Origin of the sequence: Desulfovibrio sp. An276, assembly GCF_002159665.1 — a bacterium.
Lineage (GTDB): Bacteria > Desulfobacterota > Desulfovibrionia > Desulfovibrionales > Desulfovibrionaceae > Desulfovibrio > Desulfovibrio faecigallinarum.
This window is the reverse complement of record NZ_NFJC01000001.1, coordinates 111943-169613: the sequence shown is the minus strand read 5'-3', so window position 1 is coordinate 169613 and position 57671 is coordinate 111943. Positions and strand designations below refer to the sequence as shown.

At 56.6% G+C, this 57671-nt stretch carries 43 protein-coding genes, 1 pseudogene and 1 riboswitch (1 of these 45 running past the window's edge); of the genes and pseudogenes, 8 read left to right on the top strand and 36 right to left on the bottom strand.

All coding sequences use genetic code 11. From position 1 onward, the window contains the following. The 6 genes from B5F76_RS00805 to B5F76_RS00780 all read right to left on the bottom strand — a co-directional run. Positions 1-2103: the 5' portion of an efflux RND transporter permease subunit gene (locus B5F76_RS00805; protein WP_087349700.1), read on the bottom strand. Its footprint begins 1008 nt before the window's first position; 2103 of the gene's 3111 nt are visible here — the first part of the coding sequence; the start codon lies at positions 2101-2103; its stop codon lies off the left edge, out of view. Positions 2104-2115: 12 nt separating this feature from the next. Beyond that, positions 2116-3408, bottom strand: a complete 1293-nt coding sequence (locus B5F76_RS00800; RefSeq protein ID WP_087350216.1) for an MdtA/MuxA family multidrug efflux RND transporter periplasmic adaptor subunit — start codon at positions 3406-3408, stop codon at positions 2116-2118. A 317-nt stretch (positions 3409-3725) separates the two neighbouring features. Further along, positions 3726-4301: a rubrerythrin gene (gene rbr, locus B5F76_RS00795; RefSeq protein ID WP_087349698.1), complete on the bottom strand. Its 576-nt coding sequence runs from the start codon at positions 4299-4301 to the stop codon at positions 3726-3728. A gap of 207 nt (positions 4302-4508) precedes the next feature. Next, positions 4509-5795, bottom strand: coding sequence for a phosphomethylpyrimidine synthase ThiC (gene thiC / locus B5F76_RS00790; RefSeq protein ID WP_087349696.1), 1287 nt, complete (start codon positions 5793-5795; stop codon positions 4509-4511). A 53-nt stretch (positions 5796-5848) separates the two neighbouring features. Next, positions 5849-5959: riboswitch (TPP riboswitch) on the bottom strand. A gap of 295 nt (positions 5960-6254) precedes the next feature. After that, entirely contained in the window at positions 6255-7397 is a 1143-nt protein-coding gene (locus B5F76_RS00785; protein ID WP_087349694.1) for a Fic family protein, read from the bottom strand. A gap of 27 nt (positions 7398-7424) precedes the next feature. Continuing rightward, positions 7425-9398, bottom strand: coding sequence for a monovalent cation:proton antiporter family protein (locus B5F76_RS00780; protein ID WP_087349692.1), 1974 nt, complete (start codon positions 9396-9398; stop codon positions 7425-7427). A 1045-nt stretch (positions 9399-10443) separates the two neighbouring features. On the opposite strand from B5F76_RS00780, the gene gdhA reads away from it, so the two are divergent. The 3 genes and pseudogenes from gdhA to B5F76_RS15515 all read left to right on the top strand — a co-directional run bounded on the left by gdhA (position 10444) and on the right by B5F76_RS15515 (position 14708). Further along, positions 10444-11796, top strand: a complete 1353-nt coding sequence (gene gdhA, locus B5F76_RS00775; RefSeq protein ID WP_087349690.1) for an NADP-specific glutamate dehydrogenase — start codon at positions 10444-10446, stop codon at positions 11794-11796. A 221-nt stretch (positions 11797-12017) separates the two neighbouring features. Continuing rightward, positions 12018-14469, top strand: a pseudogene (gene secA / locus B5F76_RS00770) (preprotein translocase subunit SecA); the annotation flags it as partial. After that, entirely contained in the window at positions 14448-14708 is a 261-nt protein-coding gene (locus tag B5F76_RS15515) for an SEC-C metal-binding domain-containing protein (protein WP_446717626.1), read from the top strand. The pseudogene secA and the gene B5F76_RS15515, both read left to right, overlap by 22 nt. A 108-nt stretch (positions 14709-14816) precedes the next feature. Here the strand turns inward: B5F76_RS15515 and B5F76_RS00765 are convergent, their stop codons facing one another. The 8 genes from B5F76_RS00765 to B5F76_RS00730 form a co-directional block, all read right to left on the bottom strand. Beyond that, positions 14817-15683 carry a PHP domain-containing protein gene (locus B5F76_RS00765; RefSeq protein WP_162608609.1) on the bottom strand — a complete coding sequence of 289 codons (867 nt, stop codon included), beginning with the start codon at positions 15681-15683 and terminating at the stop codon, positions 14817-14819. A 2-nt stretch (positions 15684-15685) separates the two neighbouring features. Beyond that, positions 15686-16354, bottom strand: coding sequence for an amino acid ABC transporter permease (locus B5F76_RS00760; protein ID WP_087349686.1), 669 nt, complete (start codon positions 16352-16354; stop codon positions 15686-15688). A 7-nt stretch (positions 16355-16361) separates the two neighbouring features. Further along, complete coding sequence (locus B5F76_RS00755; RefSeq protein WP_087349684.1) at positions 16362-17117, bottom strand: amino acid ABC transporter ATP-binding protein; 756 nt, start codon at positions 17115-17117, stop codon at positions 16362-16364. Between the two features lie 3 nt (positions 17118-17120). Further along, positions 17121-17810, bottom strand: coding sequence for an amino acid ABC transporter permease (locus tag B5F76_RS00750; protein WP_087349682.1), 690 nt, complete (start codon positions 17808-17810; stop codon positions 17121-17123). Between the two features lie 215 nt (positions 17811-18025). Beyond that, positions 18026-18769 (bottom strand): ABC transporter substrate-binding protein, encoded by a 744-nt coding sequence (locus B5F76_RS00745; protein WP_087349680.1) that lies wholly within the window; start codon positions 18767-18769, stop codon positions 18026-18028. Between the two features lie 185 nt (positions 18770-18954). After that, positions 18955-19413 (bottom strand): 3-hydroxyacyl-ACP dehydratase FabZ, encoded by a 459-nt coding sequence (fabZ, locus tag B5F76_RS00740; protein ID WP_087349678.1) that lies wholly within the window; start codon positions 19411-19413, stop codon positions 18955-18957. Between the two features lie 237 nt (positions 19414-19650). Continuing rightward, positions 19651-20211 carry an OmpH family outer membrane protein gene (locus B5F76_RS00735; protein WP_087349676.1) on the bottom strand — a complete coding sequence of 187 codons (561 nt, stop codon included), beginning with the start codon at positions 20209-20211 and terminating at the stop codon, positions 19651-19653. Positions 20212-20487: 276 nt separating this feature from the next. Further along, positions 20488-22050 (bottom strand): N-acetylmuramoyl-L-alanine amidase, encoded by a 1563-nt coding sequence (locus B5F76_RS00730; protein ID WP_087349674.1) that lies wholly within the window; start codon positions 22048-22050, stop codon positions 20488-20490. 253 nt (positions 22051-22303) lie between these two features. Here B5F76_RS00730 and B5F76_RS00725 point away from each other — a divergent pair, with 253 nt between their 5' ends. Both B5F76_RS00725 and B5F76_RS00720 read left to right on the top strand, forming a co-directional pair. Then, a complete protein-coding gene (locus B5F76_RS00725; protein WP_162608608.1) occupies positions 22304-23242 on the top strand; it encodes a lysylphosphatidylglycerol synthase transmembrane domain-containing protein in 939 nt (312 codons plus the stop codon). A gap of 152 nt (positions 23243-23394) precedes the next feature. Further along, the gene (locus B5F76_RS00720; protein ID WP_087349670.1) at positions 23395-24774 is read left to right on the top strand and encodes a sodium-dependent transporter; all 1380 of its coding nucleotides are present in this window, start codon (positions 23395-23397) and stop codon (positions 24772-24774) included. Between the two features lie 78 nt (positions 24775-24852). On the opposite strand, the gene B5F76_RS00715 is transcribed toward B5F76_RS00720, so the two are convergent. The 9 genes from B5F76_RS00715 to lysS form a co-directional block, all read right to left on the bottom strand. Then, positions 24853-25446, bottom strand: coding sequence for a GNAT family N-acetyltransferase (locus tag B5F76_RS00715; RefSeq protein ID WP_087349668.1), 594 nt, complete (start codon positions 25444-25446; stop codon positions 24853-24855). Positions 25447-25554: 108 nt separating this feature from the next. Next, positions 25555-26826 (bottom strand): DUF362 domain-containing protein, encoded by a 1272-nt coding sequence (locus B5F76_RS00710; protein ID WP_087349666.1) that lies wholly within the window; start codon positions 26824-26826, stop codon positions 25555-25557. 84 nt (positions 26827-26910) lie between these two features. After that, positions 26911-28374, bottom strand: a complete 1464-nt coding sequence (locus tag B5F76_RS00705; RefSeq protein ID WP_087349663.1) for an SLC13 family permease — start codon at positions 28372-28374, stop codon at positions 26911-26913. Positions 28375-28484: 110 nt separating this feature from the next. Then, positions 28485-29636 (bottom strand): (Fe-S)-binding protein, encoded by a 1152-nt coding sequence (locus B5F76_RS00700; protein WP_087349662.1) that lies wholly within the window; start codon positions 29634-29636, stop codon positions 28485-28487. A 15-nt stretch (positions 29637-29651) separates the two neighbouring features. Next, a complete protein-coding gene (locus B5F76_RS00695) occupies positions 29652-31025 on the bottom strand; it encodes an FAD-binding oxidoreductase (protein WP_087349660.1) in 1374 nt (457 codons plus the stop codon). Between the two features lie 555 nt (positions 31026-31580). Next, positions 31581-34322, bottom strand: a complete 2742-nt coding sequence (gene bamA / locus B5F76_RS00690; RefSeq protein WP_239406902.1) for an outer membrane protein assembly factor BamA — start codon at positions 34320-34322, stop codon at positions 31581-31583. Between the two features lie 506 nt (positions 34323-34828). Beyond that, positions 34829-35506: an ABC transporter ATP-binding protein gene (locus tag B5F76_RS00685; RefSeq protein ID WP_087349656.1), complete on the bottom strand. Its 678-nt coding sequence runs from the start codon at positions 35504-35506 to the stop codon at positions 34829-34831. Next, a complete protein-coding gene (locus B5F76_RS00680; protein WP_087349654.1) occupies positions 35503-36732 on the bottom strand; it encodes a lipoprotein-releasing ABC transporter permease subunit in 1230 nt (409 codons plus the stop codon). The genes B5F76_RS00685 and B5F76_RS00680 overlap by 4 nt, the downstream gene beginning before the upstream one ends. A gap of 72 nt (positions 36733-36804) precedes the next feature. Beyond that, positions 36805-38307 (bottom strand): lysine--tRNA ligase, encoded by a 1503-nt coding sequence (gene lysS, locus B5F76_RS00675; RefSeq protein WP_087350211.1) that lies wholly within the window; start codon positions 38305-38307, stop codon positions 36805-36807. Between the two features lie 458 nt (positions 38308-38765). On the opposite strand from lysS, the gene B5F76_RS00670 reads away from it, so the two are divergent. Both B5F76_RS00670 and B5F76_RS00665 read left to right on the top strand, forming a co-directional pair. Then, positions 38766-39350 (top strand): glycine cleavage system protein R, encoded by a 585-nt coding sequence (locus B5F76_RS00670; protein WP_239406901.1) that lies wholly within the window; start codon positions 38766-38768, stop codon positions 39348-39350. Between the two features lie 25 nt (positions 39351-39375). Further along, complete coding sequence (locus tag B5F76_RS00665) at positions 39376-40758, top strand: PFL family protein (protein WP_087349652.1); 1383 nt, start codon at positions 39376-39378, stop codon at positions 40756-40758. A gap of 135 nt (positions 40759-40893) precedes the next feature. On the opposite strand, the gene yjgA is transcribed toward B5F76_RS00665, so the two are convergent. The 13 genes from yjgA to tcuA form a co-directional block, all read right to left on the bottom strand. Further along, positions 40894-41226 (bottom strand): ribosome biogenesis factor YjgA, encoded by a 333-nt coding sequence (gene yjgA / locus B5F76_RS00660; RefSeq protein WP_144268348.1) that lies wholly within the window; start codon positions 41224-41226, stop codon positions 40894-40896. A 122-nt stretch (positions 41227-41348) separates the two neighbouring features. Next, positions 41349-43298 carry a sigma 54-interacting transcriptional regulator gene (locus tag B5F76_RS00655; protein ID WP_162608607.1) on the bottom strand — a complete coding sequence of 650 codons (1950 nt, stop codon included), beginning with the start codon at positions 43296-43298 and terminating at the stop codon, positions 41349-41351. 233 nt (positions 43299-43531) lie between these two features. Beyond that, a complete protein-coding gene (gene sucD / locus B5F76_RS00650) occupies positions 43532-44407 on the bottom strand; it encodes a succinate--CoA ligase subunit alpha (RefSeq protein ID WP_087349646.1) in 876 nt (291 codons plus the stop codon). 83 nt (positions 44408-44490) lie between these two features. Beyond that, on the bottom strand, positions 44491-45651 hold the full coding sequence (gene sucC, locus B5F76_RS00645) for an ADP-forming succinate--CoA ligase subunit beta (RefSeq protein ID WP_087349644.1): 1161 nt from the start codon (positions 45649-45651) through the stop codon (positions 44491-44493). Between the two features lie 364 nt (positions 45652-46015). Continuing rightward, positions 46016-46573 (bottom strand): 2-oxoacid:acceptor oxidoreductase family protein, encoded by a 558-nt coding sequence (locus tag B5F76_RS00640; RefSeq protein WP_087349642.1) that lies wholly within the window; start codon positions 46571-46573, stop codon positions 46016-46018. After that, positions 46570-47373, bottom strand: coding sequence for a 2-oxoacid:ferredoxin oxidoreductase subunit beta (locus B5F76_RS00635; protein ID WP_087349640.1), 804 nt, complete (start codon positions 47371-47373; stop codon positions 46570-46572). The genes B5F76_RS00640 and B5F76_RS00635 overlap by 4 nt, the downstream gene beginning before the upstream one ends. Next, a complete protein-coding gene (locus B5F76_RS00630; protein ID WP_087349638.1) occupies positions 47373-48518 on the bottom strand; it encodes a 2-oxoacid:acceptor oxidoreductase subunit alpha in 1146 nt (381 codons plus the stop codon). Before B5F76_RS00630 ends, B5F76_RS00635 begins: the two co-directional genes overlap by 1 nt. After that, the gene (locus B5F76_RS00625; RefSeq protein WP_087349636.1) at positions 48511-48744 is read right to left on the bottom strand and encodes a 4Fe-4S dicluster domain-containing protein; all 234 of its coding nucleotides are present in this window, start codon (positions 48742-48744) and stop codon (positions 48511-48513) included. The genes B5F76_RS00630 and B5F76_RS00625 overlap by 8 nt, the downstream gene beginning before the upstream one ends. Positions 48745-48810: 66 nt before the next feature. Next, positions 48811-50016 (bottom strand): isocitrate dehydrogenase (NADP(+)), encoded by a 1206-nt coding sequence (gene icd / locus B5F76_RS00620; protein ID WP_087349635.1) that lies wholly within the window; start codon positions 50014-50016, stop codon positions 48811-48813. Between the two features lie 140 nt (positions 50017-50156). Further along, positions 50157-52406: a hydratase gene (locus B5F76_RS00615; RefSeq protein ID WP_087349633.1), complete on the bottom strand. Its 2250-nt coding sequence runs from the start codon at positions 52404-52406 to the stop codon at positions 50157-50159. Positions 52407-52550: 144 nt separating this feature from the next. Further along, positions 52551-53834 (bottom strand): C4-dicarboxylate transporter DcuC, encoded by a 1284-nt coding sequence (gene dcuC, locus B5F76_RS00610; protein WP_162608606.1) that lies wholly within the window; start codon positions 53832-53834, stop codon positions 52551-52553. 83 nt (positions 53835-53917) lie between these two features. After that, positions 53918-55012, bottom strand: coding sequence for a tricarballylate utilization 4Fe-4S protein TcuB (tcuB, locus tag B5F76_RS00605; RefSeq protein WP_087349629.1), 1095 nt, complete (start codon positions 55010-55012; stop codon positions 53918-53920). Further along, a complete protein-coding gene (gene tcuA, locus B5F76_RS00600; protein WP_275074507.1) occupies positions 55000-56409 on the bottom strand; it encodes an FAD-dependent tricarballylate dehydrogenase TcuA in 1410 nt (469 codons plus the stop codon). Before tcuA ends, tcuB begins: the two co-directional genes overlap by 13 nt. Before the next feature lie 514 nt (positions 56410-56923). Here tcuA and B5F76_RS00595 point away from each other — a divergent pair. Next, positions 56924-57562: a TetR/AcrR family transcriptional regulator gene (locus B5F76_RS00595; RefSeq protein WP_087349623.1), complete on the top strand. Its 639-nt coding sequence runs from the start codon at positions 56924-56926 to the stop codon at positions 57560-57562. The last annotated feature ends 109 nt before the right edge of the window (positions 57563-57671 follow it).

The following is a 57671-nucleotide window of genomic DNA, read 5'->3' as shown; positions in this document are numbered from 1 at the left end:
GCGCCTGAACTTTTTCTCCCACAGGGCAAGGTCCTCCCTGGACACAGCCTCCATGGTCACCTGGTACATGGTGCGCGAAGTCCTGTCCTCAATGGTGAGATCCTGCACTGGATTCAGGTAGAGGGTTGTTCCCGGGATCTCGCTGTGCGCCCGCTCCATGAGCCTCTTTGCTATGGCAGGCGCCCTGTCTTCCCTTTCGTCAAGGCTCTTTAGCTCAATGGTGAGCCTTGAGGTGGCTATACTCGGATTTTGTCCGTCAACACCCACGAAGAAGGCAACACGCCTGACAGCCGGGTCCGAGAGCAGAAGGTCTGCCAAACGCTGCTGGCGGGCAGCCATGCCCCTGAAGGAAGTGTTTTGCGGAGCCTCTGCCATGCCCTGCAAAAGGCCTGTGTCCTGCACAGGGAAAAAGCCCTTGGAGACCGCAACATAGAGAAAGCCAGTGAAGAGAACGCTTCCCAGGGCCACCCAGAGCATGAGTGTCTGATGGCGCAAAACAACGACAAGCGCCCTGTCGTAGAGCTTCAGAAGAACTGGGAAAAAGCCCTTTTCCTCTTTGTCTGCTTCTCCCGTCTCGCCGCCCCTTTTCCTTCTCTCTGTTTTGAGAAAGACCGCGCAGAGCATGGGCGTGAGCGTCAGGGACACGACAGCCGAGATGAGGATGGTCACAGCCAGCGTGATGGCAAATTCCCGAAAGAGCCTTCCTGCCACGTCCCCCATGAAGAGCAGGGGGATGAGCACAGCAACAAGGGAGAGGGTGAGAGAGATGATCGTAAAGCCAATCTGGCCTGCACCCGTGAGCGCAGCCTGTACTGGCCTCATGCCCTTTTCCAGATAGCGGGTGATGTTTTCTATGACTACTATGGCGTCGTCCACCACAAAGCCCGAGGCTATGACCAGGGCCATGAGGGTCAGGTTGTTCAGGGAAAAGTTGGCAAGGTACATGACGCCCAGGGTGCCCACCAGGGAGAGGGGCACTGCCAATGCCGGGATGAGTGTTGCCCTTGCGTTGCGCAAAAAGACCCAGATGACTGCAATGACAAGGACCACAGCCAGCACAAGTTCGAACTGCACGTCCGCCACTGTCGCGCGTATGGTTGCCGTCCTGTCCGTGATGACCTCAAGCTGCACCGAATTTGGGAGCGAGGCCGCAAGCATGGGCAGGCGCGCGTTGATGGCGTCCGCAACAGCTATGACGTTGGCTCCCGGCTGGCGCTGCACGGAAATGATGATGGCCTGACGTATCTTCTTTGGTGCACTGTCCTTGTCTGCCTGCACAATATAGGCAGAGAGCAGGGCGTTTTCAGCCCCTTCCTCGACTTCTGCTATGTCCCCCAGGCGTATGGGAGCCCCGTTCTTGTAGCCTATGATGGTCTGTATGTACTCTTCCGGGCTTTCCAGCTGGTCGTTGGCGTTGATGGTAGAGGAGCGCAGGCGTCCGTCCAGGCTGCCCTTGGCTGTGTTCACATTGGCAGCGGATATGGCCGTGCGTATGTCCTCCATGGTCAGATCCGCCCTTGCCAGGGCCTTCGGGTTCACCCTGACCCTGATGGCAGGTCGCTCGCCGCCGGAAAGGGTTACCATACCCACACCCGAGAGCTGCGAGAGCTTTTGCGCCATGCGCGTGTCCGCCAGATCCTCAAGGCGTGTCATGGGCAAGATGTCGCTTGTGAGAGCCAGTGTCATGACCGGCGGGTCTGCCGGGTTCACCTTGTTGTACACAGGAGGCGTTGGCAAGTCCGAGGGCAATAGTGTCAGGGCTGCATTGATGCCTGCCTGCACCTCCTGTTCCGCCACATCCAGCGCTATGCCAAGGTCAAACTGCAGGGTGATGACCGAGGCCCCTGCAGAGGAAAAGGAGCTCATCTGCACAAGGCCGGACATGGAGCCGAACTGCGTCTCAAGGGGCGCTGTCACTACAGCTGCCATGACGTCCGGGGATGCTCCCGGATAGAAGGTCTGCACCTGTATGGTGGGATAGTCTATCTGGGGCAGGGCCGAAATGGGCAAAAAGCGGTAGGCCAGAACACCGGATAAAAAGAGGGCCACCATGAGCAGCGAGGTCGCTATGGGGCGCAGTATGAAGATACGGGAGATGTTCACGCTTGCCCCGCCCTAGTTTTTGCCCCCGGGTTTTGGGGTCCCGGAGTTTTGGGATTCAGGCGCATTGGGTCTGCCGGCTTTTTTGTGGGCCCCTGCATTGGGCAAAAGCCTTGGCGTATTTTCTGTCTGCATGGGCGAGGGCATGGCCTCAAGGCGTACCGTCTCCACCGTTGCCGCAACGCGCACTTTTGATCCCTGGCGCAGGCGGTCTATACCGTCCACCACTATTGCTTCGTTTGCCGCAAGGCCCTTTTCTATGACAGTCACTGCCCCTGTATTTATGCCTGTTGTCACCTTGCGCAGTTCAACAGTGTTGTCCCTGTCCACCACAAAGACATAGTTCCCTGAAGAGCCTATCTGCACTGCAGCCGGGGGTACTGTCACCACATTTTTCAGGGTGCGCACGCGCACGCGTGCGTTCACGAATTCGTTGGGGAAGAGGCGCTCGTTTTCGTTTGCGAATATGGCCTTCAGCATGACAGTGCCTGTGGCCGTGTCAATGCGGTTGTCCACAGTGAGGAGTTCTCCCACTGCCAGGCATTCTTTCTGATCCCTGCTCCAGGCCTCGACTCTGGGCTTGGGTGCCGCGGGATCACTGTGTTCTCGCACAAAGAGTGCCTCTGTCAGAAGGGGCACATTTATTTCCGGCAGGGGGAAGACCACATAGCATGGGGACACTTCCGTAATGCGCACAATGCCAGTGGTATCGTTGGCAGTGACAAGGGCGCCCTTGTCCACATTGCGCAAGCCCAGGCGTCCGGATACCGGTGCCGTGATGCGCGAATAGACCAGATCCAGTTCCGCTGTGCGCACATTTGCCCTGTCCGCGGCCACCGTGCCCTCAAGCTGCCCCACCTGGGCCACCTGCTGGTCGTAGGTCTGCCGTGCGACATAGTCCTTGGCAGCGAGAGTAGCGTAGCGGCGCATGTCCTTGCGGGCATTGGCAAGCTCTGCCTCGTCCCTTGCAAGCGTTCCCTTTGCCTGGGCCAGCGCAGCCTCGAAGGGCCTCGGATCAATCTGGGCCAGCAGATCCCCTTCCTTCACCCTCTGGCCTTCCGTGAAATAGATGTCCATGAGGGTTCCGCCTACCCTGCTTGTGACAAGGACATCCGCAGAGGCCTGCACAGTCCCTATGCCCTGCAGGTAGTGGGGCACATCCTGGACTATGGCCCTTGCCACACTCACTGGCACAGTCATTTCCGGCGGCCCCTTGACCTCGGGTTTTGCAAGGTAGCGGTAGAGCCCGAAGGCAATAAGGACAAGCAGGAGCAGAAAGAGAAGACGTTTGTGGTTGGATATGGCCATGAAGGCTCCTTGATGTCTTTGGGGCTTTTGTGTGTCTGTATGGAGACCCGGGACAATCCTGCGATATGCGTATTTTTTGCGCATGGTTGCTCCCTTTGCAGGGCAAATACTGCGCGAGGAAACCCAGGCCAGAGTATATAGAAACGACCGAAATAGACAATACGGGAAGCTTGCGTGGAACCTGCGGGCCAGGGGCACAAAAAAAGGGACAGTGCCGTTGCTGGCGCTGCCCCAAAATATATCCGGGGGCATTGCTGCCCCCGGTGGTGGAAGGAATGTCAGGGATGTCTTTGGGAGGAGGGAAATTCGAGCAGAATTTAGAAGGCGTAGTTCAGCTCTTCGAAGTGAGCCTGGGGGTGATCACAGGCCGGGCACTTGGCAGGAGCTTCTTCGCCGCGCACAAGACAGCCACAGTTGCGGCAGCGCCACACTGTCACGTGGTCGCGCTTGAACATGGTGCCGTCCTGGATTTCCTTCAGCAGCTTCAGGAAACGCTTTTCGTGGAATTCCTCGGCAATGGCAATGCTGCGCATGACAGCTGCGATTTCCGGGAAGCCTTCCTGGGCAGCCACTTCGGCGAAGGAGGGGTACATGTGGGTGTATTCCTCATTCTCGCCGCTTGCGGAAGCCTGCAGGTTTTCCACAGTGGTGCCAATCTTGCCTGCAGGGAAGGTTGCGGTCACTTCGGCCTCGCCGCCCTCAAGGAACTTAAACAGACGCTTGGCGTGCTCCTTTTCCTGGTTGGCAGTTTCGGTGAAGATGTCGGAAACAAGCACGTAGCCTTCGCTCTTGGCCTTGCTGGCAAAGTAGGTGTAGCGGTTGCGGGCCTGGGATTCGCCGGCAAAGGCAGTGAGGATATTCTTCTCGGTCTGGGTTCCTTTCAGGGATTTCATGGCAAACTCCGTTCTGTGTTAGAGGTTGATTTCGGGATGCTGCTTTGTGCATCCGCTTCAGTCATTTCGTTTTACCAGTATAGATTATTATTAGCTTTTGTAAAGACCTTTTTGCCCCAAAAGAGAAAAAATTTTTGTAGCAGGGAGTCGGCATGGTACAACATGCCGGAATCCCTGCCAGATATGTTTGCCTATAGAGTGTTGAGCCTAGATTATCTTGGCGTCCTGCACCATCTTGACCGCGCAGAACTTGCCACACATGGCGCAGACCTTCTCGTCCTTGTGGACACCCCTGCGCTTTGTGACCATTTCCGGATCAATGGCCTGGGCCTTCATGCCTTCCCAGTCCAGATCGCGTCTGGCCTTGTTCATGGCCTCTTCCCTCGCCACGGCCCTTGGTGTGCCAAGCGCCACTTCGCCCGCGTGGGCAGCTATGCGCGAGGCCATGACGCCTGCCTTTACGTCGTCCTTGTCCGGCAGGGTAAGGTGTTCTGCAGGGGTCAGGTAGCAGAGGAAGTCCACGCCTGCCGTGACGCCAATGGCACCGCCTATGGCCCCGGAGATATGGTCGTAGCCAGGGGTAGCGTCCACGACCAGCGGTCCGAGCACGTAGAGGGGGGCGCCGTGGGTCAGGGTCTTGATGGCTTCAATCTGGGTGCGCACCTTGTGCATGGGAACGTGGCCCGGGCCCTCGATCATGCACTGCACGCCGCGCTCAAGGGCGATTTTCTGCAAAACGCCCAGGTTGAGCACTTCCTCGAACTGGGCAGTGTCGCCTGCATCACAGCCTGCACCCGGGCGCAGGGCATCGCCCAGGGAAAGGGTGATGTTGTGCTTCAGGGAAATGTCGAGCAGGCGGTCAAAGTGTTCCAGAAGGGGATTTTCCTTTTTGTTTTCCAGCATCCAGCGGGCCAGCATGGAGCCGCCGCGCGAGACAATGCCAAGGACCCTGTCCTTTTCTGCGCCCATGCGGGCGCCGCGGTAGGAGATGCCGCAGTGCAGGGTCATGAAATCCACGCCCTGTTCGGCCTGTTTTTCAATCTCCGCAAACAGTTCCTCGGGGTCCATGGAAGAGACTTCGCGCTCGTTGTCCAAAAGCTGCTGGCCTACGGAGTAGAGCGGCACAGTGCCAAGGGGCAGGTAGGTGCTCTCCAGCATGCGGGTGCGGATGGCGTCGAGATTTCCTGCAATGGAAAGGTCCATCACAGTGTCAGCGCCTGCGGCTTCGGCCACATGGAGCTTTTCAATTTCCATGTCGTCGTTGCTGCACAGGGGCGATGTGCCGATGTTGGCATTGACCTTGATGGAAGATGGCTGGCCCACCAGGATGGGCCGCACTTTTTTGTGGGCAGGATTGCCCAGCAGCACCATGGTGCCCTTTTCAATGCCTTCTAAAATGACTTGTTTGTCCAGGCCCTCGCGCAAGGCGAGAGCATCCAGGTGCTGGTCCAGAAGTGCTTTCAGCACAGTGTTCTTGGACAGAATGTCTGACATAGTGCTCTCCCTAAAAGATTTCTAGCTGTACAAGGGGGCAGAGCACATACCAATACGAGAATGCATAGCTTTCCTCCGGCAGCGCTAACTGCATCAGGTTCCAAGGGTCTGGCCCGTAGGTGACCACTCTCAGCTGCCCGTGCGCAGCTCCCCCAGCAAATTACAGGTTTGCCCCTTTCAGGGGCTCAGGTATTTGTTATGATACAAGTAGAAGACAGGGGAAGGCAAGGAGTGATTTGGGACAGGCGGCTGACAAGCCTCTGTAGTGTGGAGCATGGAAAATCGGACAAGAAGAACGCTTGTAGAGTGATAGATATCGGAGGATACTCCGATGTAGGCCCCAAAGATATCATCCAGTTTGGCAAGTCATATACAATGGCATCTACCACTCAGTATTAGTAGTCGGTTGCTGTAATAATGATAATAAATTATATAATAATGCTTGAAAATATAAATAAATTATTTCTCTATGAAGTAGTTTGTATTAATAGAATATGTATTTTTATCTATCTGCTTTAGAATGCCAATTTCTTTAAGTTTTTTTAGATCTCGGCGTATTGTGTCAGTTGATATATTTGAATACAATAATTTATATTTAGCTACGCTGCAAAATGAATTTAATGAAATTGGTTGCGAATCTTCAAATATAAATTCAAGAAGTGTTTTTTGTCTTAAAGAAATGTTATTATTGTTTTTAAGATTATTAATATGGTCTAAAAATATAATTTTATATATATGTGTGTTTATGTTTTCTGATAAAAATTTTAAAGAAGATATGCAGGCTTTTAGATAAAATTTAAAAAAGCTTGTCATATTTTTTTCTTTTCTTGTTTCTGAGAAAACTGAGTAGTATGTATCAATATTATTGTAATAATAGTTTGAAAGTATTGGAGCTAGAAAATGATATCCGTATTTGCTCAATAACCATGCTTCTACAAACCTTGATGTACGACCATTACCATCTCTAAAAGGATGAATCATTGCCAAGTAAAAATGAGCATAAGCTGGTCTTAGTAAAGGTTCAGTTTTTAGCATTGAGTCACTATTGATAAATTCAATATATTTTTTCATTAAATTTATAATATCTTCAAGTATAACTGGTGGTCTATAGATTCCACCATGATCATTATCTCCAACAACAACTTTTGTATTTCTATAATTTCCTGGAGAATTTTCTTGGTAATCAATATTATTTGTTATTATATAGTGGTATTCTTTTATTTGGTTTTCAGATATTAAAATGTTTTCTGTATTAGTATTAACTAATTTATCGTAAAGAGTTTTAAGGTTTAAAATATCTTGTTTTGATTTGCTTTGATTAAATTTATTGTTTTCAACATTGTTATTTAAAATTTCATCTACTTCATTTTCTTTTAATGGATTTCCTTCTATTGCAGCTGTACTGAAAATAGATTTTTTTATAAGCTCAACTTTTAGTTTATTATTTATTTCAGGTGTCAAAGGAATGTTTTTTAAAATATTAAATATAGTTTTTATTTCAACAAGAAGCTGATTTATTGTGTTTATATCAAAATATGAATAAAAATGAAATTTTCCAGATTTATAAGTTAGAAATTCTAATGGTTCTGGAAATTGAAACATGAAGTTCACCTATTATGTGAGTTATTTTTATTTCTGTGGATTGAGCAGCTGTCTTGCTGTGTAGATTTTGTCCTTGGTGGTGAAGACATAGACCACATCGTCGCTCAAAAGCATGAACGATGCGTCAGGTGCCTGAATAAGTTCATTGTTCCTGGACACGGCTACAATGGTAAGACCCAAGGTCTTGCGGATATTGCTCTCAAGCAAGGTGTGATTCACAAAGGGTGAGCCCTCTTCCAGGCGCACAGCGCACACGCCCATGTCCGGAAGCTTGGCTGTCAGGGACTGCAGGCCAGCTCCCTTGCTTGCGTGGCGCATGCTCAGACTTTCCTCCTGGCGCAGCTTGGCTGCCATTTTGTCTATGTCCTGGGCAGGCAAAAGGTAGGCAGCGAGGACCTGGGAGAACATCTCCACACCTGCCTCGAATTCCTCGGCTATGATCTTGTTCGCACCAAGGGCGTAGAGGTGGCGGATTTCGCCCACAAAACGGGTTCTGGCAATAATGGTGATGTCCGGGTTGAGCTTGCGGGCATTGGCGATAATGCCGCGCACTGCCATGGGATCGGAGATGGCAATGGCTATGACGCGGGCCTGGGCTATGCCAAGGCTTTCCAGAATGATCGGCTGGACAGCATCGCCGTAGGCAATGGGCTCTTTGCCGCTGAAGCGCTTCACTGTCTCGGGATTCATCTCGAGAATGGTGTAGGCAAGATTGTAGTGCTTTGCTGCCTTTACCAGCTGCTGTCCGGTGAAACCAAAGCCTATGATGATGCAGTGATCCTTGAGACCCCCGTCCTTGTGCTCCTCTTCCACCTCGGCCTGGGCCTTGCCCTTTTTCTGCACAATGGAACAGATCTTCCTTGCAGTTGCTGGGGCGCAGGCTATGAGGGCAGGGGTGAGCATCATGGTGATGATGCTCACAGCCAAAAAGAACTGATGTGCCTCATTGCCCATGAGGCCTGAGGCAACGCCTGCTGTGACCAGCACAAAACTGAATTCGCCTGTCTGTGAAAGGCACAAGGAGGTGCGTATGGCCGTTTGCAGGGGGTAGCCCTGTATCAGCACTGCCGGCATGGTGAGAAGGCTCTTTCCTATAATATAGAGCGGGACACAGGCGAGGATGAACAGGATGTGCCGTACGGTAAAGCTTACATCAAGCATCATGCCCACGGAAATGAAGAATATGCTTAAGAAAACGTCACGGTAGGGCAGAATGTCCGCAACGGCACTCATGGAGTAGCGGGACCTTGCCAGCATGAGTCCTGCCAGAAAGGCGCCAAGGGAGAAGGACATGCCAAGGGCGCTGGTTATGGTCGCAAACCCCAGACACAGGCACAGTATGGTCAAAAGAAGAAGCTCGCTTGAGCGTGTCTTGGCAACTGCAGTCATGAGCCTGTCCAGGACCCAGCGAGCAAAGACGTACAGGGCCGCGCCAAAGGCAATGACCTTCAGTATGGCTATGCCTGCGGAAAGAAAGGAGAGGTGTATGGTGCCAGCCAGAAGGGGTACAAGCAGCATCATGGGTGCGACAAGGATGTCCTGAAAGACCAGGATGGCAAGGGTGAGGCGTCCCACAGGCGTGGCGGTGATCCCTTTTTGCTGGAAGATGTGCAGTACTATGGCCGAGGAGGACAGCGCAAAGAGGCATCCCCAGAAAATGCCCTGGGCGAGGTGTCCTTGTACAAGGCCCACCACAGCTGCGACGCCGATGATAAGCCCTATCTGCAGACTGCCGCCAAGGAACACTGGACGCTTCAGTCTGTCGAGAACCTCTCCGGAAAGCTCCATGCCGATGGTGAACATGAGCATGGCAACGCCAAGGTCAGCTGCAGAGGAGATGACCTCCATGTCGTCCACAAGGCCAAGCAGGGAAGGGCCGGCCAGGACACCCGTGAGCAGAAACCCCACGGTGACCGGTATCTTGAAACGGGAACAGACAATGTTGACCACAACGGCCAGAAGAAAGATGATGAGGACCTGGGAGAGTATTGCTGTTGACATATTTTGAGCCTGTCCCGGAGCCAGCTTGGATTGGGTCCGGTCTGACGAAGAATGCGGTGATGATGCATGTGCCTTGGGGCAACCCTGCAAGTTACCAGCAAGCTAAAATGAGGGAAGTAGGAAATTCATGGAGTCAATAGTATCAATATGTTACCCAGAAAGGACGCTCTCTTTTTCGGGTCGAGACAGGGTCCGTGCAAGTTACCAGCAAGTAAGCGCCAAAGGAGACACAGGCCCTGTTTTGTATGTCCAAAAGCCTGCAAGGGCAACAAGAAGAGGCTGGCAAAATTCCGAAAATCCGGACTGTACCAAGGTCAGCACTCCGGACTTTTCCGACAAACTGCCTCTTTTGCAGGAGATGTCCCCTGTCCCTGACTCACACAGCAAAAAAAGTTGGTTGAGCACTCAATTTTTGTGGATCCTGGGAGACAAGCCCTGTCATGATATTGTAACCTTATGAAAATTCATTGTTTTATAGTCTGATTCACGTCATCACTCTCCTTGCTGCCGCAGAACATTCCCTTGTGCACAGTCAGGTCTTGAAGAGAAAAAGAAGCGCAATTTCAAGCAAGTGGATAATCCTTTTGCATGATGTCCACGTTTTTTTGGGGAAACACGCAGATATTGCTGAAAAAAGCAAGAATGCGTATGTTCCCGCGCACAGTTTTGCGGGGCTTTGTAGCCCTCGCAAGGCTGTCCAGCTGAAAGAGGTCTTTCGGCAAAGGCCAAGGGTGAAGGCATATGCCCTCCTTCCCGGTCCGTTCCCAAGGATTTTGCGGGAAGGGTTCCCTTGCCTTGCTCACCAAGAAGGTTCCCTGAACTCCCCATCCCCCAGAAAACAAAATGGCCGGGATCAAGCGTCACTCCCCCTCGATGCTTTGTTTCGGTTTCCCCAAGCGGGAGTCCCAGGGGTACTCTCGACAGGTTTTTGAGTTCCCCCAAGGCTGACACCTCTTCATGTTCCCTCATTCCCTGGCGCGTACGGCGCATGCCGCACGCAGGGCAATCTTTCTACGCGTTCCTTCGCAACGCCAAGAGGTTAGCAATGGACTATTCTTCCCGCATTATTGCAGACATCGAGAACCATTTCGCAGGCCAGTCCGAATTCATCCAGGCCTGCAAGGAAGTGCTTGAAACCCTTCAGCCCGTTCTCGATGCCAATCCGAAGTACGAGGAAAACCGCATTCTCGAGCGCATCACCGAACCCGAGCGCACCGTTATGTTCCGCGTGAGCTGGTTCACCGACAAGGGCGAGCTCATGGTGAACCGCGGCTACCGCATTCAGTTCAACTCCGCTCTCGGACCCTACAAGGGCGGCCTGCGCTTCCATCCCAGCGTGAATCTGAGCATCCTCAAATTCCTGGGCTTCGAGCAGATCTTCAAGAATGCCCTCTCCGGCCTGTCCATTGGCGGTGCCAAGGGTGGTTCCGACTTCAACCCCAAGGGCCGCTCCGATGGCGAAATCATGCGTTTCTGCCAGGCCTTCATGACCAAACTCTACCCCTTCATCGGCATGCGTACCGACGTGCCTGCTGGTGACATCGGCGTGGGCGGCCGCGAAGTGGGCTACCTCTTCGGCGCCTACAAGCAGCTGACCAACCGCTACGAAGGTGTGCTCACCGGCAAGAACCTGCTCTTTGGTGGCTCCCTTGCCCGTACCGAGGCCACAGGTTACGGCTGCGTCTACTTTGCCCAGAACATGCTTGCCGCCCGCGGCTTTGATCTGAAGGACAAGGTCTGCGCAGTGTCCGGTGCCGGCAACGTTGCCATTTACTGCTGCGAGAAGCTGTGGCAGTGCGGCGCAAAGCCCGTGACAGTCACCGATTCCACCGGCATGATCTACGATCCCGAGGGCATCGATGTGGCAATCCTGAAGCAGGTGAAGGAAGTGGAGCATGCCCGCCTCACCCGCTACGCAGAACTGCGTCCCTCTGCCAAGTACACCCCTGTGGAAGAGTATCCCGCAGGCCGTCACGCAGTGTGGGATGTGCCCTGCTTCGCAGCCTTCCCCTGCGCGACCCAGAACGAGGTCAACGGCAAGGACGCCGAGGCCCTGCTTGCCAACGGCTGCCAGTGCGTGTGCGAAGGCGCCAACATGCCCTCCACCCCCGAAGCCATTGAAGCCTACCTCAAGGCCGGCATCTGTTACGGTCCCGCCAAGGCTGCCAACGCAGGCGGCGTGTCCGTCAGCCAGCTGGAAATGGCCCAGAACGCCAATATGGTGCACTGGACCTTCGAGGAAGTGGACAACAAGCTGAAGGACATCATGAAGAACATCTACACCCGCGCTGCAAACACAGCGAAGGCCTACGGCGAGCCCAACAACCTCCTCAAGGGCGCCAACATCTCAGCCTTCTGCGAAGTGGCAGATGCCATGATTGCCCAGGGCATGTACTAGTCTTTTCGTATTTCCGGATTTTTTGGGGACGTCTTCCTTTTTGGGGGCGTCCCCTTTTTGCACGCTTGGACGCAATGGCAAGGATGTGCCCTTCCATTGTGTTCCAGATTTGGTGCATTGCAGAAATTGTTTTGCTGTGACAGGAAGCCTTGCGGCCTTGTCAAGGTGGCAGGCATGTCTTATTTTCTGGGCTGCCCCAAGATTTTCCTGTCTTTTGCGGGATGCATGCAGCGGGGTCAGATTTTCAGCGAGGAGTCTTCATGTCCTTTTTTCAGAAAATATTCGGCAGCAAGAACGACAGATATTTGAAAAAACTGCGCCCCCTGGTGCAAAAGATAAATGCCCTTGAACCCGAAGTTGAAAAGCTTGCGGACGAGGAATTTCCCCAGCGCATGGCTGAATACAGGCAGGCCGTGCAGGAAGGGTCCAAGACCCTGGACGGCATCTTGCCTGAGGTCTTTGCCCTGGTTCGCGAGGCAGCCAAGAGAACGCTTGGCATGCGCCACTTTGACGTACAGCTCATAGGCGGCATAGTCCTGCACAAGGGACGCATTGCCGAAATGAAGACAGGCGAAGGCAAGACCCTGGTGGCAACCCTGGCCGTGTCTTTGAACGCCCTTTCGGGCAAGGGCGTGCACGTTGTCACAGTCAACGACTATCTGGCCCAGCGCGACGCCGCCTGGATGGGAAAGGTCTATTCCTTCCTTGGTCTCACAACCGGCGTTATTGTGCACGATCTCGACGACAACCAGCGCAGGGCAGCCTATGCCGCGGACATCACCTACGGCACCAACAACGAGTTTGGCTTCGACTACCTGCGCGACAACATGAAATTCTACGCCACGGATCTTGTGCAGCGCGGCCACAATTTTGCCATCGTGGACGAAGTGGACTCCATCCTCATCGATGAGGCAAGAACTCCGCTCATCATTTCCGGTGCCTCGGACGAGGACGTGGACCTCTACCAGGCCATGGACGCAGTGGTCTGCCAGCTCGATCCCGACGACTACAGCGTGGACGAAAAGGCCAAGACAGCGACCCTGACGGAGAAGGGTGTAGCCCACTGCGAGGAGCTGACCCATCTCGACAACCTCTTTGATCCGCGCAACATGCTGGCCCAGCACCACATCCTGCAGTCTCTGAAGGCCCACTGCAACTTCAAGCGCGATGTGGACTACATTGTCCAGAACGACGAGGTTGTCATCGTCGACGAATTCACAGGCCGCATCATGCCCGGCCGCCGCTATTCCGACGGCCTGCACCAGGCTTTGGAGGCCAAGGAGCACGTTCGCATCCAGGCCGAGAACCAGACGCTCGCCTCCATCACCTTCCAGAACTACTTCAGAATGTACGACAAGCTGGCCGGCATGACCGGTACGGCAGACACGGAAGCAGTCGAATTCCACGAGATCTACAACCTTGAGGTCATGACCATCCCCACCAACAGGCCCATGATCCGCAAGGACTACCCAGATCTCATCTACCAGACGCGCAGGGAAAAGTTCGACGCCATTGTCGAAACCATACGCGAACTCTATCAGACAGGGCAGCCCGTACTTGTGGGCACCATTTCCATCGAGACCTCGGAAATGCTCTCGGCCCGTCTCAAGAAGATCGGCATCCCCCACAGCGTGCTCAATGCCAAGCACCACGCCCAGGAAGCAGAGATCATTGCCAAGGCAGGCGAGAAGGGCCACGTGACCATTGCCACGAACATGGCTGGCCGCGGCACGGACATAGTCCTTGGCGAGGGCGTGCGCGAGCTTGGAGGTCTGCACATCCTTGGTACAGAGCGCCACGAGTCCCGCCGCATAGACAATCAGCTGCGCGGCCGTGCCGGCCGTCAGGGCGATCCCGGATCCTCGCGCTTCTACCTCTCCCTTGAGGACAACCTCATGCGCCTGTTTGGCTCGGATCGCATCAAGGGCCTCATGGGCAAGCTCGGCCTCAAGGACGGCGAGGCCATCGAGAACAATATGGTCTCAAGGGCAGTGGAAAACGCCCAGAAGAAGGTGGAAGCCCACCACTTCGAAATCCGCAAGACCCTGCTCGACTACGACAACGTCATGAACCAGCAGCGCGAGGTCATCTACGCCCTGCGCCGCGACGCCATGCAGGCCAAGGACCTCACTGGCCTTGTGTGCGAGTTCAGGGACGATCTTCTGAACGACATCTACAACGAACTCGAAAGCGGTTCCGGCGACAACCTTGAGGAAACCCGCAAATCCGTGCGCGCCCAGCTGGAGGAATACTTCCAGATAAGCCGCGTTTTGGCACAAGACGCGCCCCTGCCGGACATCGAGGAAACCCGTAAGCTCTTCATGGACATCCTGGCACAGCTGAAAGACGAGCTTGCCATGTCCTTCCAGGCTGTAGGCAACGAGGAAGAAGCACGCCTTGCAGCCCAGGAAGAGGGCATAGAGTACGAAGAATACGTGGCTCGCAATGCCCAGAAGTCCCTGGACGACATCCTGCGCTACGTGGTTCTGGAAGAGCTCGACAGATGCTGGAAAGAGCATCTGCGCAACATGGATGCCTTGCGCGACGGCATTGGCCTGCGCGGTTACGGCCAGCGCGATCCCAAGCTCGAATACAAGCGCGAAGGCTTCCTGATGTTCGAGAATCTGCTCATCGTCATCCGCCAGAACATCATGCGCACCCTGACCAGGGTGCACATCAGGATACAGCTGCCCGAAGTGCATGAGGAAGAGCCCCGGGATATCATGGATCCCGCGGAACTCAGGCATTCCGACAATCTCGAAAGTGCGGTCCTTTCCTCTGGAATCAGCACTGCGGACGAGGATGGAAAGCAGCAGCCAGTGCGCAATACCAAGAAGGCCATAGGCCGCAACGATCCCTGCCCCTGCGGCAGCGGCAAGAAATACAAGAAGTGCTGCGGTCGCGGCAAGTAGACGCAGCACTTGCCCGAGACTTTCAGGCCAACAAAAAAGGCAGGAGCAAATCCTGCCTTTTTTGTTGCCTTCATGTTGCCTTTCTGCTGAGCCGAAAAGCTCTTTCTGTCAGCAGGGCAGTCCCTGCTCTGCGCGCCATTCCTTCAAAAGCGCAAAGGCGTCCGAGGTCACAAAGAGGCTGCCGTAGCCTGTGCCAAGGCTGATGCGGGGCTTGTTCTTGCCATGGTAGTCGCTGCCTCCGGAGACGCACAAATGGAAGCGGCGCGCAAGCGAGATGACAGCGCGGGAGTCCGCCTCTGTGTGCTCGCTGTGCCAGGCCTCTATGCCGCACAATCCATAGGGCAAGAGGCGCTTCACAAATTCGTCTATCCATCCCGGAGGGTAGGGTTTGAGCATGGGGTGGGCTATGAAGACAGAGCAGCCAATGCCGGACATGACGCGTACTGCCTCCTCCGGCTCCATGACTTCCTTGGCAAGGTAGGCCTTGCCTGTTGCCCCGAGATATTTGTCAAAGGCTTCGGTGATGGTCTTTACATAGCCCTTTGTGATAAGTGCCCTTGCTATGTGCGGACGGCCCACGCTTTCGCCGCCGGCCTCGTGCAGGACATCCTCCATGTCAAGGTGTATGCCGAGCGTTGCCAGCTTTTCCAAAATTCTCTGGTTGCGCTCGCCACGCTTCGAGCGCATGGCTGCAAGGGCGTTTTCCAAAGGCTCGCAGTCCTTCGGAACCCACAGGCCCACAATGTGCATTTCGCCCTGGTCCGTGCCTGTGGACACTTCCACGCCACGCACAAACTCTATGTCACCCATCCTTTGGGCAGCCGCTTCCCCTTCGGCAAGGCCGCTTAGGGTGTCGTGGTCCGTTATGGCTACGGCAGCAAGCCCTGCCTTGCGGGCATTTTCCACAAGTTCAGAGGGAGTGTCCGTGCCGTCCGAGGCATTGGTGTGTGTATGAAGGTCAACGCGCTGAATCATGGCTAGACAGCTCCAAAGCCCGGGATGCGGAAGCGGCGTTCCAGCCAGTGCAAGAGCCAGGTGGCCAGGGTGACCATGACAAGGTAGTAGGCTCCCACTGCGATGAAGACTTCCGTGAAGCGGAAGGTGTCCGAGGCAACCACCTTGCCCTCGCCCATGAGCTCCATACAGGTCACAAGGTAGGCTAGGGAGGAATATTTGATAAGGTAGATGATTTCGTTGCCGCAGCCTGGCAGGGCGCGACGCGCGGCCTGGGGCGCAACTATCCAGACCACTGTCTGGAAGGTGGTGAAGCCGAGCGCTCTGGCTGCCTTGATCTGACCTTGGCTTATGGAGAGCAGGGCGCCGCGCACGTACTCCGAGTGGTAGGCAGCAGAACAGATGATGAAGCTCAAGAGTGCCGCGCCGTAGGGCTCGAAGTAGATGCCGATCTTGGGCAGGGCAAAGTAGATCATCATGAGCTGCACTGCCAGGGGCACGCCGCGCACAATGGCAGTGTACCAGTCCCCAAGCCTGCGCATCCAGGGGGAGCCAAAGCCGCGCAGGCAGCCCAATGCCAGTCCCCCGGCAAAGCCTATGATCGAGGCAGGAACAATGAGGGCAATGGAGACCATGAGGCCCCTGTTGAGGGCAGGCAGGAGTTCTCCGAAAACAAAGGCACTGTCGAACATGATCCTGCTACTCCAGCTCAGAGGTCAGTTTGGTGAAAAAGTCCTTGGTGCGCGTCGCAGCCCCCTCTGCCAGAAGATCTGCCGGTGTACCCTGTTCGATGATGACACCGTTTTGCATGAAGAGGATTTCGTTGGCGAGAGCCCTTGCAAAGTCCATCTGATGGGTTGCCATGACCATGGTCATGCCGTGCTGGGCAAGGTCGCGGATGACTGCGAGCACTTCGCCCACAAGCTCCGGATCAAGGGCCGAGGTGGGCTCGTCCAGAAGGATGACAGTGGGATCCATGGCAAGAGCGCGGGCAATGGCTACGCGCTGCTTCTGTCCGCCGGAAAGCTGCGCAGGGTAGAGAAGGTAGCGGTTGGCAAGGCCGACCCTGGCAAGCTCGTCCATGGCACGCTCGGAAGCTTCCTTCTTGCTCATGCCCCGCACCTTGCGCAGGGCTATGGCCACATTGTCCTGGGCAGTCAGATGATCAAAGAGGTTGAAGTCCTGAAAGATCATGCCGACCCTGGCCCTGAAGGAGCATAAAGACTTCTTGTCTGCCCTGTTCAAGGGCTCCCCTTCAAGTATGATCTCGCCCTTGTCCGGGGGAATGAGGCAGTTTATGCACTGCAAAAGCGTGCTCTTGCCAGCGCCGGAGGGGCCGATGAGCACCTTGAGTTCGCCGCGTGCAACGTTGAGGGAACAGTCCTTCAGAATGTCCTTGCCGCCAAGGCTCTTGCTGATGTTTCTGACTTCCAGAACGATTTCTTGAGCTGCCATATCCTAGGCCCCCTTGAAAGCCGCATTGCCGTGCGTACCGTACCCCGGAACACGCACCCTGTTTTCAAGGCGGCGCAAAAGTTTCAGAACAACAAGTGTCAGTACAAAGTAGATAACGCCAGCTGTGGCGTAGAGAGCCAGATGCTCGTGCGTGCGGGCAGCAATGGCCGCTGTGCGGGCCATGATTTCCTGGGTGCCCAACACATAGCACACAGCGCTGTCCTTCAGGAGAATGGAAAATTCGTTTGCCCAGCCGGGAATGGAAAGCCGCAAGGCCTGGGGCAGGATGATGCAGCGTATGGTTTGTCCGTCGCTCATGCCAAGGGCGCGGCCTGCCTTCATCTGTCCGCTTGGCAGGGACTGGATTGCACCGCGGAAAATCTGCGACTGGTAGGCTGTCGACGTGCAGCCCATGACCAGACAGGAAATGAGGAAGGGATTGACCGGAAGTCCCAGGCTTAAGAAAAATCCGTAGAAGAGGAAGAGCAGAACCAGGATGGGAATGCCGCGGAAAAACCAGACGTAGATCGACACGAAGGAGCGCATGAGCGGATTGCCGTAGACCTGCATGACCGCAAAGGGCACACCCAGGCAAAGCCCCATGCCAAGGGCAGCGCCCACAGCGCCAACCGTGACAAGGGTTCCGCCCAGTATGAAGGGCAGCGCATTGATGATGACTGTCAGACTATCCATGTTTCTTTCCACAGTCGCCCCATCCGCCGACTGACTCCGCAACCGACGGATAGGGGTCGTGCGGATTGCCCCTCCCTGAAGGGCGTGGTTTCAAACCATAGGGAAATTTTTGATGAAGCAGGAGCAAAAGGGCCGTATTGGCACAAAAGACAGACGTACGGAAAGGAAGACCCCTTCCGTACGCTGTCTTGCGAAACTGATTGTCCTGGTCCGGACTACTTTGCAAGGTACTTGTTCTGCAGTTCCTTCCAGTAGGGATCGGCCTTGAGCAGCTTGTAGCCCTCGTTGACGACCTTCATGATTTCGGTGTCGCCCTTGCGAATGGCAACGCCAAAGTCGTCCTGTTCGCCGTGGGTGCCGATGATCTTCACATCACGCCCCTTGGAGATGGCGTCGTTGGCAGGCAGGCTGTCCATGAGGGCAGCATCGATGCGGCCGTTCAGGATGTCTTCGACAGCCAAGGGACAGCTGTCGTAGGAGCGCAGCTCAAAGGTGTAGCCCTTGGCCTTCTTCTCTGCCCTGATGGCCTCGGCCTCGGAGGTGCCGCGCTGCACGCCCAGCTTCACGGGCTTGGAGAGAATGTCCTTGGGGGTGAGGGTGGAGTCCTTGCGGACCAGGAACACACGGTACACCTGCCAGTAGGGATCGGAGAAATCCACCTGGGCGCGGCGCTTGTCGGTGATGCTCATGCCGGAGGCAATCATGTCGATCTGCTTTGCCAGAAGGGAGGGGATGATGCCGTCCCAGGCCATGGGCTTGTGCTCGACCTTGAAGCCCATCTTCTTGGCAATCCAGTTCATGGATTCCACGTCAAAGCCTGCGGGCTGACCTGTCTTTTCGTCAATGTAGGCGAAGGGAGGGTAGTTGGGGTCAATGCCGTTGATGTAGGTTTTCTGGGCCTGGGCCTGGCTTGCAAAGGCAAGAAGGCAAAAGAGGGCAAGGACAAGAAGCTTTTTCATAAAAGGAACACTCCCGGTTTGGGTTGAGTTGGAAAACAAGGGGGCACAAGTGCGCCCTGCAAGGCTTTCCAACGGACAGCAGATCAACAGGGGGAATCAATTTTCACAAGCATGTACAGTAGCTGAAGAAGGCTCTCTGCGCAAGGAGCAACCCTGGACCGCCCCTTAAGAGCTACCGGGCCTTTTTAGGGCCTGTCGGCTATGGCTGCGGAAATCTGGGCCTCAGCCGCGAGCTTGCCGTCCACAAGGGCCTTTGCGTCCATCTTGCACAGCTGCATTCTGCGGCGGATGTTGGAGCAGTGCAGCTCAAGCCTGTCGCCGGGCACAACCTGTTTGCGGAATTTCACGCCCTCAAGGCCGGTGAAGAGGAAGAGCTTGTTGGAATAGTCTTCCTTGCTGTCCGACAGGGCAAGGAGGCCGCCAGCTTGGGCCAGGGCCTCGAGAATGAGGACACCGGGCATGACCGGTGCGCCGGGGAAATGGCCCTGGAAGAAGGGTTCGTTTATGGACACGTTCTTGTAGGCAATGATGTGGTCACCGGGAACGCATTCGACAACCCTGTCCACCAGAAGGAAGGGGTATCTGTGCGGCAGAAGGGACATGATGCGCGCGATGTCCATGGTCTGGGCTGCATTTTCCGACATGGCGTAACTCCCAAAAAGGGTTTTGCGAAAAGAAGAGGCCCAAGGGCTCCCTTTCTTTCCATCAGTTTACAAAAATGGAACAGAACAGCGACAGCGTACACTGTTCGGCCTCTAGCGTCCATGTCTTTGCACACCATTTTGCCAGCCTGAGTCCATTGCCTGTCCGGACAAAAAGAAAAGGACCTCTTCTCCGCAGAGAAGAGGCCCTTGCAATAAAATTCCTTAAGGCAAGGATTGCTACTTGCCCTTGGGCTTTTCGGTAGCAGCCTTCTTGCCCTTTTCCTTGAACATCTTGTTCACTTCGGCAAGGACGTCCTTGGTGAGATCCATGCTCTGTTCTGCATAGAGCACGCCGCCGGCGGTCACGTCCACGACAAAGTTGAAGTTCTTGCGCTGGGCCACATTGTAGGTGGCGTTAAAGACCAGGACGATCATGTCCTGACGCATCTTCACTTCGTCCTGCTCGACCTTGCGCATGAAGTTGCGGGTCTTCTGATCAAGATCCTGCTTGGCACGCAGGAAGGCAAGCTTGCTTTCTTCGGAAGCCTTGGGATCCTTCAGCTTTTCTGCCCTTTTGCGGAGCTTCTCGCCTTCGTCTTCAAGGTCCTTGCGTTCCTTGCCGTATTTCTTTTCCAGCTCGGCCCTGCCGGCCTTGGCAGGATCACTGTCCTGGGCCAGTGTCTGCATGTCCACAACGCCGATCTTCAGAGCAGCGCTGGTTTGAGCCGTGTCAGCTGCAGAAACAACACCAACCATGGCGAAAAGGGCCACGAAGGTAAGCACCAAAAACTTGCGCATGTATATCCGTCTCCTTCCCCTAGCTAGTCGGGACCTGATGCCAGCCTCAATCTGGCTTTTTGTCAAATACGGCTGGACCTGAAATTTCTGCAAATCTCTTACAGAGCTTCCCGCAAATGTCAAGAGCTTGTGCGCGATTGATCACACTAAGGAAGTGGAATGGTGCAGGAAAATTTTGCCCGGCAACGCATGGGAGCTTCCTTGAAAAAATCCCGAAAAAAGGGTGCAGCAAAAGGGCGACCCAAACCCTGGGCCGCCTTTTGCTTCAAAGCCTTGCTACTGCAGGGTGCGTCCGCTCCTTTCGGCTGTGAGCAGGCCTGCTGCGCGGTCGCGGTAGGCAAGAATGCCAGAGGCTATGCCTTCTGCCACTGCCTGGCGAAAATCCGGATCCTTTAGAAGTTTTGCGTCTTTCAGATTGGTGCAATAGCCGATTTCGGCAAGCACTGCAGGCATGGACGAGGTGGAGAGCACATAGAAGGGTGCGGACTTTATGCCCTTCGAGGCAATGACAAAGCCGTTCTTTTTTGTCTCGCGCTTCATCTGCCGCAAAACATCCCTTGCCAGTGTGCGCGACTCAAGCACGCGTTCGTTCAAGGCCACCCTCTGGGCGAGCAGTCTAGCCCTTGTCCTCTGGTTGCGCTTGCCCCTGGCAGCCACCTTCAGCGTTTCCATGGAGGAGGCCGAATCGAGGTAGTAGACCTCAAGGCCGCTTATGCGCGCGTTGGTGTTGGCGTTCACGTGTATGGAAACAAAGAGGTCCGACTTGCTGGCATTGGCTATTTCCGTGCGCCTGGCTAGGCTCACGGTCCTGTTGTTCTTGCGCGTGTAGACTACGCGCACCCCGTTGTCTGCAAGGATCCGTCCCACCTTCAGTGCCACGTCCAGGGTGACACTGCGCTCCACGACACCATTGTTCAGTGTGCCGGGATCAATGCCGCCATGGCCTGCGTCAATGGTGACCACCCTGATTGGGCTCTCTGCATACAGCTCAGCCCGGGCCTTTCTGGTCTTTTGGGCCTTTTGCCGCACTGCAAGGCCTGCCTTTTTCGCCCTGGCAGCCCGAATTTCCCTTGCGCTCATCCTGGCCCTTGCCACACGCATCTGGCCCTGGCCTGTGCTTTTTGCACTGCTTGCGACAAGTGTGGAAGGCTTTTCCCTTTCAAGGGACTTTCCCCTTGCAAGCCTCGCCGCAAGCTCCCTGGCCTTTGGCGCAGAGTCGCTGGCAGGGAAGCGCTCGACTATCATCTTCAGATAGTTTTGCGCATCTGCGGCCCTGTTCAGCTTTTCGGAAGAGAGGATGGCGCAGGCAAGGAGTGCGTCGTCGGCACGCACACTTTTGGGGAAGGTCCTTGCCAGGGCTGTGTAGAGCTCAAGGGCAAGTCTTGCATCGCGGCCTGTGTGCGAGCAGCGGGCAAGCTCTTCCTGGCACTCGCCGGCTCGAAAGAGCGCCTGGGCTGCCTGGTTGCCATGGGGAGAGGAGACAGCTATGCCAAGGAAGGTGTCGCGCAGCTCTTCCCAGGGCTGGCGCCAGCACGAGCGCGTCTTGTGGGCGCGCAGTTCATCCATGGCGGTCTTTCCCTTCTCGTAGCTTTCCTTGAGCTCGGCCCTTGCCACAAGCCTTACGCCTGCAAAGGTTTTGGGATTTTCACTGATGCCGAGTGCCTTGAGATTTTTGGCTATCCTGGCCTCTCCCGCAGCCTGTGCCGCGGGGCAGGCGAGCTGGAGAGCAAGGCAAAGAGCAAGGCACAGGAAAAGGACGCGCAAAAAGACGCTCTGGGCCGTGCGGGCATCTCTTCCCCCCGCTTCTCCCACTGCTCTTCCTGCCAGTCCCTGGAACATGTCTTCCTCCCCTTCTGTGCCGCTCGCATGGAGCAAATATGCAGCGAGCCATATATGGATCCCTTGCCCTGCTTATCGGCAGCTTTGACAAAAACATGAGGGGAGGGGATTTTTTCGAAGGCAGGGGAAAATGTTGCATTGCGGCAAGCCTTTGGGCTATAGGCTGCGTGTGCCGCGGCGCTGGGAGGGGAGAAAAATGGGGCCAATTGCCCCTGACCCACCGGCCAGGCAGCGTCCCCGGAGTGTCAGCAGTATGAAACCTTTGTACAGGACAGCATTTTCCCTTGCCCAGTGGGCCCTTGGCCTTGCGGCCCTTGCCTGGGCCTTGAGCGAGGTGGATCTTGGCATGCTTTGCGAGGCTGTCCAGTCCTATTCCCTGGCTGCCATGATGCCTGTCTTTGCACTGGCCATCGCGGACTACACCTGCATGGGCTTTCGCCTGAACGCTCTCATGCCCAAGGGGACAGGCCTTGCCCTGAGCATGAAGGGGTGCCTTTTGTGCGTAGGCATGAACTGCCTTCTTCCGGCAAAGGCAGGCGATGCTCTCAAGATTCTCTATCTGACGCGCAACACCGGCCAGAGCTTTGTGACCATAAGCTCGGTAGTCATCTGGGAGAGGCTGTGCGACGTCATCTACCTTGCAAGCCTGCTCCTTTTTGCAGTGCCCAACATGCAGGCCGACGAGCTGGGCGTAAACATGGTCGTACCGGCTTTTGTTCTTTGCGCAGGCGTTTTGGGCTTCTACACCCTGCGCCACTGGTCCGGATTCTTCCATGCCCTGTATGCGAGGTTTTTGCCCTCCAGGATAGCAAGTCCCCTGTCCCACCTGCATTCCTGCATGGTGGATCAGGTCTCCATTCCCTGGCTTGCCCGCGGCCTTGCCTGGTCCGCCTGTACCTGGGGCACGTACTTCATGTGCTTTGTGTTTTCGCTCTACATGGCGGACATACACCTTACCTATCCGCAGATGCTGGTGGCCTTCACCATCTCCTGTTTGGGGACCGCCATCCCGTCGCTTCCGGGCGGCATAGGCCTTTTCGAGGGCGCTGTGGTCCTGGCATTATCCTGGTTTGGCGTTGACGCAAGCCAGGCCCTTGGCATGGCTCTCTTCTTCCATGCCGTGCACTTTCTTCCCCTGGCCCTTGCCGCAGTCATCATCAACGGCAGGGCAAGGTACTGGCAAAAGGCCTGAGCCTTTGCGGCAGCTACAGGGCCTTTCCTGTACGTCTGCCTTTTTGGGACATGCCCTCACTTCCCCCATTTCCCCATTTTTTCCAGGCTTTGCGGGACAGGGCAATTTTCTGTTCACTGGCAGGATTTTCCTGCAGGCAACAAGGAGTTATCATGGCTCGCGAGCGTCTGGCTTCACGCCTGGGCTTTATCTTTCTTTCCGCAGGCTGTGCCATCGGCCTTGGCAACGTGTGGCGCTTCCCCTACATCACAGGCGAGTACGGGGGAGCTCTCTTTGTTTTGGTCTACATTTTCTTCCTTCTGGTCATGGGCATACCCATCCTGACCATGGAGTTTTCCATAGGCAGGGCGTCTAGGCGCAACATGGGCGATGCCCTGCGCTACCTTGAACCCAAGGGCACGCACTGGCACGGCATAGGCTGGTTTCCGCTTGTGGGCGGCTACTGCCTCATGATGTTCTACATTCCGGTCTCGGGCTGGATCGTCTCCTACTGCTACTACATGGCCTCTGGCGCCATGGCAGGCCTTGATCCGAACGGGGTACGGCTTTTCTTCGACAACATGTTGCAGGAGCCTGTCAGCATGACAGGGTGGTCCTTGCTTGTCCTTGTCGTAAGCATTGTTGTCTGTGGCCTTGGCGTGCGCCGCGGCCTTGAGCCCGTGGTCAAGGTCATGATGCTGGGCCTGCTCTTTGTCATCGTGGGCCTTGCCATACGTTCCCTGACCCTTGAGGGTGCTACCGAGGGGCTTGCCTTCTACCTTGCCCCGGACTTCGAGCGCATGAAGGAATCAGGCATCATGAATGCCATTTCGGCAGCCATGAACCAGTCCTTTTTTACGCTGTCCATCGGCATGGGCGGAATGATGATCTTCGGCAGCTACTTCGACAACAGAAAGAGCCTTGGCAACGAGTCCATCCTCATAGTCATCCTGGACACCTTCGTGGCCATTACGGCAGGCCTCATCATCTTTCCTGCCTGCTTTGCCTTTGACGTGAAGCCGGACAGCGGCCCGAGCCTCATTTTCATCACCCTTCCCAACATCTTCAACGCCATGGAGGGCGGACGCTTCTGGGGCTGCCTCTTCTTTGTCTTCATGAGCTGCGCAGCAGTGACCACTGTCATTGGCGTCATAGAGAATATCATCTCCTACAGCATGGACGTGTGGGGCTGGACGCGCAAAAAGTCCACCTGGGTGCACTGCATTTGCCTTGCTGTCCTCATGATGCCCTGCATCCTGGGCTTCAATGTCTTGAGCGACATTGCACCCTTTGGTCCCGGCAGCACCATCATGGACGTGGAAGACTTTATCGTGAGCAACAACGTGCTCACACTGGGCTCGCTCATCATGCTTGTCTTTTGCACAAGCAGGTACGGATGGGGCTGGAACAACTTTGTTGCCGAGGCTGACAAGGGCGATGGCCTGAAGTTTCCCCACTGGCTGCGTCCCTTCCTCACCTATGTCCTGCCCATAGTTGTCTTTATCCTCTTTGTGCAGGGCTATATAGACAAGTTCTCCTATCTCTTCGAATAGAAGATCGAATAGAAATGCGTCCCATTGGGATGCAAGAATATAGGGAGGGTGATGCGTTCATCCTCCCCTTTGTATTGCTCAAGCTTTCTCCACAAAGTGCACGCTGCTCTCTTCCCAGTAGCGTCTGTACACAAAGTCCTTGTCCGCCGAGAGATTGAGCTGGTACATTCTGAAGGTGGCAGGGAAGTTCTTGGGCTGCCAGAGCTCTTCGTAGGAGTATTGATAGCTCATGCCTAGCTTTTGCATGACGCGTCCGCTGCCAGGATTGTTGGTGTCGTGGGTTGCCGTCACATAGGGTACGCCATCTTCTTTGAGGCGCGCGAGAAGGGTCCTGCCCGCCTCGGTCGCAAGGCCCCTGTTCCAGAAGGAGCTGAGCAGCCCGTAGCCAAGGTCGTGATTGTCCTCCATGGAGGCGTGCATGTAGCCAACAGGAACATTGTCGTCCTTGAGGCAGATGGCGTAGGCGTAGCCCTGTTCCTTCTCGTAGACGGCAGCGTACCTTTCCTGAAACATCGCTCTCGCCTCGTCCATGTTCCTCACAGGAAACCAGGGAAGAAAGGTGTTTGTCTCGACATCGCTGTATATCCGGAAAAAGGCCTCCATATCGCTGGCATCGTGTTCCCGGAATCGGCGCAAGCGAAGGCGTTCGGTGTGAAGTTCGGGCGTGTTCATGCGTCACAAAAAACTGAAAATCAGCAGGAGGGGCGAGTGTCAGACGAGCAGTCGCCCCTCCTGCTGCAATCATGGCTTGGATGTGGCTTTTGTGCAGAACCTTTGCCGCTAGTGCTTCAGGCGGCGTACAAGGCGGCCTTCCTCGTCAAAGGCCACTTCCTGAGGATCTCCCAGGATCTCGTAGCGACTTTTGTCTGTGAGTTCCCTCAGTACTGCAGGGCTGACCATGCATTCCGTGAGATACAAAGTGTTTGGTACCTGCACGATGCGCACCTCTTCTGTCGGTATGCTGCGCAGGCAGAACATCATGGTCTCAAGAGTCTCTCTTTCCGTGGCAAACCACATGGGGAAAAAGGCCCTTGTGACAAAGGTCGTAGTCAGATTGTTGAGGTACGTTGCCTTGCGATCAATCTTCTTGATCAGTGCCTCTGTGACAAAGTCTGCAAGGCCTATGCCTGTGGCATTGCCGTGCGAGGCCTCGGAAAGATCAAGCACACTGACGTAGCGTATGCTTGTGGGCGTATCCATCTCGGGTTCGCCTGTTATGCGCAGCCTTCCTATGATGTTGGTGTCTATACCAGTGCCGGTGAAGTTCTTGCCCATTTCCTCGACAATCAGGCCGTGCAGATTGGGTACGGGCAGGGCTGGCATAAGGCTCTTGGACCAGGAAAGCAGGCTGATTTCGGATTCGATCATGTCCTCTGCCATGATGGCCTGGACCTTGGCCGTTTCCTCGTACCCGTTTTCTACAATGGCCACACCGCCAATGACAGGCATCTTGTCCAGGATGACCTTTGAAACCTCCACCAAGAGTCTTGGCAGTTCGGACTGGCCGCGGCTGTGAAACTGGCCTGCACCCGCAGGGCCGCCAAGGCCCACCACAAGTTCCTTGCACATGCCGGATTCGACACAGCCCTTGAAAGACGTGTGGGTCTTGATTCTGTTGATGGGAATGAGGATGTCCACATCGAAGGCAGACTCAAGCATGTAGGCCACAAGGCCGTCGGGGGTCTGGCCTATGGCACGACAGTTGGCGCAGGCGACAATCTCCGCACCCATAGCCTCTTCGGTGATGCCAAGGCTGTCCAGCACTTCCTTTTGTCCTTCAGGGGTACCGCCCCCGTGGCTTCCCATTGCAGCCAGAAGAACAGGCGTTGCCTTGCAGGCCTTTACCTCGTCCACTGCAGCACGCAGAAAATCCACAATATGGTTTATGCCGCGGCTGCCTGCGGTAATACCCACTTTTGTCCCGGGCCTTATGCGGGGGGCAAGCCTGCGCATGGCATCATGCATGTCTGCCACGGGATCCGCAAGGCGGGGCCTTGGAAAAATCTGCCTGACAGGTGCCAGTGGGGGCAGGGGTCTCAAGGTGTTGGACATGGCAGGCCTCCTTTGCAATGCGGCCCGGACCTGCGCGAGCCGGGCCATTTTCTAACGTATGTGTCGGCCAAACGGATGGCTTTGCTAGAACAGACCAATGAGCGGGAACCAGACTACTGCCGCTATGGCCCAGACAATCCAGGCGAAAAGCCCGACTGCCACCGAGGCCTTGATTTGCTCGCTGACAGTGAAGTAGCCGGAGCCGTACATAATGATATTGCCCATGGTGTTGAAGGGCAAAAAGAGCGCGTAGCCCATGAGTATGGCCTGAGGCAGCACAAAGGCGACCACGTTGAAGCCAAGTGTTTGCGCAAGGCTGATATAGATGGGGATCATGACGCCAGCCATGGCCGTGGTGGTAGACCATATGCAATGGCTGAAGATGGAAAAGCCCATCAAGAGGATACACAGGGGCAGCATGGAAATGTCTGTAAGACCCATGGCATCAAGGCAGGAGCGTATGACCCATTCGAAGGCCTTGCTCTTGCTGAGAACACCGGACAGGGTAATGACGCCACCAAAGTAGATGAACAGCTCCCAGGGAATGGACTTTTGCGCCTGCTTCCAGGAAAGCACGCCAATGCCGGGCATGAGAATCAGGACACTGACAACAAAGGCCACCATGGTGGAATTGAAGTGATGCCACATGTCCGTGGCCCACAGGAGCAGGGCCAGAAGGAAGTACAAGAGAGCCTTCTTTTCCATGATGGAAAGCGGGCCCATGGCAGCAAGTTCCCTGTCGATGTACTCAAGACCGCCGGGAATGCTCTTCATCTCTGGCTTGTAGATAGCACAGACTACGTACATGCTGCCCACAAGGATGATGATGGTTGCCGGCAGCGAGGCAAGAGCCCAGAAGCCCCAGGATGTCTGCGCCGTGGCAGTGCCCACTGCGGCTATGATCATGCCTATGGCCAGGGGATTGGGAATGGTTGCAGTCAGAAAGCCGCCTGCCGTGATGTTGGAGGAGAAGGTGTTGCAGAGGAAGAGGGCCTTGCCAAAGCTGCTTGTCCCCTTTTCGGCCTTGTAGGCCTGGGCCACACCCTCGACAATGGGGAGCATGGCAGCAGTTCTGGCCGTGTTGGACGGGGTCAGGGGGGAGACAACAAGGTTTGCCAGCATGGGGGCCAGGATGGCTCCTGCAGGCTTCTTGCCGAAACGCTTGAGAAGAAGCAGTGCTATGCGTCTGGCCATACCGGTCTCAGTCATGGCTATGGAGATGATAAAGCCTGTGATGAGCATCCACAGCGATGGCGACGTAAAGCCTGCCAGAGCAAAACTCGCATTGTGTATGAGAACGCCATCCTTCATGGCGCCCGTTGCATTGCCAACCCAGAAGTAGAGCATGACCGTGATGATGAAACTGCTTGTGGCAACGGACACGCTCAAAGTGATCCACAGGACTACAGAACCGGCAAAGATGGTTAGAAGCTTGTGCTGAACAATGTTCATACCCTCCGGGGTTGGCAGAAGCCATACCAGAAGGGCAACAGCCAGGGCCACAAAGTTCCCGTACTTCTTGCCATAATATTCAAAATTTTGTGCCATGGTCGACTCCGTTCTTGCTCCCAAAAAAGAGAGCTTCCAAATGGCATGGACCCGAAACCAGGTCCCGGGTTTCTCCCCTGTGTCTTTTCTGTTTTTCCTGAAGGTGTAGTCTAGTCCGCTGTATCGCAGACATCGAGCCAGTGTCTGACCTCCCTGTCCTTTTCTGCCTCCCCTGCCAGCTGCATGACGCAGCCGCTGCATCCTGTGAGAATTTCCCTGCATTCCCCGGGCATCTTGTCGAGACAGGCTCTTGCCATTGCTGCCGAAAGCCCTGCATCCGACATCTTGAGTATGCCGCCCATGCCGCAGCAAAGCCCTGTCCCCTTTCTTACTTCAAGCCCCTTTGCAAGAAGGGGCTTGTCTTCATCCCTGCCATTCCAGTGGCAGGGCTCGTGGTAGCCAACGATCTTTGGTGCATTGGCTGTTCTTGTGATAACAGGGTCTGTCAGAAGAAGCGAGAGCGGAAGAACACGTTCCTGCCACAGGGCAATATCCTCCCTGTTGTCCATGTGTGCAGCATAGGAGTGCAGGCTGTGCAGACAGGAAGCGCAGAAAGTGGCAACAAGGGGCTCGCCCATGTCCTTCCAGACCCTGATGTTGTGTTCCCTGACCTCTGCCTCTGCCTTGTATGCGCCTGCGTGATGCAGTGTGCCCCCGCAGCAGACAAAGTCGTTGCTGTCGATGACCACATAGCCCCAATGCCTCAGAAGCCTTGCGGCCTTTTCAGTCCAGGCAGGTCTTGCGTACTTTGCCGTACAGCCGGAAAAGACCATGACCCTTTTGGATGCGACCCTGCTTGCAGGCTTTAAGGTAAACCAGGGGGCAGGGGCAGGCTTTGCCACAAGGGAGCGTGCCATATTGATGAGCCCCCCAATGTCGCCGGAGTTTGTCATGCCCTTAGGGATCAGCATGGCCATGCGGCCAGCCATGGGCCAGAGGCCACCCATGGCCCTGATCCACATCTGCCACATGAACTGTGTCCAGTGCGGATTGCGACTTCTCACATCAGCCAGAAGTTCTGCAGTGGAAAGCTTCCTCGCACAGACCCTGGCGCATCTGCCGCATCCTGCGCACAGACGGGAGAGCTTTCGCACCCTCTCCCACGCAAGCTCCTCCGGGACGGGTATGCCGTTGCCGTATTCCGGATCAAGAGGTTCCATGAGGATACGCTTGCCCTTGGGTGCGTATTCCTCGCGACCAAACATGGCGTATACCGGGCAGACTCTCAGGCATTCACCACACTGCGTGCATCCTCGTTTCATAACTGTCCCCCGTCATCAGAAGGCCTTGCCGGGATTCATGATACCGGTAGGATCAAAGACCCTGCGCATGGCCTGCATGAGTTCGCGTTCGCGGGGTGGGATCTGCAGGGACACGTCCTTGAGACAGCCTCCGCCGTGCTCGCCGGAAAGGCTTCCGCCAAACTCCAGCACTGCGTGATCGAGCTCATGATGGGTTTTCTGGGTACGCGCCGCATCATCGGGATCCGAAGCGTCGTAGTGGAGGTTGGCGTGTATGTTGCCGTCTCCGGCATGCCCGAAGCCTATGAGCCTCTTGCCATTGGACGCTGCAATCTCCTCAAAGCGCCTCAGGGCTGCCAGAAGAGATCCTCTGGGAACTGCCATGTCCCCGCCTATGCGGTCTGGGCCAAGCACGTAGGACCCCGCAGAGATGCGACGGCGTATGGCCCAGAGCCTGTCTTCTTCCTCCTTGCCAACGCCTTCGATGCGCCAGAGGGCATCGTCCAGCTGACGGTAGAGCCTTGCCTTTTCGTAGGGAACGCTGTCTGCGCTGCCATCAACCTGGAACAAGAGCATGGAGTGCACGCTCTTTGGCCAGATGACCTCGCCTGTCTTAGCCAGGACTTCCAAAACAGTCTCGTTCATGAATTCGACAGCACAGGGCAATATGCCTGCGTGGAAGACCTTGGCCATGGATTTCATGGCATCGTCCAGGGATGCATAGCCGGCCAGCACCGAGGCGGAAAGCTCAGGCAAGGGCAGAAGCTTCAGGTAGAGCTTTGTTACGATGCCGAGTGTTCCCTCGCTGCCCACAAAGAGCCTTGCCATATCAAGGCCTATGACATCCTTGTGGCAGCGTCCGCCAAAATGAACAATGTCGCCCCCTGGCAACACGGCTTCAACGCCAAGAACGTAGTCCCTGGTTACGCCGTACTTGACTGCCCTGAGTCCGCCAGCACAGGTAATGACATTGCCACCGACACTGGTGGCCTTGCCGCTTGCGGGATCGGGCGGGTAGAAAAGCCTTTTTTTCGCGCACTCTGCCTGCAAAAACGCAGTGTTTACACCTGGCTCGACAACAGCCACAAAGTCTGTGTCGGAAATATCAAGGATTTTATCCATGCCCAGCATGGAGACCACAATGCCGGGCACTGTGGGCACACAGCCGCCGGAAAGGCTGGTACCGCGACCGCGCGGGTGCACAGCCACGTTTTCCTTTTGAGCCCAGTGCATGAATTTCGAGAGTTCCTCTGTGTTGCGCGGGCGGTACATTGCAAGGACCGTACCGACCTTGAGACTTGCGTCGGATGCGTAGACGCGCAAAACCTCGGGTGAAAAGGAAACGGCATCTCCAAAGGTGTCCGTCAAAAAACGCTTCTGGGTATCATTCAGACTTGTGACTGTAGACATGGGAACTCCTTGTCGGCGGGTATCCATGACGCCAATTGTCCCTGCAAATCTGGACACATCTGGATACATCACAGCAATCCGGATTTGTACGGGGTTTTGTCTGCAGATATGGAATATGGGGGAGAGACAGGACAAATGTTTGCTAATCCGGGCCTTGTCTGCCAATGATCGGTTTCTTTGCCACTGAAGTGGGGGGATGGGCTTCACCGGTCAGGTCTTGTGCCATTTGTCCTGGTGCAAGTGAGGGGGGATGAAGGCAAATCAGGATTGCCCGTTTCACAGGATGTGGTGCTGTTTGAAAAAGCGGTGCGGGGAATGGAAGTGTCTCTCTAGCCTGATTGCAAAAAGCGCGAAAAGAGATAGCCCCATAGTGACATGTTTCACATGAGGACGCAAGAAACGTTGCAAATTTTTGTGAAACATGCGCTGTGCCCCTGGGGCAAGCAAGGCCAATGCATATGGCTGTATGGTTGCGGGTGCGTCTCCAGCAAGAGGGCGCAAAAAAAGAGGAACAGGCTGTAAAAGCCTGTTCCTCATGCATTGCTTGGCCCTGGTCTAGAAGAACTGACCCATGCTGAATTCGAGACGTCCGGGTTCCCTTTCGCCGTCAAGGTCCTTCTTGAGCGGGATACCGTAGGCTATGCGCAGATCGCCCATGGGCGAACGCCAGCGCAGTTCCAGACCTGCGGAGTAGACCCAGTAGTCGTCGAAGTCCAGGGCAAGTCTCTGGCCATCGTCCGAGCTGTAGTTGAAGCCGATATCGAAGAAGGGCACAAGGGCAAGGCCCATATCCTTCTGGAAGGTCCACACATATTCAAGGTTGAGCACACCCATGCGGTCACCACCGATGACGTCGTGCTCGTAGCGCGGATCCTGGGAACGCGGGGACGCGTCTGTGTAGGAGTAGCCGCGCACAGTGTCCATGCCGCCCACGTAGAAGCGTTCGAATACCGGGATTCTGGAGCCAGTGTTCTCGAACACGCCGCCCAGGCGTGCGCGCAGATGGATGGTGTTTTGCGGATTGAAGGAATAGAAGCCCTGCCAGTCGGCCACGACCTTCACGAAGTTGTCCGTGCCGCCGAGGCCGCCGCCGCCCCATTCGCCCCATATCCTGGCGATGGTGCCGCGGGTGGGACGCTCGCGATCGTCCGTGGTATCGCGGGTGATGCGCGCGCCAAAGGCACTGGTCCAGTTCACGCCCTTGTAGTCCGTGATGTACGGGGAGGCGTTGTGGTCCACGTCGTAGATTTCGTAGCGTTCCAGACGGTAGCTCACGCCAACCGAGGTGTATTCGCCGATGGGGTAGGCGAAGCGGATGGTGTCGCCTATGGTGTCACGGGTGAAGCTGTCCCAGTAGTCGTGCAGATAGTAAAGGTCGTTGCCGAAGGACAGGTCCGTGTCGTAGACCCTGGGGTTGTTGAAGGTCAGTGTGCCCGAAGTGCGGCGCCAGGAGAAGAAGCCGCTCAGGGCCAGCTGGTAGCCGCGACCAAAGAGGTTGCGCTCCATGATGCTGGCGTTGACGCCCACGTCAAAGTAGGTGGAATAGCCTATGCCTGCCATGAGGGCGCCGGTATTGGCTTCCTTGACCTTGACCTTCAGATCCACCTGATCCTCGGATTCGGTGGGCACAAGTTCCGTGTCCAGGGCAGAGAAGTAGCGCAGGCGGTTCAGTCGCTCCGTGGATCTGCGCAGCTTTGCTCCCTCGTAGGGGTCTCCGTCACCCAGGCGCATTTCACGCAGGATGACGTTGTCCCTGGTCTTGAGGTTGCCTTCGACAAGAAGCCTGCGCACAAAGATTTTCTGACGCTTGTTGATCACGTAGCAGACATTGACCGTACCCGGCTTGTCGTCCGGCTTGATCACGCGCGTGTCCACTTCTGCGTAGGCATAGCCCTGGTCGTTGTAGTAGTTTTGCAGGCGCTTTGCGTCTTCCTGCATGACAGTCAGGGAGAAGTAGGAGTTTTCTGCCTTCCACTCGTCCATCTCGACGAGTTTTTCCATGTTCTCCTGCGTGTCAAGGACGTCGCCGGCAAAGGAAACTTCATTGACATTGTAGCGCGGGCCCTCGCTCACAGGGAAGATGATGTGAATGCCGTCTTCCTTGTAGTCGACCTCCGGGGCACCCACCTGCATGTCCACATAGCCTTCGTTCAGGCCGTAGGCTGCGATGGCGTTGGTGTCACGCTCGAGATACTCTTCCTTGAGAACACCGGAGCCTGTGATCCAGGAGAAGAGGCCACGCTCGCGCAGGGCCATGTATTTTTCCATATCGCTCTGCTTGAGCTCTTTTAAGCCATCCACCTTCACTTCCGTGATGTAGAGCTTGTTGCCCTCGTTCACGTTGATGACAAGGATGGTGCCGCGCCTGCCAGTCCTGTCCTCGAAGCGGTAGGTGGGCTTTGCAAGGTAGTAGCCTTCCTTGCGGTAGAGTTCGGTTATGCGCTGCAGATCCTCGGCCAGGGTCTGCTCGTTCAGGACGTTGCCCGTGCGGGTCGTCATGGCAGCAATGATGTCTTCCTGGTCGATTGCGCTGGCGCCCTCGACAATGATGTTGTCGATGCGGGGCTTTTCCACCACGTCAAAGACCAGCACATTGCCTTCCATGTGGGCCTGCACATCCGTGAAATAGCCCATTTCCCACAGGCGCATCACTTCCTGATTGATGGCGTTTGCGTCCGGGGAGTCACCCTTGCGGATGGTAAGGCGCATGAGCACGACATCCGGGTCCATGTTGCGCAGACCGCGCACCTGCACGTCTGCAAGGCCCTTGCCCGAAGTGGGCAGATTCATGGGCACAAGCTGGGCAGGGGCAGGCTCCGCGGGCTTGGCCGGGGTCGCCGGTTCGGGAGCTGCAGCCGGTGTTGCGACGGGATTCAGGGTCGCTGCCGTACGGGAGGCAAGCTGGGTGGAAGCCTCGGCAAGGTCCGTCATGTTCGGGCGGACAAATCTTGCGGGCACAGGCCTTGCGCCGGAAACGGGCACAATGCGCGTATCCATGACAAAGCCTCGCCCATCCTGGGTGAAGGCGCCGTAGATAACGACGTCTGCGCCGGCAGTGACGCCGAGCTGTCTGGCTGCTGCCAGATCAAGGGTTTTGAGCCCGGACTCGCGGTATATGGCCGTGGACTTTTCCATGGACAGGGGACGCATCCCCTGTGCGGCCAGCTTTTCCACGATGGACATGGGCACTGCGTGGACCGCGTCCGGAAGTTCAGGGCCTGCCTGCACGGCGAAGGGCAGAACCAGAACTGTCTCTCCCTTGGCCTGCGCTGCTGTTGCGCCAGTCAGAAAAAGCATGAGGGCGCAAACGGCACTAAGGGCACAACGGAACAGACGTTTGCTTCGCGTATATCTTGTCATCAAATGCTACACAGCGTCGTCCCTGTGACAAATTCCCTGCCATGGGGGCAGGGTTTGCGGCAAGGAAAACGCTGATCCTCCCGTAAGTTCGGCGTGCGGGCGCAAGAAAGGGCCCGCAAAAATCCTGAAAGGCGGATATGGGCAAAAGTCCGTAAAAAGCGGACAACGGCACTTCATAGCAGAAGAAGCCCCGCCCTTGCAAGATTGGGAAAAAGACAAAAAAGCTCCCGGTTTTGGCACACCTGGATTCGTTGGCTGCCTACTCCCGAGAGCACTATTAGCATATGTTTGGTAAAGCTTATGTTGAATCTATAATATGCCTTGCTTTTTTGTGTCAAGCATCAAAAAGAACGGAAAACAATGTAACTTATTAAAATACTTGAGAAATAACAGAGTGCGGGGCCGGAAATTTCGGGCTGTGCCAATGCTCCGTTACTGGTACATCAGGCCTCGAAGAGAAGTCCCTGCCTGAGCTCAAGGCATCTGTCCATGCTGCGGGCAAGCTCCCTGTTGTGGGTGACCACAACCATGGTCATGCCAAGCTCGCGGTTGAGTTCGCGCAAGAGGTTCGCCACCTGCTGCCCGGTCGCCTCGTCGAGATTGCCTGTGGGTTCGTCCGCAAGCAGAACACTCGGGCGCAGCACCAGGGCTCTGGCTATGGCAACGCGCTGCCTCTCGCCTCCAGAGAGGTTGGTCACCTGCGCGTGGGCCTTGTCCTTGAGGCCCACTCTTTCCAGCATATGGGCTGCCTTTTCGAAGATCTCGCCCTTGGCAACGCCTGCTATGATGCCGGGCATGGCCACGTTTTCCACAGCCGAGAATTCGGCCAGAAGATGGTGGAACTGAAAGACATAGCCGCAGGTTTTGTTGCGAAAGCGAGCCTGCTCGTCAGGGGAAAGATCTGCCATGTCCCTGCCCTGGAAGAGGACAGAGCCTGCGCTTGGGCTGTCCAGGGCACCCATGAGATGCAGGAGGGTGGATTTTCCGGAACCCGAGGCGCCCACGATGGCGAGCTGCTCCCCTTCCGCGATGTCCATGTTGACACCCTTGAGGATTTCCAGGGTCTTGCCGCCCTCGTCGTAGCTTTTGAAGACGTCGTGGAAGCTGTAGAGAGCGCTCATTCGTACCTCAGTGCCTCTGCCGGCTTCAGGCGCGAGGCCTGGCGGGCCGGATAGAGGGTGGACAAAAAGCACAGGATCATGGCCGCAGCTCCTATGATGAGCACATCGGACACAGTAATGATGATGGGCAGATGATCCAGGGTGTAGACGTTTTCCGGAAGTTTGATGAACTGGTATTTCTTGAGCAGAAAGCCCACGCCAAGGCCAAGGGCATAGCCCAAAAGCGTACCCACAAGGCCTATGATGACTCCCTGATACATGAAGATACGCCGTATCATGCCCCTTGTTGCACCCATGCTCATCATGACGGCAATGTCGCGCGTCTTTTCCATGACCAGCATGACCAGTGTTGCCACGATGGAGAAGGAGCCTATGAGCACCACCATGGCCAACAGAATGAACATGCCAATCTTTTCAAGCTTGAGCGCTGCAAAGAGGTTGGCGTTCATGTCCATCCAGCTGCGGGCATAGAAGCGGTGGCCTATGGTCGAGTTCAGGGCCGCGGTCACCTCGTCTGCCTTGAAGAGATCCGCAACAGTGATCTCAATGCCCGAGAGGTAGTCCTTCGGCATGCCCAAAAGATCCCTGCTTGCGTCAAGGGAGAGGAAGGCCAGGGACGAATCGTATTCGTACATCCCGGTCTTGAAGATGCCAACCACCACGAAAGGCCGTATGCGCGGCTGAAAGCCCGAGGTTGAGCGCTGGCCCGAGGGCGAGAGCAGATTGATGCGCGAACCCAGGGCCAGGCCAAGGCGCTTTGTGAGCTCCTCGCCAAGGATAATGCCGGGCGGCGTGTCCGCTCTTGCAAGATCCTCCACGGATCCTCTCTTGATGGTCTGCAGCATTGAAAGGACCTTGGGTGCCTGTACGGGATCGATGCCGCGCAGGATAAGGCCCTTTACACCCGTGCCGGCCGAGAGCATTACCTCGGAATAGATGAAGGGTGTAGCACCCGTGACCCCGGGGGTTGCCAGGACCTTGTCCATGACCCCGGGATCCAGGGCGAAGCCGTCCGGCAGGGTGCTCAAAACCATGCCGTGGGCATTGGCGCCCAGGATCTTTTCGCGCATGTCCGTGGTAAGCCCATTGTAGACCCCAAGGACTATGACAAGGGCTGCTACGCCAAGAGCCACGCCAAGGACCGACATGAGCGAAATGACGTAGATGAACGCCTGCTTGCGCTTGGAAAAGAGGTAGCGTCTTGCGACAAAGAATTCGAAACTCAAGGGCTTTCCTCTGGATATCTTTCCTGGCTATCCGGGCCTTTGCGGATTTTGGGCCAAAAGGGTCCTGTCCCCTTAGACTTCCGGACGCAGCAGGGGGAAGAGAAGGACTTCGCGTATGCTGGCCGAATCCGTGAGCAACATGACAAGCCGGTCTATGCCTATGCCCTGACCGGCAGCAGGAGGCATGCCGTATTCGAGGGCGCGCACAAAGTCCTCGTCCATGCAGTGGGCTTCCTCGTCGCCTGCCTTGCGCTCGCGCACCTGCTCCTCGAAGCGACAGCGCTGGTCGATGGGGTCGTTCAGTTCGGAGAAGGCGTTGGCCAGCTCCCTGCCGGTCACAAACAGCTCGAAGCGATCCACAAGCTGGGGCTTTTCGTTGTTGCGGCGCGAAAGCGGGGAGATCTCGATGGGGTATTCGTAGATGAAGGTGGGCTGAATGAGCTTTTCCTCCACGTCCAGATCAAAGAGCTGGGCGTGCAGTTTGGGAAGGGGATCGTTTTCCGGAATCTTGACGCCCCTTTCTTCGAGATAGTTCTTCACCTTCGCGTAGTTGTTGTAGAATTCTGGCGAATGTCCGCCAATCTTCTCTATGGATTCGTAGAAGGTGATCTTGTGCCAGTGTCCCTGGGTAAGGTCTATGGTTTCGCCCTGGTAGGGAACAAGGGTTGTACCGCACACCTTCATGGCCAGGCGGGCAAAGAGCTCTTCCGTCAGATCCATGAGGTCGTGGAAATTGGCGTAGGCCCAGTAGAACTCGCAGGTGGTGAATTCGGGGTTGTGGCGCGTGTCTATGCCCTCGTTGCGAAAGCAGCGGTTGAGTTCGAAGACCTTCTCGAAGCCACCAACCAACAGGCGCTTCAGGTAGAGCTCCGGGGCAATGCGCATGTACAGATCAATGTCCAGGGCATTGTGCTTCGTGATGAAGGGCTTTGCCGCAGCACCGCCCGGGATGGGATGCATCATGGGCGTTTCCACTTCCATGAAGCCCTTTTCTTCCAGGAAGCGGCGTGTTTCGCTCACGATCTGGCTTCTCTTGAGGAAGATCTCCCTGGCCTTGGGATTGACAATGAGGTCCACGTAGCGCTGGCGGTAGCGTGTCTCCGTATCCTTCAGGCCATGGTACTTTTCCGGCAGGGGACGCATGGAGCGGGTGATGAGCTTCACCTGTGTACAGGACACTGTGAGCTCGTCCGTCTTTGTGCGGAACAGATGTCCGGAAATGCCCACAATGTCGCCCACGTCCAGCTTCTTCACGAGGGTGAAGGCGTCCTGCAGGTTTTCCTTCTGGGCGTAGCACTGTATGCGGCCGGACTGGTCCTGCAGATGGAAGAAGATCACCTTGCCAAAGGAACGCAGGGAGATGATGCGGCCTGCGATGGCGACCACATCGGCCTGCTTTTCCAGCTCCTCGGCTGGCATGTTCTCGTAGTTTTCCCAGATGTAGGAAATGTCGTGTTCCTTGCGGAAGTCATTGGGAAAAAGCGGGATACCGAGATCCAGAAGATCGCAGGATTTGACAACCCTGGACTTTGTCACTTCGTTGAGAGTGCCCTTTTCGGCAAAGCTCTCGAGCATGGGCATGAAATAGGCCGCGTGCGGGGACTTTGTCCCGAGCTTGATCTTCTGCGCTGCCTTCTTCTGAGTGTTTTCCCTCTTCTCTTCCATAAAGAATGACTCCCGTGGGGGCAAAAATAGATTGAATCGACAACGTATGCCTATAATGCCATAACGTCAAGATGAACGAAAAATTGTCACATACCACACGGTTGCCTCGCCAAGGCAGGGAAAATCCCACCCGTGCAGCCCTCCTCCTTCCTGAGATTCGCAATGAGGGAAAGGTCTTTGTTGGAGCAGCCGGCAAGTGATGCAATCCATTGAAAATGCTGATTCAATGCCTTTTTACAAGCAAAACGCTCATATTGCGAAGCGCTCCTTTTTCGGCTAAACAATTTCTTTTGAGGAAAGGCGCGTCGCGCCTTTTTGGGGACAATGTCGGGCTTTCCCGCTCAAGCGCGCAGCCTGTCTCAAACAGTATGATTTTCGAGGATGCAGTCATGCAGAAGCTTTCCATATCCTTCCTGGGCAAAGACGGTCCGGGCGTCGTGGCCACTGTCTCGCAGGGCTTAAGCGACAACAAGTGCAATATCCTGCAGGTCACCCAGACCATTCTCGGCGCCGAATTTGCGGCCATTTTCATTGTTGACGTGCCGGACGATCTGACCATGGCCTTCCTGCAGCAGCGCCTCGAGGAATCCCTGCGCAGCGAGGGACATGACATCAGCGTCCTCATCCGCCAGGCCTCTGAGGGCGCCTGGAGCACAAAGCGTCCCTGCCAGCCCTATGTTGTGACTACGGACGGCCAGGACGGGCCAGGCCTCATCAGCACCATGGCTCGCGTTTTTGCGCGCCACAATGTGAACATCGAGAATCTGAAGGCCGTTCTCGGCCACGGCGGGGAGAATCACGCCCTGTTCGTGTTCGAGGTGGAAGTTCCCGAGGAGCAGGATCTCGGCCGCCTCAACAGGGAAATCCGCAGCGCGGCACGCCCTCTGAACCTGAATGTCTCCATGCAGCACAGGGACATTTTCGAGGCCATGCACCGCATCACCGATTTCTAGGGTGCGAAAACAAGCGAGGTACCACATGCTTTCAGAACGCGAAGTCATCAGCACCCTGGACATGGTGCGCAACGAGCACCTTGATGTCCGCACCGTCACTCTCGGCATCAGTCTCTTCGACTGTGTGAGCCACGACGTGGAACTCTTTATCGGCAACGTGCGGGCCAAGATCAACCGCTACGCCAACAACCTTGTGGCCGTGTGCAACGAGATCGGCGACAAGTACGGCATCCCCGTTGTCAACAAGCGCATCAGCGTGAGCCCCATCGGCGCAGTGGGCGCCCCCTTCGGTCCCAAGGACATGGTCCGCATCTGCCAGGCCCTGGACGAGGCCGCAGTGGAAGCCAAGGTGGACTTTATCGGCGGCTACTCAGCCCTGGTGGAAAAGGGCTTTGCCCGTGGCGACACAGCCCTCATTGAATCCATCCCCGAGGCCCTTGCCAGCACGCAGCGCGTGTGCTCGTCCATCAACGTGGCAAGCTCCAAGGCCGGCATCAACATGGATGCAGTTGCCCTCATGGGCAGGCAGATCCTGGCAACGGCAGCTGCCACTGCCGACAAGGGCGGCTTCGGCTGCACAAAGCTCGTTGTCTTTGCCAACATCCCCCAGGACGTACCCTTCATGGCAGGCGCCTATCTTGGCATTGGCGAGCCCGACGTTGTCATCAACGTGGGCGTTTCCGGCCCCGGTGTCGTGAAAAAGGCCATTGACAGGGCCCTTGAAAAGGGCCGACAGACTGGTCGACCCCTGAATCTCCTCGATGTGGCCGAAGTCATCAAGAAGACAGCCTACAAGGTGACGCGCGTGGGCGAGATGATCGGCAACGAGGTGGCAGCGCGCCTCGAAATCCCCTTTGGCGTGGCTGACCTCTCCCTGGCCCCCACCCCGGCAGTGGGCGACAGCGTTGGCGAAATTTTCCAGAGCTGCGGCCTTTCCGTCATGGGCGCTCCGGGCAGCACGGCTGTTCTTGCCATGCTCAATGACGCTGTGAAGAAGGGCGGCTCCTTCGCCTCTTCTTCCGTGGGCGGTCTTTCCGGCGCCTTCATCCCCGTATCCGAGGACTCCAGCATCGAGGCTGCGGCAACGTCCGGCTTCCTGAGCATGGAAAAGCTGGAAGCCCTGACCAGCGTCTGCTCTGTTGGTCTCGACATGATAGCCATTCCGGGCGACACCCCTGCCTCTGCCATCTCCGGCATCATCGCGGACGAAATGGCCATTGGCATGATCAACCACAAGACCACTGCGGTGCGCCTCATTCCCGTGCCCGGCAAGGGCGTGGGCGAGAAGGTCTCCTTCGGCGGTCTGCTCGGCGAGGCCACCATCATCCCCGTTCCCAGGGGTGATTCCTCTGCCTTCATCGGCCTTGGCGGACGCATACCGGCACCCATCCACAGTCTGAAGAACTAGGCCAGAAGCACAGGTTTCAAGTCCGGATTTTTCCGTAAAACACGCAAAAAAGGCGGGGCATGCTGTCCGACATTCGGCAGCGTACCCCGCCTTCTTGCTTTGCGGTCTCTTCCAAAAGCCCTGGAAAAATCCAGGCTACAAGACGTCGGAGGGCCTGCGTCCTTCCTCGAAAAGGGCAACTGCCTCCTGAAGGCGCTCCGTGTCGTCCTCCTCGCGCATGAGCCTTCCTATGTACTGCATCTGCCGTCTCTTGGCCTCACGGGAAGTGATGCGGGAAAGTTCACGGTAGGCTGCGAGCAGATCCGGGGATATCCCAAGCCGTTCGAGTTCGCGCAAAGGGAGTTTGGCAAGGCTTGCGCCAAGCTCCTGCAGGGCTGTGCTTTCGCGCTTTTTTTGCGAACGGCTCACGCGCTCTGTTGTATCGAAATCCTGGTTCTGGTCGTACTGGTATCTGTTCTTGCGTGCCATGGGGCCTTCCTTTGCTTTTGTGATGTAGTACCAGGGCGCGATCAGGCCCGGGCAGGAAGGCGCAGCATAGTCCCAAAGGCCTGTCCTTGCCAAGAAGCACGCAAGGAGGCGCAAGGCTCCACTCAGGCAATATTGTGCTTTTGCATGAGGCGCCAGAGCGTGACCCGGGAAATGCCAAGGTATTTTGCAGCCTCGCTCTTTTTGCCGCTGAAAAGTGCTAAGGCAGCAAGGATGTTTTCCCTGGTCAGATGTCTTCCACCCTTGCCGGATTTGGAGCTCTTGCCATTTTGGGGAGCGGGGTAGTCCCCGTCTTCCCTTGGGAGAGGCAGGCTTGTGCCGCAAAGTGACGCCTGGGACTGGCTTGCACTCGCAAAGAGTGAATTGAAGACATTGCGATCAAAGACGCCATTGCACAAAAGGACCAGCCGCTCCACAAAGTGTTCGAGTTCGCGCACGTTTCCGGGCCAGGCGAGAGTGGCAAGCCTGTCCAGACAGTCGTCCGGAATGTCTATGGCCTGGTACTGATACTTGCCGTTCATGGTGAACTTGCGCACGAAATGCCTCACAAGTTCCGGTATGTCCTCGCTGTGCCTGCGCAAGGGGGGCACTTCGAGTATGAGTACACTCAAGCGAAAGAAAAGATCCTCGCGCAGCCTGCCCTTGCGCACTTCCTCTATGAGGGGCTTGTTGGTCGCTGCAATGACACGAATGTTCAGGGGAATGACAGTGTCGCTTCCTATGCGGCGTATCTCCTTTTCCTGCAGGGTGCGCAAAAGAAGCAGCTGTACGTTCAGGGGAAGGGAGTTCACCTCGTCAATAAAAATGGTCCCCTCGTCCGCAATTTCGAAAATGCCTGCCTTGCCTTCCCTGAGGCTGCCTGTGAACGACCCGCCCTCGTAGCCGAAGAGCTCGCTTTCGATAAGCTGTTCCGGAATGGCCGCGCAGTTGATGGACACAAAGGGCTTGTGGCGGCGCGGGGATTTGTTGTGCAGGGCGCTGGCAAGTATTTCCTTGCCTGTGCCGGACTCGCCAGTGATGAGCACAGTGGAATTGCTTGCTGCGTAGAGGCAGAGCTTGCGCAGCATGCCGTCCACAAGCTCGCTTTTGTGTACGTAGTCCCTGATGGTGTATTTGGCCTTGTTGGCCTGATGCAGGGCGCGGCTCACTATCTTGCCGCCGGTTATGATCTTGCGTGCAGAGTTGAAGGTGTAGAGCCACCCGGATATGCCGCGCCGAAGCTCAATGGGTGCGCGGTTGAAGACAAGCTTCGCATTTCCTATCTGGCGCACAAAGTAGTTGAGCTTGCCCGGCTTGTCCTTCGTAAAGGCAAGCTCAGGAATGGCATGCGCAATGTTTTTGCCTGTAATGGGTTGCGAAAGCCCAAGAAGGTTGTAGGCCTGCTTGTTGCACATTGTGATGAACCCGTCGTTATCCACGGAGAGGATGCCGTCGGAAACTGAGTTCATGATGGCCTCGCTGCGCCGCACCCAGAGCTCGTTTTCCCTGTTGGCTCTGGCTATGCTTGCCGCATCGTCTATGAGCGCACGTACATGGGCCTTGTAGGGGACAGTGAGGTAGTGGCGCAACTTGTACTTTCGCGAAATCTGGCAGGCAAGGCCTCCGGAAAGGACAGTGTCGCAGCCTTCGTCCCTGGCCCTGACTATGATGTCTTCCAGTTCTTCGGCAGTGGAGTAGCGGGCTGTGCGGATTTCAAGGTTTTTGATGAGGCCTGCCAGGCACTCCACGTCCAGATGCTCGTACCTTGTCAGGGGGATGAGGAGCTTTTTTGCGTGTCCCGCAAGGCGGCATATGGCGTCCACCCGGATGTTTTCCGAATTCTGTATGGATAGAACAGGCACGTTGACGTTCTTGCGTATGAGATCCGCAGTACCCCTGTAGGCCACGATGGCTTCGACGCAGTCTTCCTCCACGGCCCGTATGGCTGGCTGAATGGCCGCATCGAGCCCATACCTGTACAGGAGGATTTTTCTGCCCGTTTCCGCGGCAATCTCTTCGACCATGTTCAGGATACGCTTGCTCGAACCAAAAAAGGCAATGATTGAGGATGGCATACCGGATTCCTTGCAGGACATTTGGCGCACTTTGGGGCGTGCCTTGATTTATGGGAATTGGGTGTGCATGTCTTGGGAAAAGGCGCCCCCTGCCCTTTCGGGAAGACTTGAGAGAGCAAGGGGCGCCCTGGCGGGAGATGCCGGATGGGTATGAGGATCTTGCGATGGGTGCGTAATGGCTGCGGGATTGTTGCGTGATGGACAGGATATTGCGGGATGCAAAGGGCAGGGGTTTAGCCCTTCAGGGTTTCGGCCACAGTCTTGCCAAAGTCGCCCAAGGTGTGGATGACGGTTACGCCAGCCTCCTCGAAGGCCTTGATCTTGTCTTCGCCGCGCCCCTTGGAGCCGCTGATGATGGCTCCCGCATGGCCCATGCGCTTGCCCTTGGGGGCAGTGAGGCCGGCAATGAAGCCGAACACGGGCTTTGGATAGTTGGTTTCCCGGATGTAGCGTGCAGCACATTCCTCGCCGTCACCGCCTATCTCGCCTATGAGGCAGACTGCCTCCGTCTCCTTGTCCTCGCGGAACATTTCCAGAAGATCGGTAAAGTAGAGGCCGTGTATGGGGTCCCCGCCAATGCCTATGCATGTGCTTTGCCCAAGGCCAAGGCAGGTGAGCTGCCAGGTGGCCTCGTAGGTGAGGGTGCCCGAGCGGGAGACAAGGCCTATGGGGCCTGGTTTGAAAATGTAGTCCGGCATGATGCCAATCTTGCACTGTCCGGGAGTGATGATACCCGGACAGTTTGGGCCAATCAACTTTGTGCCGTGGGCATTGAGAAACTCCCTGCAGCGCACCATGTCGAGCACAGGGATGTGCTCAGTGATGCAGATAACCAGGGGTATGCCTGCGGCAGCGGCTTCGCAAGCCGAATCCGCAGCAGCCATGGCAGGCACGAAGATGATGCTCACATTGGCGCCGGTCTTTTCCACTGCCTCCCTGCAGGTGTTGAAAACCGGAATCCCGAACACCTCCTGGCCGCCCTTGCCGGGGGTCACTCCTGCCACGATATTTGTTCCGTAGGCCAGCATCTGTTCCGCATGAAAGCGTCCCTCACGGCCTGTCAGGCCATGCACGACCACCTTGCTCATCTTGTCAACAAGTATGCTCATCGTACTTCGGCGTCCCCTTGTTCAAGGGGATACGCGCCGCCTCCTGATAGATTGAGTGTTTGCGCGTCTGATCCCTTTTGCCCCTATGCCGTTACCCTGGCGATAAGGGCTGCGGCCTCGCCCATGCTCTTCGCCTCGCTGTAGTTGAGGCCTGCCTCGCGCAATATGCGCCTGCCCTCTTCCACGTTGGTGCCTTCCATGCGGATGACGAGCGGCAGGGTGAGCCCAGTCTTTTTGGCCGCGTTGACAATGCCCTGGGCTACGATGTCACAGCGCAGTATGCCGCCGAAAATATTGATGAGTATGCCGCGCACCCTGGGGTCCGAGAGCATGATTTCAAAGCCGCTTGCCACCATGTCCTCGTTTGCGCCGCCGCCTGCGTCGAAGAAGTTGGCTGGTTCTGCCCCGGCCTGCTTGATGGCGTCCATGGTGGCCATGGCAAGGCCTGCACCGTTCACCATGGTTCCCACATAGCCGTCGAGATGTATGTAGTTGACGCCTACTTCCCTGGCCTTGAGCTCATAGGGATCGCACTCGTCCGGATCGTCCAGGGCACGAATGTCCTCGTGGCGGGTGAGGCCATTTTCGTCGAAGTTTATCTTGGCGTCCACAGCCACAAGCTTGCCCTCGTCCGTGACTGCCAGGGGATTGATCTCCACCATGGTGCAGTCCTTGGCTACTGCCAGGGCCACAAGCTGGCGCACGATTGCGACACCCTGGGAAGTCTGTTTTGCGTCAAGGCCGCAGCCAAAGAAGAGCTCGCGCGCCTGCCAGGGCCAGAAATTGTGGCTTCCGTCGAGCTTTGTGATGAAAATCTTGTCAGGCGTCTCGGCTGCCACTGCCTCGATGTCCATTCCGCCGCAGGGCGAGGCCATGATGCTGAGGCATCCTGCGGATCTGTCGAGTACAACGGCAAGGTAGAGCTCCCTCGCAATATTGGTGCTACGTTCCACAAGGACCTTGTGCACCTTCTTGCCGGAAGCGCCTGTCTGTTTGGTCACAAGGGTCATGCCAAGAATGGCCGAGGCTGCCTTTTGCACCTCGTCTATGCTCTTGCAGACCTTCACACCGCCTGCCTTTCCGCGACCGCCCGCGTGCACCTGCGCCTTGACCACCCACACGGGGCCTTCAAGTTTGTTTGCTGCTGCCACTGCCTCGTCCACGGTGTTGGCCAGTATGCCGTCCGAGACGGGTATGCCAAAGGAGCGGAAAAGTTCCTTGGCCTGGTATTCGTGTATGTTCATAGCTTGTCCCTCCGGCGCGCTTTTGTCCGGTCCCGAGTGTCCCCTGTTTGTCCGTTTTGTCTATCCGGGCCTGTCCATGACTTGCAAGACTGCCGTGCCCGGTTCGCCCGGGTTTTGGCGTTGTCCCGGACTCTCCCTGTCCCCTGGGCGCTCCTCCTGTATGTGGCCGTACTCTTTCACATGGCTTTTCCTGGCCTGTGGGCATGCGAAAAATGCGGGATATGGAGGAGCGTCCGGGGATGAGCCGGCAAGGCTGCCTTTCCCGGAAATCAGCAGGGCACGCGTTTGTGAAGCAGGTTTTCTTCCCGCCGGGCAATCCCCCCTCGGAAACCCGTGCATGCCATAGCTGTTTTTGGGGTGAGAACTAGCCAAGCCTGTGGGTATTTTTCCAGCTGGCCGCAAGTTCCTGGCCGAGGCTCAGAGCCTCCTCGTTTGCCTTGTGGAAGGCAGGCCTGAAGCGGGCCTTCAGACACTGGTCTATGGACTGGAAGCTCGTTACGTGCGTCAGTTCGAGCAGTGCCCCCAGAACGCAGATATTGAGGGCCTGGGGCTTGCCAAAACGCTCCATCACAGGCTTGTACATTGGAAAGCCCACGTAGTCCGCATCCATCTTTGTGGATGGCTGCACAAGCTCGCTGTCAAAGAGGAAGATGCCGTTTGGTCTGATGAATTTCAGGTACTTGGCAGAAGCCTCGTTGGTCAGGGCAACCAGAATGTTGGGGTGCTGGACCTTGGGGTAGTAGATGGGCTCGTCGGAGATGATCACGTCGGAGCGCGTCGCACCGCCCCTGGCCTCCGGGCCGTAGCTCTGGGACTGGATGGCGTTGTGCCCCTCGTAGAGACAGGCCGCCTGGGCCAGCAGGATGGCCATGGTGATGACGCCCTGACCGCCGGAACCGGAAAGAAGAATGCGATTGATCATGAGCTGCTCCTCACCCTGGCTATAAGCTTGTCGTATTCCTCGCAGTATTCGGGCAGCTGCTTCTCAACGAAGATGCCGCGCTCGATAAGGCCGGGGTTCTCCTTCAGCTTCGCGGAACCGATGGGAGCCGTGTTGTCCCTGTACCACTTGAGCATATCCACAGCGCCGCCGTACTTGTTCTTGCGCCCGAAGTAGGTGGGACACTGGGAAAGGATTTCCACAACGGAAAAGCCCTTGTGCATGGTGGCCTTCTTGATGATGCTGACGATTTCCTTCACGTGGAAGGCCGTTGTCCTGGCCACAAAGGTGGCTCCTGCGCCCATTGCCAGCTTCACCACATCGAAGGTTGGATCGATGTTGCCATAGGGGGCTGTGGTGGCCATGATGCCCTGACCGGATTCCGGAGAGAACTGGCCTCCTGTCATGCCGTAGATGCGGTTGTTCATGACTATGGCCACAAGGTCGATGTTGCGCCTGCAGGCATGGATGAAGTGGTTGCCGCCAATGGCAGTGGCATCGCCGTCGCCCATGGGCACAAAGACCTGCACCTCTGGACGGGCAAGCTTCAGGCCCGTGGCAAAGGCAAGCGCACGCCCATGCAGGGTATGCATGCTGTGAAAGTCCACGTATCCGGAAATGCGCGAGGAGCAGCCAATACCGGACACCATGCACAGCCTGTTTTGCTCAAGCCCCATTTCGTCCACTGCGTGGAGCAGGCCGTTCAGGATGATGCCGTGCCCACAGCCCGGGCACCAGATGTGCGGGAAGAAACGGGGCCGTATCAGACGATGAATGGACATTAGAACCCCCTCCCGTCAATGAGACGAATGCACCGCGCGATATTTTCCGGAGTGATGAGCCTGCCGTCTATCCTGTTTGCCAAAAAGACCTTTTCCGGGTGTTCGACTGCTATCTTCACCTGGGAACACAATTGCCCCATGTTCATTTCCGCCACTATGACACGGCGGGCATGGGCGGTCTTTTCGCGCACAAGATCCGCAGGGAAGGGCCAGATGGTCTGCAGTTCGAGCAATCCCAGCTTCTCCCCGCGCCGCCTTCTGTCGTACACATGCTGGCGCGCACTCCTGGCAGCGGAACCGTAGGAGACGAGAACGATTTCTGCATCGTCCAGATCGTATTCCTTCCATCTGGCAAGGAGGTTGGTGCGATTTTCAATCTTGTCGTAGAGATGGCGGTTCAGATATTCGATGCTGTCCGCGTTCTGGGTCGGAAAGCCCCAGATGTCGTGGTGCAGGCCTGTCACATTGAACCTGTGCCCGTCGCCGAAGTTGGAGATGGGAAGCCTGCCGTCCTCTCGGGGCAGATAGGGGTGGTAGGCCACGCCCGGCTTCACCTCTGTGTAGAGCCTCTCCACAACATGCAGCTCGCCCGGATCGGGAATGGTGAGCCTTTCGCGCATGTGACAGACTTCCGCGTCAAGCAGAAGAATGACGGGCGTGCGCAGTGTTTCCGCCATGTTGAAGGCTTCTACGGTGATCTCGAACACGTCCTGCACGCTTGAGGCTGTGAGAGCTATTATGGAGTGGTCGCCGTGGACACCCCAGCGGGCCTGCATGACGTCTCCCTGGGAGACCTCGGTGGGAAGACCCGTGGAGGGACCGCCGCGCTGGGCGTCCACTATGACACAGGGGATTTCCGCCATGACAGCGTAGCCTATGGCCTCCTGCTTCAGGGAAAAGCCAGGGCCGGAGGTCGCGGTCATGACCTTGAGGCCGGCAAGAGAGGCGCCGCAGATGGCGCACATGGAGGAGAGTTCGTCCTCCATCTGCACAAACTTGCCGCCAACAGTGGGCAGAAGTTCCGCAAGGCTTTCCGCGATTTCCGTGGAAGGGGTAATGGGGTAGCCGGCAAAGAAGCGCAGATTGGCGTAAAGGGCGCCGCGCGCACAGGCCTCATTGCCCTGAACAAACATGCTTTCAGCCATTTGCCGCCTCCTCGCTCTTGGTCCCTGCGCTTCCTGTCTTCTCGTTTATGACCGTGATGGCGAGATCCGGACAGTAGTGCTCGCACAGACCGCAATAAATGCACTTTTCCTCGTCCCACACGGCCTTCTGGCTGATCAGATCGATGCTCAGGGCCTTTTTGGGACAGAAGGCCACGCATATGCCACAGCCCTTGCACCAGGCTCGTTCAATGCTATGTGACTTCATAATTGCACCCTGGGAATATTGGGCCCGCACCCGCAAAAAGGCTGCGGGCCCAATATTTTCTATGTCTTACATGTTGTCGCAGATGGCCTTGCCGAAGGCAGAGCAGGCAACCTCGGTTGCACCTTCCATCTGGCGGGCAAGGTCATAGGTCACGGTCTTGTGGGCCACTGCAGAGGCAATGCCCTTGCGCACAAGCTCCGCTGCCTCGTTCCAGCCCATGAAGTCGAACATGAGGGCACCAGAGAGGATAAGGGAGCCCGGGTTGATCTTGTCGAGGCCGGTGTATTTGGGGGCAGTGCCGTGGGTTGCCTCGAAGATGGCGTAGCCGTCGCCCACGTTGGAGCCGGGTGCCATGCCAAGGCCGCCCACCTGGGCTGCAAGAGCGTCCGACATGTAGTCGCCGTTCAGGTTTGGCATGGCGAGCACGCTGTATTCGCGCGGGCGCAGCAAAATCTGCTGGAACATGGAGTCCGTGATGCGGTCCTTGATGACGATCTTGCCGTCCGGATTGCCGTTTTTCGAGGCTTCTTCCTCTGTGATGGTGTAGGTGCCGAATTCCTCTGCTGCGCACTCGTAGCCCCAGCGCCTGAAGCCGCCCTCGGTGAATTTCATGATGTTGCCCTTGTGGACCAGGGTGACGCTCGGAAGCCTGTGATCAATGGCGTACTGTATGGCCATGCGCACAAGGCGCTTTGTGCCTGTCTCGGAAATGGGCTTGATGCCTATGGCGCTGTCCGGGCGCACATCGCGGCCCGTAAGCTCCTTGATGAGGGCTATCATCTTCGCGGCTTCGGGGGTGCCTGCATCCCATTCGATGCCTGCGTAGAGGTCTTCCGTGTTTTCGCGGAAAATGACCATATTCACTGCGTCCGGATCCTTCACCGGGCTTGGCACGCCCGGAACGTGGCTTACTGGACGGATGCAGGCGTAGAGGTCAAAGAGTCTGCGCAAGAGAACGTTGACAGAGCGGAAGCCCTTGCCCACCGGGGTGCTCAGGGGGCCCTTCAGGGCCACGCGGTACTTTGTGATGGCCTCCATGCTCTTTTCGGGCACGAATTCGCCGGTCTTCTGCCAGCAGGTCTCGCCAGCGTCTATGGGCAGCCACTCGATCTTTCTTTTGCCTGCGTAGGCCTTTTCCACTGCCGCATCAAAAACGGGTTTTGCAGCGTTCCAGATGTCCGGGCCGACACCATCGCCGGGAATAATGGGGATAATGGGATCGTCGGGGATGATCAGCTTGCCGTTGTTTGCCAGAGTAATCGTGGAAGCCATAGTCTGATACTCCTGTGCAGCCTTGGGATAAGGCCGTTTTCGGGTCTGTGGTCCTGGCTGATTGTAGTCCTGGGTATTGCGTAGTCCATGCCCCGGAACAGGCTGCGCACACTGTCTTGGCCCGTTCGGGACAGGGGGTATCACTTGTAGTAGTTGATGAGGCAGCCCGAGAGCAAAATGGCCCGCTCTTCCTTGGAAATGTCCGGAAGCGCTACCTTGCGCTCTGTCTTTGTGCCGTTGTGGAAGACGCTCACTGTCATGCTTTCCTCGCTGCCCTCAAGAAGGGAGCGTATGCCCCTGAGGTACACAAGATCGCCTGTGGCTATCTCCCAGGAATTGACGTCGTCGCAGGTGACAAGCGGCAAAATGCCCCAGTTGATGCAGTTGCTGCGGTAGCGCTTGGTCGCGTAGGAGCCTGCTATGTTGGCCCAGCCCCCCAGAACCTTCTGGCAGGAAGCAGCCTGTTCCCTGGCAGAGCCGTCACCTGGGTAGATGGCAAAGACAAGGCTGCCTATGCCTGTGTCTTTTGCATCACTTGCGCCAAGGCCTGCCAGGGCGAGGTAGTCTGTCACCTCCTTCGGCATGGCTTCTTCCTTTTCAAGGGCAGCCTCGCGGGCATACTCAAGGTCGCGTATGGCGCTCACCCTGGCAACGTAGCCAGCGTCCTTGCTGCGCAGGGTGTACTCTGCCATCTTGCCGGGATTGGAGCGGAACGCCGAGGGCTCGCCCGAGGCTATGAAATCGTCCGTGGTGGTGACCTTGTCGAACAGGGCTGCGCCCACTGTGAGCAGCAGGTTTTCCGGAAGCGCAATCATGTTCGGCCAGTCCGCGATGTTGGGCCCGCGGGTCAGCTCCGTTTCGGCCTTTTCGTGGCCAAAGCCGTGGTAGACATTCCTTTCATAGATGCCGGGATCAAAGGCATAGCTTTTGGGCATGGCAGGCGTGTCTTCGCCTGCGGCAGTCAAAAAGCCGTTGTTGAGCATGGTAGCTGTGATGGAGCGTGCGTCCATGAGGGCCACGTAGGAAATCTGGCCCTGGGCAGCCTTGGAGCCCTCGCGGTTGGCAAAGTTGCGGGTCACATGGCGCACGGAGAAGCAGTTTTGGCCCGGCACATCGCCTGCGCCGAAGCAGGGGCCGCAGAAGGCCGTGCGTATGGTGGCTCCTGCCCGGACCATGTCCGTGATGGCGCCGGATGCAAGCAGGTTTTCGAGCACAGGCTGGCTTGCCGGATAGAGGGAGTAGTTGATGCCGTTGCAGCCAATGGTCTTGCCCTTCAGCATGGCAGCCACTGTGGCAAGGTTGCCGTAGAGGCCGCCGCAGCAGCCGGACACCACTGCCTGGTCGATGCGGAAGTGCCCGTCGTGGATCTTGGCTTTCAGATTGGGCACGGCCTTGTACTTGTCGCTCAAAAGCTTTTGGGCACGCTGTTCCATGGCGTCCACGTGGTCGTACACGTTGGCCGTAAAGTCCTCTATGGTGACACCAAGGCTCGGGTGGAAGGGAAGGGCTATCATGGGCTTGATGGCACCAAGGTCCATGTCCACGTACTTGTCGTACATGGCTCCCTCCTCGGGGGCCATTTCGCGATAGGCCGCTTCCCTGCCGTGGGCTGCAAGGTAGTCGCGCACTGTCTCGTCCGTGACCCACACGCTCGAGAGACAGCCCGTTTCCGTAGTCATGACGTCTATGCCCATGCGGTAGTCCATGGGCAGGGTGGCAATGCCAGGGCCCACGAATTCGAGGATGCAGTTTTTGGCATAGCCTTCCGGGAAGAGGGCAGTGACCATGGCTATGGCCACATCGTGCGGGCCTACGCCGGGCCTTGGCTCGCCGTGCACGTAGATGCCGATGATGGTGGGTTCGTCAATGTTCCAGGTCTTGCTCAGGACCTGCTTCACGAGCTCGCCACCGCCCTCGCCAACGCCAAGGCAGCCCAGGGCGCCGTAGCGTGTGTGGCTGTCCGAGGCCATGACCATCTTGCCCGGGGCTGCAACCATTTCCCTTGCGTACTGATGGATGACAGCCATGTTGGGCGGTACGAAATTGGCCCCGTACTTTATGGCTGCGGACAGGCCGAAGCGGTGATCGTCCGCGTTGATGGTTCCGCCAATGGCGCACAGGGAGTTGTGGCAGTTGGTGAAGGAATAGGGGACAGGGAAGCGTGTGAGGCCACTGGCTCTTGCTGTCTGCACTATGCTCACGTAGGTGATGTCGTGGGAGAGCAGTTCATCGAAGCTGATGGCGTACTTGCCTTCCTGTGAGGAGATGTTGTGGGCTTTGAGGATGCTCTGGGCCATGCCGAGGGGCTTTGCGGATGTCTTGGGAGCTTCCTGAATGGGGACAATGCGTCCCTGGCAGTAACAGGCCTTTTCCTTGTAGGTGCGTATCATGAGCTTTGTCCTCTGGGCTTTGCCCCCGGGGGTGCAGAGGTATGCCCTTTTGCCCCCGTGAGCTTGTACTATGCAATTGCAGTAAGTCGCTTCGTTTGCTGTGTTGCCTGTGCCATGCGGACCACGGGTTCTGGGGCATGTCCCCTAGAATCCTATGAGCATGGCATAGCCTACCACGAGACCTGCCAGGCAGGGAAGACAGGTCCGCTTCACGAGTTCCATGGGATTTGCCCCGCAAAGCCCTGCGCACACGAAGGTCACGCCTGCTATGGGGGACATGCAACGGCCTATGCAGCCAGCGAGTGTAGCAAGGGCGCCCATGTCGATGACGTCTACGCCAAAGGCCGGAGCGGACACAGTGACCGCCTCGTTGAAGGCTATGGTTGCGGCATTGCCGGACCCGCAGACAACGGCCATGGCCCAGGGGCCAAGCAGGGCTGCCAGGGTGGCTGCGTCTTCCGATGTCTTCATGAGCTCGATGCCTGCGTCAACAACGCCTGTGGCCTTCATGCCTGCCACAAAGACTGCTGCAGCTATAACTATACCCATGATGTCCGCGTAGCCCTTGCCTAGGCCTGCGAAGAATTGCCGTGAGCCGTCCATGGGGTTCTTTCTGGTTGCCACAAGGCCAAGGGCCGCACCAAAGAGCATTGTGTGCTCGACACGCAGTGCCGCGAGCGCAGGGAGCTGTTCGGGGAAGAGGGCGCCCGTGATGAGCATGGCTACCGGCACGATGGGGATGACTGCATAGAGGGGGTTGACCTTGAAGTTTTCCTCGTTGGTGGTTGTGGGAGGAACATAGCCCTTGCCTTCCTTCAGGAAGATGGACACGCCCCAAAGGAGGAGGCCGGCGACAATGACCGTGGTGACACTTGCCATGGAGTGACGGGTGATGACTTCCATGACAGGCACGTCACGCTGCAGGACCTTGGTTGCGATTTCGGCCACAAAGGGGTTGTGGGGAAGACCAGGGGAGAGAATGCTGCCGTAGGTGCCCATGAGGACTGCTGCGCCGGCCATGGCAGGGTGTACGCCCATGCGCATGAGCAGGGGGATGATGACCGAACCCACTGCGGCTGCAACGCCTGCTGCGCTCGGCAGGGAGATGTTGACAAAGAAGGTGACAAAGGTTGCGCCAGGCACCAGGATGAGACGGACCTTGTACAGGGGTTTGGACACGGCGTTCGAGAGGTGCAGGTCACAGCCGGTGTATTTCATGACAAAGGCAAAGGCCATGACTGAGCAGATATTGCAGATGAGGTTGGATTCCGTCATGCCCTTGGTCAGCCCGTTGAAGGCCGCCATGGGCGCTAGGGCAGCCACCGCCATGATGAAGCCTGCGGCGATCAGAACCAGGCGTGATTCCACCTTTTTGATCATGGCGACGATGGTGAGGATGATGATCAACAGTCCGAAGTAGGTCAGCATGGCTTTGTCCCCCTGACAGCCCTGTCCCTGCCTGCATGCGATCTTTTGCCGCATGCAGGCTGTATCTTGTGGAGGAGGCAGGATCAGTTGCTGTCGCGCATTTCGTAGGCATTACGCACAAGGGCAAAGTAGCGGTAGGCAATGTGCGCAAACTTGCTGGTGGAGAAGGTCACAAAGAGCCCGAGCACGAGGCCGAGATGGATGCACAGAAGCAGGCCCATGAGAGCTGTTGTGTGGAGAAGCATGAGCAGAAGACCGGTCAGGCAGATGAGGAAGAGCAGCATTGCGAAGGAGACGTCCATGCTGATGCTGGCTTCGTCGTAGGGGCGCCTGTCCATCTTGCACTTCAGGTACATGAGGCCGCCCGTGCCGATGCACAGTGCTATGCCGCCGCCTGTGCCGAAGAGAACCGGAAGGCTGAAGAATTCGTAGGGGGCAGGCCAGCCGAAAATGTGGTCGTAGATGAAGGCTATGGCCGTTGAGACAACGCAGGCCATGAAGCCGTAGAAGGTTGCGTGGTGGAACTTGCGGCGTATCATGCTGAAGCGATCGTCCGGGTAGTTGCAGCCTTCGCCGTTGCCGTCGAGGTAGCGCAGGGTGAGGGTGTCCTTTATGGCCTGCACGTGGTTGGCAATCCTCCACATCTCGTCCGGCTTTGCGGCAGTTTCCTTCCAGAAGGTCTTTACACCCTTGTACAGGGCAACAAGGCCAAAGAGGAAGGCAGCGCCAAAAAGGACAAGCATGAGGCCGTAGGGGATGATTTCATAGAAGGAACCTTCGCCCGTGTAGGCCGTGAAGAAGGCCTTTGAGCCGTTGGCAAGCAGTGCGCCGACAAGGAAAACAAGAACAAAGAGGAGGGAGACGCCGAAGACGTAGAGGCCGTTGGAGCGAAGCGCTGGGGCAAGGAATCTCGGCCAGGCGAACTCCTCGTAGGTTTCCCTGCGCAGCTTTGCCATGACCTCGGGGTAGTTGAGATCGAATTCGTGGGGCGGGGCATACTGACAGGCGTAGTAACAGCCGCGGCAGTTGTGGCAGAGGTTGGCGAAATATTTCAGTTCCTGATCCGTGAAGGTCCTGCGCAGTTCCATGACCGGGAACACTGCGCAAAAGCCTTCGCAATACCTGCACGCATTGCATATTGTGGTCGTGCGGTGGGCTTCCTTCATTACTTCAGACATACGGCCTCCTTACCTGCAATGCGGCCAAAAACGGTTCCTATGGTCATGCCAAAACCGGCCATGTATCCCTGCCCGAGCACGTTGCCGGAGGTGATTTCGCCTGCTGCAAAGATGTTGTTGAAGGGCGTGTCGTTTTCCTTGAGAACCTGTGCCCTCTCGTTGATGGCAAGGCTCAAGTACGAGAAGGTGATGCCCGGGCGCAGGCAGTAGCCGTAGTAGGGCGGGGTGTCGATGGGACGAGCCCAGTTGCTCTTCTTGGGTTCCAGGCCCTGGGTGGCAATGCCGTCCTTGTCGCCGGAATTGAAGTTGCCGCCAGGCACTGTGTGCGCGTTGAATTCGGCAACGGTCTTTTCGAGAGCCTCTGGGTCGAGTTCCATCTTTGCAGCCATTTCCGCTATGGTCTTGGCCTCGATGGGCGGGAAGACAGAGGGCATGAAGAGATTGATGGACTTGGAATCGATAATGATGTAGGCGACCTGATCCGGCTGTTCGGCCACAAGGCGTCCCCAGATGGCGTAGCGCTTGGGCCAGATTTCCTCGCCCTCGTCGTAGAAGCGCTGGCAGTTCTTGTTCACTGCTATGCCGAAGGGAACGCAGTCGAGGCGTGTACAGATGCCGCCGTCAAACTTGGGAGCGCGTCCGTCAATGGCAACGCAGTGCCCCTGGGTGGGGTCGCCCAGGGTCTTTGCGCCGTGTTCCATCATGACCTTGAGCATCTGGCCGCGATCGTAGGGTGTTCCGCGAATGAGGAAATTTGCCGCCTGGGGGCCCCAGGAGCGCTTGAGCCATTCGATGTTTGCCTGGTAGCCGCCCGAGGCAAGGACAACGGCCTTTGCCTCGATGCGTTCTTCCTCGCCGTTGTGGTGCACAAGCGCCCACTTGAAGGTGTCGTCCTCTATGCACAGGTCCACGGCTTCGGTTTCGTAGGCGATTTCCACGCCCAGTTTTTCGGCAGTTGCGTAATAGGCGTTGATGAGGGCTTTGCCTCCGCCCAGGAAGAAGCCGTTGGTACGGGAAAGGTGAAGCGTGCCGCGCATGGCCGGCTGGAAATGAACACCCTGTTCCATCATCCAGTCGCCGACATTGTTGGAGCCGCGGATAACCAGGCGCGCCATGGATTCGATGGTATTGCCCTTGGTGACGCCCAAAAGGTCCTTGTAGCACTCTTCCTCTTCATAGGGACCGGTCAGAAAGGAGTTCTTCGAGGGGTGGATATAGCGGATATTGCGCGTATGCCGGCTGTTGCCGCCCCTCACATCCTTGGGCGAGGCCTCGATGAGCTTGACTGTGGCTCCGGCCCTGCGGGCAGTGATGGCTGCGCACAGGGCTGCGTTGCCGCCGCCAATGACGAGAACGTCCAGCATTTTCTTGTCGCGGGGTGAACATGAACTGCTCATGCTTCCTCCTTCTGCGTTTGAAGATCCTTGAAGCCGGCCCCGGGGCCGGCCGATGATTTGGGCAACGGTCCGGTGTTACAGTATGTAAAATGCAAATACCCGGCCAAAAAAAAGCCTGAGGAGGAAAACAGAAGACCGCTTGAGCTGAAAATGAGGGAGAAAGCAGGAACAGTTTGCTGAATATGGACAGGGATACAGTGCCTTGGCTGTGCTTGTGTACAAAGGAACAAGTGACGAAAAACATGAAACTTCCCATGTGCCATTTTGAACAAGACCAGCGATTGGATCATGTGCAAAATGGCACAGGAAACATGATGTTTCACTGTGTTTCACAATGTTTCAGTGTAACACTATTTGAAACGTTTTGGAACTGTTGCAACGTTCTGTCCCCAAGGAGCGGTGAGGGGATGTACATTGCCAGAAGAGGCGGAAAACTATACCTAGACAGGAGGCGGACCGCCTGCATTGGCTGTTTGCTGGCTCAGGCGAAGGGAGAACCAGGGAGGAGCAGGGCATGACGCATGGGAACAGGACAAACGAACAGGGGCAGGGCAAGGGCAGGCCGCGCTGCTTTGATCGGGATCAGGCCCTGCACAGGGCGCTTGAGCTCTTCTGGCAGAGGGGATACGAGCCGGCCTCAGTGGCAGAGTTGTGCAAGGTTATGGAGATCAGGCCGCCCAGTCTGTACGCGGCCTTTGGCAACAAGGCCTCCCTCTTTCTCGAGGCTTTGGACTACTATGAGCACACCTATTGGGACGAACCTGCCAAACGTTTTTGCGCAGAGCCCGACGTATACAGGGCAGTGGAAAACTTCTTTCGCGAGGCTGCCCGGATTCTGTTGTCCCCTGAAACGCCCTGCGGCTGCATGGTTGTGCTTGCAGCCGTGAACATAAGCCAGGACGAGAAGGCAATCATAGAAAGGGTGCGGGAGTGCAGGCAGGCAACACGGCAGATGTTTGCCGATCGTTTCCGCAAGGCCATTGCCGATGGCCAGATTCCGGCAGACACGGATGTCCCTGCCCTGGCAGGAGCGCTCAATACCATGCTCGAAGGCCTGTCCCTGCAGGCCAGGGATGGCCTCTTTCTCTCCGAGCTTGTGAACATGGCTACCCTGGCAGCGCGCCTCTTGCCCCCAAGAACTACGCAGTCCTGACAGGGAAGGTATGGACAGTTCTCTTGTCGCAAATTTTTTAGCGTTTGCTAAGTAACAGTCACGCAAGGATTGCTCTTGTTAATGCGTCAGAAATATTCCTTATCTTGAA

What these genes read in the sequence shown, in the direction of transcription:
- dcuC (WP_162608606.1), bottom strand. Translation starts at nt 53,834, where the DNA reads ATGCTGACCTACTTCGGACTGTTGATCATCATCCTCACCATCGTCGCC.
- B5F76_RS00750 (WP_087349682.1), bottom strand. Translation starts at nt 17,810, where the DNA reads ATGGATAGTCTGACAGTCATCATCAATGCGCTGCCCTTCATACTGGGC.
- yjgA (WP_144268348.1), bottom strand. Translation starts at nt 41,226, where the DNA reads ATGGCACGCAAGAACAGATACCAGTACGACCAGAACCAGGATTTCGAT.
- B5F76_RS00685 (WP_087349656.1), bottom strand. Translation starts at nt 35,506, where the DNA reads ATGAGCGCTCTCTACAGCTTCCACGACGTCTTCAAAAGCTACGACGAG.
- tcuB (WP_087349629.1), bottom strand. Translation starts at nt 55,012, where the DNA reads ATGTCTGAAGTAATGAAGGAAGCCCACCGCACGACCACAATATGCAAT.
- B5F76_RS00785 (WP_087349694.1), bottom strand. Translation starts at nt 7,397, where the DNA reads ATGTTTCAATTTCCAGAACCATTAGAATTTCTAACTTATAAATCTGGA.
- B5F76_RS00780 (WP_087349692.1), bottom strand. Translation starts at nt 9,398, where the DNA reads ATGTCAACAGCAATACTCTCCCAGGTCCTCATCATCTTTCTTCTGGCC.
- B5F76_RS00635 (WP_087349640.1), bottom strand. Translation starts at nt 47,373, where the DNA reads ATGTCCATTCATCGTCTGATACGGCCCCGTTTCTTCCCGCACATCTGG.
- B5F76_RS00745 (WP_087349680.1), bottom strand. Translation starts at nt 18,769, where the DNA reads ATGAAAAAGCTTCTTGTCCTTGCCCTCTTTTGCCTTCTTGCCTTTGCA.
- B5F76_RS00640 (WP_087349642.1), bottom strand. Translation starts at nt 46,573, where the DNA reads ATGATCAATCGCATTCTTCTTTCCGGTTCCGGCGGTCAGGGCGTCATC.
- B5F76_RS00715 (WP_087349668.1), bottom strand. Translation starts at nt 25,446, where the DNA reads ATGAACACGCCCGAACTTCACACCGAACGCCTTCGCTTGCGCCGATTC.
- B5F76_RS00595 (WP_087349623.1), top strand. Translation starts at nt 56,924, where the DNA reads ATGACGCATGGGAACAGGACAAACGAACAGGGGCAGGGCAAGGGCAGG.
- B5F76_RS00670 (WP_239406901.1), top strand. Translation starts at nt 38,766, where the DNA reads ATGATTTTCGAGGATGCAGTCATGCAGAAGCTTTCCATATCCTTCCTG.
- lysS (WP_087350211.1), bottom strand. Translation starts at nt 38,307, where the DNA reads ATGCTCGAGAGCTTTGCCGAAAAGGGCACTCTCAACGAAGTGACAAAG.
- B5F76_RS00755 (WP_087349684.1), bottom strand. Translation starts at nt 17,117, where the DNA reads ATGGCAGCTCAAGAAATCGTTCTGGAAGTCAGAAACATCAGCAAGAGC.
- bamA (WP_239406902.1), bottom strand. Translation starts at nt 34,322, where the DNA reads ATGCTTTTTCTGACTGGCGCAACAGCAGCGCAGGCCAAGGGAGAGACA.
- B5F76_RS00765 (WP_162608609.1), bottom strand. Translation starts at nt 15,683, where the DNA reads ATGATTCAGCGCGTTGACCTTCATACACACACCAATGCCTCGGACGGC.
- B5F76_RS00615 (WP_087349633.1), bottom strand. Translation starts at nt 52,406, where the DNA reads ATGATACGCACCTACAAGGAAAAGGCCTGTTACTGCCAGGGACGCATT.
- B5F76_RS00695 (WP_087349660.1), bottom strand. Translation starts at nt 31,025, where the DNA reads ATGTCTACAGTCACAAGTCTGAATGATACCCAGAAGCGTTTTTTGACG.
- B5F76_RS15515 (WP_446717626.1), top strand. Translation starts at nt 14,448, where the DNA reads ATGCGCACCCTGACCAGGGTGCACATCAGGATACAGCTGCCCGAAGTG.
- gdhA (WP_087349690.1), top strand. Translation starts at nt 10,444, where the DNA reads ATGGACTATTCTTCCCGCATTATTGCAGACATCGAGAACCATTTCGCA.
- sucD (WP_087349646.1), bottom strand. Translation starts at nt 44,407, where the DNA reads ATGAGCATACTTGTTGACAAGATGAGCAAGGTGGTCGTGCATGGCCTG.
- B5F76_RS00700 (WP_087349662.1), bottom strand. Translation starts at nt 29,636, where the DNA reads ATGAAACGAGGATGCACGCAGTGTGGTGAATGCCTGAGAGTCTGCCCG.
- B5F76_RS00705 (WP_087349663.1), bottom strand. Translation starts at nt 28,374, where the DNA reads ATGGCACAAAATTTTGAATATTATGGCAAGAAGTACGGGAACTTTGTG.
- rbr (WP_087349698.1), bottom strand. Translation starts at nt 4,301, where the DNA reads ATGAAATCCCTGAAAGGAACCCAGACCGAGAAGAATATCCTCACTGCC.
- B5F76_RS00630 (WP_087349638.1), bottom strand. Translation starts at nt 48,518, where the DNA reads ATGGCTGAAAGCATGTTTGTTCAGGGCAATGAGGCCTGTGCGCGCGGC.
- fabZ (WP_087349678.1), bottom strand. Translation starts at nt 19,413, where the DNA reads ATGTCGGAAAATGCAGCCCAGACCATGGACATCGCGCGCATCATGTCC.
- B5F76_RS00720 (WP_087349670.1), top strand. Translation starts at nt 23,395, where the DNA reads ATGGCTCGCGAGCGTCTGGCTTCACGCCTGGGCTTTATCTTTCTTTCC.
- B5F76_RS00800 (WP_087350216.1), bottom strand. Translation starts at nt 3,408, where the DNA reads ATGGCCATATCCAACCACAAACGTCTTCTCTTTCTGCTCCTGCTTGTC.
- sucC (WP_087349644.1), bottom strand. Translation starts at nt 45,651, where the DNA reads ATGAACATACACGAATACCAGGCCAAGGAACTTTTCCGCTCCTTTGGC.
- thiC (WP_087349696.1), bottom strand. Translation starts at nt 5,795, where the DNA reads ATGTCAGACATTCTGTCCAAGAACACTGTGCTGAAAGCACTTCTGGAC.
- B5F76_RS00725 (WP_162608608.1), top strand. Translation starts at nt 22,304, where the DNA reads ATGAAACCTTTGTACAGGACAGCATTTTCCCTTGCCCAGTGGGCCCTT.
- icd (WP_087349635.1), bottom strand. Translation starts at nt 50,016, where the DNA reads ATGGCTTCCACGATTACTCTGGCAAACAACGGCAAGCTGATCATCCCC.
- B5F76_RS00735 (WP_087349676.1), bottom strand. Translation starts at nt 20,211, where the DNA reads ATGCGCAAGTTTTTGGTGCTTACCTTCGTGGCCCTTTTCGCCATGGTT.
- B5F76_RS00760 (WP_087349686.1), bottom strand. Translation starts at nt 16,354, where the DNA reads ATGTTCGACAGTGCCTTTGTTTTCGGAGAACTCCTGCCTGCCCTCAAC.
- B5F76_RS00665 (WP_087349652.1), top strand. Translation starts at nt 39,376, where the DNA reads ATGCTTTCAGAACGCGAAGTCATCAGCACCCTGGACATGGTGCGCAAC.
- B5F76_RS00710 (WP_087349666.1), bottom strand. Translation starts at nt 26,826, where the DNA reads ATGTCCAACACCTTGAGACCCCTGCCCCCACTGGCACCTGTCAGGCAG.
- B5F76_RS00625 (WP_087349636.1), bottom strand. Translation starts at nt 48,744, where the DNA reads ATGAAGTCACATAGCATTGAACGAGCCTGGTGCAAGGGCTGTGGCATA.
- B5F76_RS00655 (WP_162608607.1), bottom strand. Translation starts at nt 43,298, where the DNA reads ATGCCATCCTCAATCATTGCCTTTTTTGGTTCGAGCAAGCGTATCCTG.
- B5F76_RS00730 (WP_087349674.1), bottom strand. Translation starts at nt 22,050, where the DNA reads ATGTTCCAGGGACTGGCAGGAAGAGCAGTGGGAGAAGCGGGGGGAAGA.
- tcuA (WP_275074507.1), bottom strand. Translation starts at nt 56,409, where the DNA reads ATGAGCAGTTCATGTTCACCCCGCGACAAGAAAATGCTGGACGTTCTC.